Annotated in this window: 34 protein-coding genes (1 of these 34 running past the window's edge); 29 read left to right on the forward strand and 5 right to left on the reverse strand. The window is 36.6% G+C overall.

Features of this window, described 5'->3' with window-relative positions; translation table 11 throughout:
• Positions 1–121 precede the first annotated feature (121 nt).
• On the reverse strand, positions 122–1138 hold the full coding sequence (locus ACODST_RS23405) for a proline iminopeptidase-family hydrolase (protein WP_488934513.1): 1017 nt from the start codon (positions 1136–1138) through the stop codon (positions 122–124).
• 194 nt (positions 1139–1332) lie between these two features.
• On the opposite strand from ACODST_RS23405, the gene ACODST_RS23410 reads away from it, so the two are divergent.
• Entirely contained in the window at positions 1333–9165 is a 7833-nt protein-coding gene (locus ACODST_RS23410; RefSeq protein WP_488934514.1) for an HYR domain-containing protein, read from the forward strand.
• A gap of 3 nt (positions 9166–9168) precedes the next feature.
• Positions 9169–10086 carry a PorP/SprF family type IX secretion system membrane protein gene (locus ACODST_RS23415; protein WP_488934515.1) on the forward strand — a complete coding sequence of 306 codons (918 nt, stop codon included), beginning with the start codon at positions 9169–9171 and terminating at the stop codon, positions 10084–10086.
• A gap of 1 nt (position 10087) precedes the next feature.
• Here ACODST_RS23415 and ACODST_RS23420 read toward each other — a convergent pair whose 3' ends face one another.
• Positions 10088–10729, reverse strand: coding sequence for a response regulator transcription factor (locus ACODST_RS23420; RefSeq protein ID WP_488934516.1), 642 nt, complete (start codon positions 10727–10729; stop codon positions 10088–10090).
• 12 nt (positions 10730–10741) lie between these two features.
• Positions 10742–12934 carry a tetratricopeptide repeat-containing sensor histidine kinase gene (locus ACODST_RS23425; protein ID WP_488934517.1) on the reverse strand — a complete coding sequence of 731 codons (2193 nt, stop codon included), beginning with the start codon at positions 12932–12934 and terminating at the stop codon, positions 10742–10744.
• A 304-nt stretch (positions 12935–13238) separates the two neighbouring features.
• Here ACODST_RS23425 and ACODST_RS23430 point away from each other — a divergent pair, with 304 nt between their 5' ends.
• The 22 genes from ACODST_RS23430 to ACODST_RS23535 all read left to right on the forward strand — a co-directional run bounded on the left by ACODST_RS23430 (position 13239) and on the right by ACODST_RS23535 (position 48305).
• Positions 13239–13688 carry a PepSY-like domain-containing protein gene (locus ACODST_RS23430; RefSeq protein WP_488934518.1) on the forward strand — a complete coding sequence of 150 codons (450 nt, stop codon included), beginning with the start codon at positions 13239–13241 and terminating at the stop codon, positions 13686–13688.
• A 396-nt stretch (positions 13689–14084) separates the two neighbouring features.
• Positions 14085–15113, forward strand: coding sequence for a LacI family DNA-binding transcriptional regulator (locus ACODST_RS23435; protein WP_289665498.1), 1029 nt, complete (start codon positions 14085–14087; stop codon positions 15111–15113).
• Positions 15114–15192: 79 nt separating this feature from the next.
• Entirely contained in the window at positions 15193–16029 is an 837-nt protein-coding gene (locus tag ACODST_RS23440; RefSeq protein ID WP_488934519.1) for a helix-turn-helix domain-containing protein, read from the forward strand.
• An 86-nt stretch (positions 16030–16115) separates the two neighbouring features.
• Entirely contained in the window at positions 16116–16658 is a 543-nt protein-coding gene (locus tag ACODST_RS23445; RefSeq protein ID WP_488934520.1) for a YbhB/YbcL family Raf kinase inhibitor-like protein, read from the forward strand.
• Positions 16659–16933: 275 nt separating this feature from the next.
• The gene (locus tag ACODST_RS23450) at positions 16934–19090 is read left to right on the forward strand and encodes an alpha-glucuronidase family glycosyl hydrolase (RefSeq protein ID WP_488934521.1); all 2157 of its coding nucleotides are present in this window, start codon (positions 16934–16936) and stop codon (positions 19088–19090) included.
• A 182-nt stretch (positions 19091–19272) separates the two neighbouring features.
• The gene (locus ACODST_RS23455; RefSeq protein ID WP_488934522.1) at positions 19273–20010 is read left to right on the forward strand and encodes an SDR family NAD(P)-dependent oxidoreductase; all 738 of its coding nucleotides are present in this window, start codon (positions 19273–19275) and stop codon (positions 20008–20010) included.
• Between the two features lie 184 nt (positions 20011–20194).
• Complete coding sequence (gene uxuA / locus ACODST_RS23460; protein ID WP_488934523.1) at positions 20195–21358, forward strand: mannonate dehydratase; 1164 nt, start codon at positions 20195–20197, stop codon at positions 21356–21358.
• Between the two features lie 194 nt (positions 21359–21552).
• Positions 21553–24423 carry a glycosyl hydrolase 115 family protein gene (locus ACODST_RS23465; protein WP_488934524.1) on the forward strand — a complete coding sequence of 957 codons (2871 nt, stop codon included), beginning with the start codon at positions 21553–21555 and terminating at the stop codon, positions 24421–24423.
• Between the two features lie 49 nt (positions 24424–24472).
• On the forward strand, positions 24473–25582 hold the full coding sequence (locus ACODST_RS23470; protein ID WP_488934525.1) for an endo-1,4-beta-xylanase: 1110 nt from the start codon (positions 24473–24475) through the stop codon (positions 25580–25582).
• A gap of 309 nt (positions 25583–25891) precedes the next feature.
• Complete coding sequence (locus tag ACODST_RS23475; RefSeq protein ID WP_488934556.1) at positions 25892–27325, forward strand: MFS transporter; 1434 nt, start codon at positions 25892–25894, stop codon at positions 27323–27325.
• Positions 27326–27348: 23 nt separating this feature from the next.
• The gene (locus tag ACODST_RS23480) at positions 27349–28383 is read left to right on the forward strand and encodes a glycoside hydrolase family 43 protein (protein ID WP_488934526.1); all 1035 of its coding nucleotides are present in this window, start codon (positions 27349–27351) and stop codon (positions 28381–28383) included.
• A gap of 17 nt (positions 28384–28400) precedes the next feature.
• Entirely contained in the window at positions 28401–30143 is a 1743-nt protein-coding gene (locus ACODST_RS23485) for a glycoside hydrolase family 43 protein (RefSeq protein WP_488934527.1), read from the forward strand.
• 518 nt (positions 30144–30661) lie between these two features.
• On the forward strand, positions 30662–31669 hold the full coding sequence (locus tag ACODST_RS23490; RefSeq protein WP_488934528.1) for a GntR family transcriptional regulator: 1008 nt from the start codon (positions 30662–30664) through the stop codon (positions 31667–31669).
• Positions 31670–31671: 2 nt separating this feature from the next.
• Positions 31672–33153: a xylulokinase gene (locus ACODST_RS23495; RefSeq protein WP_488934529.1), complete on the forward strand. Its 1482-nt coding sequence runs from the start codon at positions 31672–31674 to the stop codon at positions 33151–33153.
• A gap of 8 nt (positions 33154–33161) precedes the next feature.
• Positions 33162–34487: a xylose isomerase gene (gene xylA, locus ACODST_RS23500; protein WP_488934530.1), complete on the forward strand. Its 1326-nt coding sequence runs from the start codon at positions 33162–33164 to the stop codon at positions 34485–34487.
• 428 nt (positions 34488–34915) lie between these two features.
• Positions 34916–35572: a fructose-6-phosphate aldolase gene (fsa, locus tag ACODST_RS23505; RefSeq protein WP_488934531.1), complete on the forward strand. Its 657-nt coding sequence runs from the start codon at positions 34916–34918 to the stop codon at positions 35570–35572.
• Between the two features lie 525 nt (positions 35573–36097).
• A complete protein-coding gene (locus tag ACODST_RS23510) occupies positions 36098–39265 on the forward strand; it encodes a SusC/RagA family TonB-linked outer membrane protein (protein ID WP_488934532.1) in 3168 nt (1055 codons plus the stop codon).
• A gap of 10 nt (positions 39266–39275) precedes the next feature.
• Positions 39276–40907, forward strand: a complete 1632-nt coding sequence (locus tag ACODST_RS23515; RefSeq protein ID WP_488934533.1) for a RagB/SusD family nutrient uptake outer membrane protein — start codon at positions 39276–39278, stop codon at positions 40905–40907.
• A 33-nt stretch (positions 40908–40940) separates the two neighbouring features.
• A complete protein-coding gene (locus tag ACODST_RS23520) occupies positions 40941–42308 on the forward strand; it encodes a glycan-binding surface protein (protein ID WP_488934534.1) in 1368 nt (455 codons plus the stop codon).
• A 12-nt stretch (positions 42309–42320) separates the two neighbouring features.
• Positions 42321–44516, forward strand: coding sequence for an endo-1,4-beta-xylanase (locus tag ACODST_RS23525; protein ID WP_488934535.1), 2196 nt, complete (start codon positions 42321–42323; stop codon positions 44514–44516).
• 49 nt (positions 44517–44565) lie between these two features.
• On the forward strand, positions 44566–46221 hold the full coding sequence (locus tag ACODST_RS23530) for a GH35 family beta-galactosidase (protein WP_488934536.1): 1656 nt from the start codon (positions 44566–44568) through the stop codon (positions 46219–46221).
• A 173-nt stretch (positions 46222–46394) separates the two neighbouring features.
• Positions 46395–48305 carry a sialate O-acetylesterase gene (locus tag ACODST_RS23535; RefSeq protein ID WP_488934537.1) on the forward strand — a complete coding sequence of 637 codons (1911 nt, stop codon included), beginning with the start codon at positions 46395–46397 and terminating at the stop codon, positions 48303–48305.
• A gap of 251 nt (positions 48306–48556) precedes the next feature.
• Here ACODST_RS23535 and ACODST_RS23540 read toward each other — a convergent pair whose 3' ends face one another.
• Complete coding sequence (locus tag ACODST_RS23540) at positions 48557–49516, reverse strand: LysR substrate-binding domain-containing protein (RefSeq protein ID WP_488934538.1); 960 nt, start codon at positions 49514–49516, stop codon at positions 48557–48559.
• Between the two features lie 24 nt (positions 49517–49540).
• On the opposite strand from ACODST_RS23540, the gene ACODST_RS23545 reads away from it, so the two are divergent.
• Complete coding sequence (locus ACODST_RS23545; RefSeq protein ID WP_488934539.1) at positions 49541–50290, forward strand: MBL fold metallo-hydrolase; 750 nt, start codon at positions 49541–49543, stop codon at positions 50288–50290.
• A gap of 1 nt (position 50291) precedes the next feature.
• The gene (locus ACODST_RS23550; RefSeq protein WP_488934540.1) at positions 50292–50642 is read left to right on the forward strand and encodes a gamma-glutamylcyclotransferase family protein; all 351 of its coding nucleotides are present in this window, start codon (positions 50292–50294) and stop codon (positions 50640–50642) included.
• A gap of 17 nt (positions 50643–50659) precedes the next feature.
• Here ACODST_RS23550 and ACODST_RS23555 read toward each other — a convergent pair whose 3' ends face one another.
• Positions 50660–51262: an RNA polymerase sigma factor gene (locus tag ACODST_RS23555; protein WP_488934541.1), complete on the reverse strand. Its 603-nt coding sequence runs from the start codon at positions 51260–51262 to the stop codon at positions 50660–50662.
• Positions 51263–51543: 281 nt separating this feature from the next.
• On the opposite strand from ACODST_RS23555, the gene ACODST_RS23560 reads away from it, so the two are divergent.
• The 3 genes from ACODST_RS23560 to ACODST_RS23570 form a co-directional block, all read left to right on the forward strand.
• Positions 51544–52701: a FecR family protein gene (locus ACODST_RS23560; protein ID WP_488934542.1), complete on the forward strand. Its 1158-nt coding sequence runs from the start codon at positions 51544–51546 to the stop codon at positions 52699–52701.
• Positions 52702–52906: 205 nt separating this feature from the next.
• Positions 52907–56479 carry a SusC/RagA family TonB-linked outer membrane protein gene (locus ACODST_RS23565; RefSeq protein WP_488934543.1) on the forward strand — a complete coding sequence of 1191 codons (3573 nt, stop codon included), beginning with the start codon at positions 52907–52909 and terminating at the stop codon, positions 56477–56479.
• Positions 56480–56496: 17 nt separating this feature from the next.
• Positions 56497–57671 carry the 5' portion of a RagB/SusD family nutrient uptake outer membrane protein gene (locus tag ACODST_RS23570; protein ID WP_488934544.1) on the forward strand. 241 nt of this gene lie beyond the right edge of the window, so only the first 1175 of its 1416 coding nucleotides appear in the window; the start codon lies at positions 56497–56499; its stop codon lies off the right edge, out of view.

Here is a 57671-nt window from a genome sequence, read left to right on the forward strand (position 1 = left end):
CCGATTTAGAAAAACAAGGCTTTTTCAGCCGTAGTTTTTGTTAATCGGGAATACAGCGGACAGCCCGGCCCGGAGGGAAACGCCATAATAATTATAACGTTGATTTTTAGTTGTTTGTAATTTATATTTTTTGATCATCAACATCATTAATAAACTGAATGACACCATTCATGAATACTTTTTGGTCGTCCCACATCGCTAAATGGCTTCCATTGGGACAGTATAAATAATGTCCTTTTTTGACTAATTTACTCTGTTCTTCCATAGCTTTTGGATCCATTGTGTCATATTTTGCACCAATCATTAATGTTGGGATTGTAATTTCATGCAGACGATTTTTGACGTCCCATTTGGCTAATCTTCCACTGATTCCAAATTCGCTTGGCCCCTGCATTAGGGTGTAAATTTCTCCGTTTACGTGTTTGCTGGCTCGGTTTAACCCGTCTGGCCATTCTTCTAAGCGACATAAGTGTTCTTTATAAAAGTTTGGGAGTAATAATTCCATGTATCTTGGATTGCTGAAATCTTTTTTCGATTCTAAATTTCTTATTTCTTTAAGAACTTCCGGTTTCATTTGTTTTGCCAGTACTTCATCGGCATATTTACCATATTCGGGTGCACTTGCCATCATATTGGCTACTAGTAATCCTTTCATGTTTTGCTGGTATTTTAGAGCATATTCCATTGCCAGTATTCCTCCCCAGGAATTGCCCAGTACATAAAAATTGTTTTTATCAGCCTTAATGGCTTTTCGTACTTGTTCTACTTCTTCAACAAATCTTTCGGTGGTCCATAAACTGCTATCCTTTGGCTGGTCACTGTAATACGATCCTAATTGGTCATATTCATAAAATTCGAAGCCTTCTCTTTGGAAAAAAGTTTCAAAACATTCCATATATTCATGTGTCATAGCCGGACCGCCATGCAGTAGTAAAACTTTGATTTTAGGATTGTTACCAAAACGTTTTGTCCATACTTTAAATTCTCCGACCGGAGTTTTTATCGGGATCATTTTTACACCAGCCGTTTCTGTTTTTTCGTGATCGTAGGTAAAATAATTGGAAAGAGCATTTGATTTTGTCTCGTTTTTACAGGATGTTAAAAGTAAAAAAACGGATAAGGCCAGAATAATACGCATAGGTCTAGAATTTAAAGGTTTAAACTAATTTACAAATTAAATCTATTTGGCTGTTGAAAGTTTTTTCTTTTTTGGTCACTGGCTTTTGGAGTTCGTTTACAGCCTCGAAAATCATTATTTATGGTGATGTGAGAAAAATAACAGGATTATAGTTTTGCATTTTTATTACGGAGTGTCAATTATAATTGTGCTATATGTTAGATTTTAAACCCCTGAGCGGAAAGGCTAAATTTATTTTATCATTTATTATTTTTTTTGTTTCTGTTTCAGTAAGTTACGGTCAGGAGAAAGAAAAAGGAAATTCAGAAAGTGATATTGTGGTTCTGACCAATGAGAGCAGTTTTAAATCAAAAAGAAAAACGGTAAAAGTTTCTTCAAAAAGTGTTAGTTCTGTATCAGCAAAACTTTCTGCTGATACAGAGCCTCCTACTTTAATTTGCCCGCCAGATCAGTTGTGGCACTGCGGCAGTGCGGTTCCGGATTATTTTGACCTGCTTACGGTTGATGATAATGTGGATACCGATATTCTTCTTACCCAGTTTCCGGGTGAGGGCTCTTTTTTTTATGATGGAATGACGATTCATTTTACAGCTGAAGATGATGCCGGAAACATAAGCCGCTGTAGCATTGTGGTTAATGCTGTAAGCCCGGATGTTACTCCGCCTACGTTTAATTGTCCTTCTTCGGTTTATTTAACTTGTGGCGGCGTTATTCCGAATTATGCTAATGATCCTTCCAGAAATGTAGCAGATGACTGTAGTAATGAGGTGTCTTATTTAATGTCTCCGGCTCCCGGAAGTATATTTTATGGTGTTCCTACTCCGGTTGTTATTGAATATACGGATAAGGCAGGCAATAAATCAGTTTGTAATTTTACAATACTTCCGGGATCTGATACAACGGTTCCTGTTATAACGAATTGTCCGGGAACTCAGCTTTTAGCTTGTGAATCTGTAATTCCCGATTACAGGATGAGACCTTCTTTTTCAGATAATTGTGATGGTACATTAACAGTTTCTCAGATTCCGGAGCCAGGTAGTCCTTTTGTTCCGGGAATGACGGTTACTATCAGTGCCAGTGATGCTTCAGGTAACACCGCAAATTGTAGTTTTACGGTTAATGCCGGGAGAGATACCGAGCCGCCTGTCATAAATTGTTTAGAAGACCAGACATTATTATGTGGATCACTTATACCTGATTATGCTGCTATAGCCAGCGCCTCTGATAATTGTGATCCTTCACCTGCAATTACACAAATTCCTGCTCCCGGAAGTATTTTCATACCGGGAATGACAGTTACCTTAACGGCAACAGATGCTTCTTTTAACTATTCGAGCTGCAGTTTTATAGTCAATCCGGCGGGCGATACGGTAAGTCCGGTTTTACGCTGTATTGAAAATCAGTCTTTATCCTGTGGTCTGCCGCTGCCTGATTACGCCGCAATGGCACGTGCCACAGACGATTGTGATATTGCTCCTGTTATAACGCAGAATCCGGCATTTGGAAGTCCTTTTGAACCAGGAATGACGGTTATTCTGAGAGCCACAGATGCCTCCGGAAATTTTTCGGAGTGTAGTTTTATTATAAATGCCGCTGCGGATATTTATCCACCCTCTATTTCAGGCTGTTCTTCAACCCGTTATCTTGCCTGCAGTGCTGTTTTACCCGATTACAGATCAGATATAACTGTTTCGGATAATTGTGATCCGGATCCTCTTTTTATACAAGATCCCGCTCCCGGAACTCCTTTTACATCCGGAATGACGGTTACGCTTACTGCCCGGGATGCTTCGGGAAATACTGCGGTTTGCAGTTTTGTGGTTCATACATCCCGAGATACTACTATGCCGGTTATTTCAGGCTGTCCTGGCGAGCAGGCATTAGAATGCGGTGCTTTGATACCCGATTATCGGCCTTTAATCAGCGTTACGGATAATTGCGATCCTTCGCCTGTTATAACGCAGTATCCCTCCCCCGGGACTATCTTTAGTTTTGCTGCCAGTATTTCTATAGTGGCACAAGATGCTGCCGGAAATACGGCACACTGTAGTTTTTCGATCAGGGAAACGCCCGATGTCACGAAACCCGTTCTGTCAGGCTGCCCTGGTGATCAGATTTTAAGTTGTGGTTCGCTTCTGCCGGATTACACTTCTTTTGTAACCGTAACAGATAACTGTAATTCGGGGCTTGAAGTCAGGCAGGATCCAGGACCGGGAGCTGTCTTTATTCCAGGTATGACGGTGACACTTTTTTCCCGTGATTTTTCAAGAAATACAGCAGAATGCAGCTTTAAGATAAATGCCTTAAGTGATACAGAAAAGCCCGTTATTAGAGGATGTCCGGTTAACCCTGAACTGCCCTGTGGTTCCGCTTTACCAGATTACAGTACTTCACTTATCATTATTGATAATTGCGACCCTTCGCCTGTAATATCGCAAAATCCGGCACCCGGCACAGCGTTTTTTTCTCTAACACCTGTTATTGTAACAGTCACAGATGCTTCAGGAAATATTGAAACCTGCAGTTTTGATGTTGTTCCTTCATCCGATTATGTTTCTCCGGTTATCAACTGTCCGGGAGATCAGACTTTAACAGTTGGAAGCTTTTATCCCGATTATACTTCTTTGGTAACAGTTACTGATAATTGCGATCCTTCGCCTGTTGTTTATCAATATCCTTCTCCGGGAAGTACTTTTATACCCGGAACGCGGGTCACTATTTCTGCCTCAGATTCGAGAGGTAATTTTTCAAGCTGTACTTTTTACGTAAATGCGCAGGAAACTAACAATCCGCCTGAAATCACCTGTCCCGAAACTATGCATTTGTATGCTAATTCACCTTTACCTGATTATGTTTCTTTTCTGCCCTATGTCAAGGACGATATTACAAGTAACAGGGAGCTGGTTTTTACGCAGAATCCGCCGCCCGGAACTTTGTTTACGGCTGATACGAATGTGACCATAACGGCCGCAGATGCTGGTGGAAATTTAAACTCCTGTACGTTTTTGGTCAGGTTAAAAACACAAACAGCCAATATAGACTGTAAAAGAAGTTTTAATGTTTCTAATCTGAACGGAGAAAATGGCTTTACTATTTATGGAGAAAGAGAAAGCCATCAAACGGGTTTTAGTGTCAAAAATGCGGGAGATGTTAATAATGATGGGATCGCCGATGTTATTATTGGAGCTCCCGGAAATGAGGGGGCTTATACTGAATTTGACCCGGTTAGAGGAGCCGCTTATATTATTTTTGGAAGATCAGACGGTTTTCCTCCAAATGTTAATCTGGGACAGTTGAATGGAACAGATGGTTTTGAAATTCGTGATGATATTCAAAGCTCACCCTGGGATTCCCCTTTTGCAGGTCATGATGTGGGAACGGCAGGAGATATTAACGGCGATGGAATTGATGACTTTATGCTTAGCAGTCCTTCCACAAGTATACAAAAAGGACATGTATATATTGTTTTTGGAAGAAACTCCGGTTTTCCGGCTGAACTAAAACTTTCAGAACTTAATGGTACAAACGGATTCATTTTTAAAGGACTTTCGGATTATGAAAGAAACGGAGTGAGTGCTGCTGCTGTGGGAGATATTAACGGAGACGGGTTTCATGATCTGGCTGTTATAACGGCCGGATCAGGAGCAGGTAATGGGAGATGTTATGTTATATACGGAAAAAACACTGGTTTTCCTCTTGTACTTGAGGCAGGAAGTCTTGATGGCAGTAATGGATTTAGTATTGCTGGAGATGCTGTAAAAGGAAGTATAGGAAATTATACAGCAGGTCTTGGGGATGTTAATGGAGATGGTATCAGTGATTTTGCTTTGGGATGCGGTACAGCGAACGGACAGGATAAAAGACATATTATTTTTGGAAGGTCCTCTAATTTTCCAGCAGCCTTCAATATTTCTGAACTGGACGGTACAAATGGTTTTACAATTATTAATAGCGTAAATGCATTAACCTATAACATTAGAATTACGAAAGCCGGAGATTTGAACCATGATGGTCTGAATGATATTGCCTTTGGAGGGAAGTTTATCTTATTTGGAAAATCGGTCTATGCTCCGATAGTAGATTTAAATAATCTGGATGGCACCAACGGATTTAAATTAACAGGCACTTTAGGAGATAAATCCAGTTGCGCAGGTGATTTTAATGGAGACGGAATAGATGATTTTGCTTACCGTTATCTAAATTCGAACTATGTATTGTTTGGAAGAAATACCTGGCCGGCAGCTGTAAATGCAAATACAGATAATGTGCTTTGGATTAATTCTGTTTATTCACATAACTACAGTATTAGTTATGCGGGAGATCTTAATAATGACGGTTTTGATGATTTAATTATTGGAGATAGTTATAGAGCCGACTGGAGATATTTAGACTATAATTTTAATCCGGGAATGGCGTTTGTTGTTTTTGGAAAACCAATTGCCGATACAGAAAAACCAATTATTACGGGCTGTCCTTCAGATTATTACATGACGGCCGGAAGTCTGATTCCTGATTATAAAATCCGGATTACATTTACCGATAACTGTGATGCCAATCCGGTTTATACACAATTTCCAGCTGTGGGAACCGTTTTTGACGGAACAGATACAGAAGTGATACTGAGCGTAAAAGATGCCAGCGGAAATGAAGAAACCTGCCGTTTTACCATTTCATCAGCCGGAGATACGGAACCTCCCGTTTTAGAGTGTCTGTCAGACCAGATGCAAAGCTGTGGCAGTGTGATTCCGGATTATACAGAATCGGTTAGAGTGTCGGACAATACCGATCCTGCTCCGATGGTTACTCAGGATCCTCTGCCGGGAACTGCTTTTACTGACGGAATGATCATAAAAATTACAGCCAAAGATGTTTCAGGGAATCAATCCGACTGCAGTTTTCGAATATTTATGAATCCGGATCGGGAGGCTCCGGTTATTAGCTGTATTAGTAACCAGGTTCTGAATTGTGGAAGCACGATTCCTGACTACAGAGAGATTATTTCGGTTTCAGACGATTGTGATTCGAATCCGGTACTCAGTCAGAATCCACTGCCAGGAAGTACTTTTACCAATGGGATGGAAGTTACAATTACAGCCGTTGATTTTTCCGGAAATTATGCAGACTGTATTTTTACATTATACACTGAAGCTGATACAACAGCACCTGTTATAACCTGTATCGAAGATCAGACTTTAGCATGTGGAGGAATTATCCCGGATTATACAACATTAATAACGATTACAGATAATTGTGATGTTTCGTCAATACTGACACAAAATCCAATAGCAGGAAGTGTTTTTACAGATGGCATGACGGTAACAATAACGGCCAAAGATGCTTCAAACAATGAATCGTATTGTAGTTTTAAAGTTAACGCTTCTGCAGATGTTACTGCACCTGTTATAACCTGTATCGGAGATCAGACTTTATCATGCGGAGGAACAATTCCAGATTATACAGCATTAATAACGGTTACAGATAATTGTGATGCTTCGCCAGTACTCACTCAAAATCCAATTGCAGGAAGTATTTTTACAGATGGCATGACGGTAACAATTACTGCTAAAGATGTTTCGAACAATGAATCAAATTGCAGTTTTAAAGTTAACGCTTCCGCGGATATTACTGCGCCGGTAATTACCTGTATTGGAGATCAGAATTTATCATGTGGAGGAATTATTCCGGATTATACAGCATTAATAAAGGTTACAGACAATTGTGATGCTTCGCCAGCGCTTACTCAAAATCCAATGGCAGGAAGTGTTTTTACAGATGGCATGATGGTAACAATCACAGCCAAAGATGCTTCAAATAATGAATCCTATTGCCGTTTTAAAGTCAGCACTTCCGCGGATGTCACTGCGCCGGTAATAACTTGTATCGGAGATCAGACTTTATCATGTGGAGGAATTATCCCGGATTATACGACATTAATAACGGTTACAGATAATTGTGATGCTTCGCCAGCGCTTATTCAAAATCCAATGGCAGGAAGTGTTTTTACAGATGGCATGACGGTAACAATCACTGCTAAAGATGTTTCAAACAATGAATCGTATTGTAGTTTTAAAATTAACGCTTCCGCGGATGTTACTGCACCTGTTATAACCTGTATCGAAGATCAGACTTTATCATGCGGAGCAACAATTCCGGATTATACAGCATTAATAACGGTTACAGACAATTGTGATGCTTCGCCAGCGCTTACTCAAAATCCAATTGCAGGAAGTGTTTTTACAGATGGCATGACGGTAACAATAACGGCCAAAGATACTTCAAATAATGAATCAAATTGCAGTTTTAAAGTTAACGCTTCCGCGGATATTACTGCGCCGGTAATAACTTGTATTGGAGATCAGACTTTATCATGCGGAGGAACAATTCCAGATTATACAGCATCGATAACCGTTACAGATAATTGTGATGCTTCGCCAGTACTCACTCAAAATCCAATTGCAGGAAGTGTTTTTACAGATGGTATGACGGTAACAATAACGGCCACAGATACTTCAAATAATGAATCAAATTGCAGTTTTAAAGTTAACGCTTCCGCGGATGTGACTGCACCGGTAATAACTTGTATTGGAGATCAGACTTTATCATGCGGAGCAACAATTCCGGATTATACAGCATCTATAACGGTTACAGATAATTGTGATGTTTCACCAGTAATCACACAGAATCCAATTGCAGGAAGTGTTTTTACAGACGGAATGACCATCACAATTACGGCCAAAGATTTTTTTAATAATAGTTCAACTTGTAGTTTTAAAGTAAACGCTTCCGTAGATGTAACTGCGCCAGTAATAACTTGTATAGCAGATCAGACGTTATCATGTGGTAGTACAATTCCAGATTATACACCTTTAGTTACAGCAAATGATAATTGTGATCTTTATCCCGTAATGACCCAGAATCCATCTGCCGGAAGTGTTTTTACAAACGGAATGACTATTACCATAACCGCTAAAGACGCTGCAAATAACGAATCCTATTGCAGTTTTAAAGTTAATGCTTCCGCAGATGTAACAGCGCCTTCGATTAACTGTATTGCAGATCAGAATTTAGATTTTGGAGCAGTTCTTCCTGATTATCGTTCGATGATTTCGGCAGCAGACAATTGTGATCCAAATCCGAAAATTACACAGACACCAGCATCCGGATCAGCAGTTACTGATGGAATGATTGTGACCATGACTGTTTTAGATGACAGCGGTAACAATTCAGAATGTTCCTTTGTAATTCATTTAGTTAAAGATACAGAAGCACCTGTTTTTACCTGTATTACAGACCAGATGTTTGATTGCAGTGTAAGTCAGGTTCCGGATTATACCAAAATGATTTTTGCAACTGATGACATAGATCCTAATCCGGTTATTACTCAGTCTCCGGTGCCTGGAACAGCATTTTCAGATGGAATGGCTATTAGAATAATAGTTTCTGACAAAAGTAATAACGCCTCGATCTGTTCTTTTCAGCTTTTTAAGTACCCAATTTTGGTGGATGCAGGAGAAGATGTTGAAATTAGTGAAGGTCAGTTTACAAAATTGCAGGCAGTTGCATTAGAAAACGGTACTTTTTCATGGTCGCCTGCAGCAGGATTAAATAATAGTAAAATAGGAAATCCAATTGCAAAACCATCAGAAACCACAACTTATACCGTAGTTTTTACGAATAAAGACGGCTGCCAGGCAGAAGATTCCATTACTATAACCGTAATTCCTGCAGAGAAAGACGAAACTAAATATGGTTTTTCTCCAAACGGAGACGGTATAAATGATTTCTGGGAAATTGACGGAATTACAGATTATCCAAACAACGAGGTTTTGATTTACAGCCGATGGGGAGACTTGGTTTATCAGACGAAAGGTTACAACAATTCCACAAATGTTTTTAGCGGAATTGCCAACAAAAGCCGAAGTCTGGGAGCAAATCAACTGCCCGAAGGAACTTATTTCTTTGAAATCCGTGTAGATCAGCCTCATCATTTTAAGAAAACCAAGGGATATCTTGTTTTAAAACGTTAATTCATGAAAAGTAAAATCAATATAATCTTAGCTTTATTTATCATCATTATTTTTTTAGAAAGAGCTTATGGACAGCAGACACCCGTTTTTTCCAGTTATAATTACAATGCCGTTTTAATAAATCCTGCTCATGCCGGTTATTATCCGGATATCGATATTGCCATGACCACCAATGGTTATTTTAATTCGGTAGACGGAAGTCCCAAGAATTTTGATCTTTCGGTAAATAAACTGACCTGGGGAGAAAAAATTGGTCTGGCAGGAGGAATATCGCACGATCAGATAGGAGTGACCAATACAACAAGTTTCTTTACATCGTATTCCTATAAAATTTACTATGATCCTGATTACAAATACGGAAAATGGTGGGCTTATGATCCCAGTATTATTTCGTTTGGAGTTACGGCAGGCGCCATGATTTATAACGAAAACCTGACCCGGTTAGGAATCGAAAATGATCCTGAATTTCAGGAAAACATCAACAGTTTTACGCCTACGTTTGGAGTGGGTTTTTTGTACAATAGAGATCAGATTTATTTTGGTTTATCTTCTCCAAATTTGTTGAGTTCTGCTTTCAATTCCAGTAACAATACCAATTTAAAAAATGTGTATTACAGTTATTTGGGGTATAAGTTTTTTACCAACCGATTCCACGAAGTTTTGGTAAATCCCAGTTTTTTGCTCAAATATGTCGATGGAGCGCCTTTACAGGCCGATATAAATCTTTTAATCAATTACAAAAATAAAATAGAATTTGGCGGAGGTTACCGAACTTCAAAAACACTGAACTTTTTAGCCGGATTTCATCTTTCAGACAATTTCAGGGTTATCTGCACTTACAATAAAGCAATTGATAATGTAGTAATTCCCGACACTTTTGGATTAGTTTTAAATTACAGGCTCGGAAAGGGGTTTGAATAAATCAGTCAACCAAACCGTTTTCAACTGCGTATTTTACAAGACCCGCCGTATTTTTAGCATTCAGTTTGGATAATAAATTGCGGCGGTGCGTATTTACGGTATTTAAACTGATAAATGTTTTTTCAGCAATTTCCGCCGTATTGTATTCGTGAGCAATTAAAACTAAAATCTCTTTTTCGCGGGAACTTAGTTCTGTTAAATTAGAAACCTGTTTTTCAATTTTCGAACTATTCGAAAGATGTTTTTCTTCCAGTTCTTCAGCAAAATAATTTTCTCCCGAAGCAATCGTATTAATTGCTTTCAGCAGTTCTTCTTTTTCAGCATTTTTCAGCAGATAACCATTTACTCCAATTCGGATTAATCTCGAAATAATCATCACATTACTGTGCGTACTCACAATCAGGATTTTTACATTCGGATGCTGTTTTTTCAGGATTTTGCTTAATTCAATTCCGTCCATTTCCGGCATGCTTACATCCAGAATGATAAAATCAACAATTCCTTCCTGAATGATTTCCAAAGCCTCGTTTCCGTTTACGGCCTTTCCAGCGATAGTAATATTCGGTTCCTTTTCCAATAAAGACATCATGCCCTGAAGGAACATCGTGTGATCATCGGCAATAAGAAGGTTAATTTTTTTCATCAAACAAATATATTAGTTGCTTTTTAATTCGTCAAGCTGATTTTTTAGATCGATGCCTTTTAAAGTGTTTTTGGTTTTAGAAGCTGGAATCGGAATTTCAATATTGACGATTGTACCCCGCTTCAGTTTAGAATCAATGACAAATGAACCTTCCAGTTTTTTAATTCGGTTTTCGAGATTGATAAAGCCAATTCCTTTTGAGTATTTGGCGGTGTCAAAACCAACTCCGTTATCTTCAAACAAAAGATTCACAATGTCTTCAATATAATTCAATTGTATTTCTACTTCCGAAGCCCTGGCATGTTTAATCGTATTCGTCAGCAGTTCCTGAATGATTTTAAAAGTTTCCACCTGAATGTTTTCATTCAGTTCATTAATCTCTTTTTTAGGATACGGAATAAAAGAAATCTTAATCTTGCTCGCATCGCTGATATTTTTGAGATACGATTCTAAAACCTCTAAAAACTTATTCTGACTGAATTTCTTTGGAAGCAGCGTATGCGATATACTGCGAACCTGCTGATAGGTTTCATCCAGTTGAAGACTGATTTTCTGAATAGTAGAAAAATCAGAAGCATTCAAATGGTTCACCTGAAGTTTTATTGCTGCTAAATTTCCGCCGATGCTGTCATGAAGTTCCTGCGAAATACGCTGTCTTTCCTTATCCTGTCCGCTGATTGATGCTTTTATCAGTTCCAGTTCCTGATCTTTTAAAATTCCGTCAATCTTTTGGGCAGTGATTTCAGACTGCTTAATATTCAGTAAATGCTGGACTTTAAAGCGTTTGTAATACTGAAACAAAAGACCGATTATCGGAATCAGTAAAACCAGAAAAGCAACAATCGTAAACCATCTTATTTTTTTCTGCTGATTAATTTCAAGTGATTGCAGCTGCTGGTCTTTCTTCAAAAGAGAAATCTCATTTCGTTTTTTGTTCGATGAATTCTGATATGCCAGAATTGTGTTTTCATTATTTTTCTTCGAAATTTCGTCCTGCAGAATCATATTCTTGATTGCTTCTTCCTGGTTGGCCAAAACGAGTTTTTTAGCTTCATTCTCAAACTTCAAAGCTTCAATTTCCTTCTGTTTTTGAGCCGTTTTGTATTTTACTTCTAACTCATTAATTTCTTTTATTTTCTGAAGATTATGAATGGAATCTTTTATACGGGTTGATTTTTCGAAAAACGAATACGCACTTTTATAATCGTCCTGCAGAATGGCAATTTTTCGCAGTTCATCATAAATATAACTTTGGTTTTGAAGCAGTCCAAAGTGAACCGATTTCTGAAGTGCTTCAGAAAAGATCAGTTTTGCTTCATTATATTTTTTCAGTGAAATATAGGTGTTGCCAATACTGCTTCTCGAAACAATCGACAGCTGATTCAGTTCATTTTTGTCAGCAATAGCAAGTGCTTCCTCAAACATTTTTAAAGCTTCCTGAGGTTTGTTCTGCAATTGGTAATTCTCGCCAAGACCTAATAAAACAATCACTCTTCCCTGATTATTATTGGTTTTTTCGCAGAGAATTTTTCCTTTTTTATAAAAAATATTGGCGTTGTCATAATCTTTCAGTCTCGAATAAATATCCCCAATATTGATGTAACTGCCTAGTGTAATTTCGTTATCGTCTTTGTATTCCAGACATTGTTTAAACAATTTCAGCGCATTATTATAATCACCCAATTCGCTGTAAGTCTGTGCTAAACCGTGTGTATGCGTGTAGAAAAGATTCGTTTCATTGTATTTTTGAGAAACTTCAATCCCTTTTAAATGCCATTTTTTGCTCTCATTAAGCAAACCTCTTTTTTTATAATTGATGGCCAGTAAATTATAACCAAGCGAAAAAAGCCGGCTTTTTAAAGAATCGTTTATAACCGTGTTGAACTTTAAAGCCTGATTGGTATAATAAATCGAAGAATCGATAACCGCCCTTTTGTTAAAATAATAAGCCAGAAGCAGATGGGTTCTGGCGAGCGCTCTGTTGTCGGCAGTACTTGATTTTAGGATAGAATGTGCTTTTTTATAAGCCTTTTTTTCGTCGCCCTTATTGTATAAATCATAAAGAGCGAGTGTGTTTTTGTCTTCTTTAATTTTTACGGAATTTCTGGAAACGAAAGTTTTCCTTTTATCTTCAATCTGAGCCTTCAGACCGAACGATAAAAAGATGAAAATCAATACATAAAGTCTTCCTGACCAGATTGCCATACGTTTTGGTTAGAACTCTAATTTAGATTTAGAGCAAAATTTAAAGTGTTGTAAACTTGGGGTTTATGAGATCAGGCTTTACTGAAACCGAAAGGTAAAAATACTACAAAAGCATCAAACGGCCATTCCTTAAAATAAATTTTTTAGACAAAGTTGTGATATAATTTTAAAAGTAAGAATTGATTAAAAGTATTTGTAAATCAATTTGTTATATATGTTTGAAACACTAAAAGTTTCTTAAATTAATTTGAATGCATTTTTTGAAGTGGTAAATTAGTAATGCTATATAGTAAAGAAATGAATTATGAAAACGAAAATATTTTTAGCCATTACGTTGTTAATCTTAACAATTTCGGCCCGTGCACAGAAGAAAATTGAAGTAACCGAACTGCCAAAACCGGCACAGGAATTTTTAAAGAAACATTTTAGTCATACTACAGTCGAAAAAGCTCAAAAAGACCCCGAACACGGAGAAAAGGGCTATGAAGTGAAACTGAAAGACGGAACAGAGGTAGAGTTCTGGAAAGACGGTTCGTACCGTGAAGTAGACGGTGGCGACAATCCAATACCGACGGATTTTATACCTGATAATATTAAGGCTTACGTAGCCAAAAATCATCCAAATGAAAAAATAACGCACATCGACTATGGACACAAAGATCTGGATGTAGATTTGACCAATAAAATTGATTTGGAATTTACCAAAGACGGTAAAATTCTAAAAGACAAAAAGAATAACGTCAAAAAAAAATAATTTGCAAAAATAAAGATGCTGTTTGAAGGTCAGAATGTTTTTCTAAAATCGTTTTTGAAAGCTTCATATTCGATGGTAAATTCTGTATTTTGACTTGGCAAACATAGGAGAAGCGAAATATTTATAGAAATTGTATTTATCATCAAAGATAAAGCTCCAGCGAAGCGACATTTTTTTACAATCCCAAAATATTTCGCTCCGCTGGAGCTCTTTTGTGTTCGTATTATTGAATTTCTATAAATATCCAGCCCCGCTGGGGCTTATTAAAATGAACCGTTCAATAAAATGAAAAAATTAGCAGCTGCTTTTTGACGACTTCTTTTATTTGCGTCCAATTTTTACGAAAGAACATCTTGAGAGAAAATAGTTTATATTTACATCTTTATTTTTTATTTCATGGAAGAAAATAAACATGTAACGATATACGATATCGCCGAAAGATTGAATCTGGCGACATCTACCATTTCACGAGCTTTAAAAGACCATCATACCATAAGTGACAAAACGATTAAAAAAGTGAAAAAAACCGCTGAAGAAATGGGATTTGTTCCCAATACTTTAGCAGCAGGTTTACGCGGAAACAAAACCCGAACAATTGGTGTTTTAATCCCGACCGTTACACAGCCTTTCTTATCTTCATTAATCAGTGGAATTGAAATTACGGCCCAAAAGTCTGATTATACGGTAATCATTATGCAGTCGCATGACTCGTATGAAGAAGAAGTCAATATGGCGAAATCTTTGTACAGCAATCGTGTGAGTGGTGTTATTTGCTCTTTGGCAATGGAAACCAGAGACACAGCGCATTTTCATCAGTTTTCCAACAATAATATTCCGTTAGTTTTTGTCGACAGGGTTCCGAAAGATTACAATACTTTTAGAGTTGTTATTGATAATTACTCGGCAGGCTACAAAGCAACTAAACACCTTATTGAACAAGGCTGTATTCGTATTGCGCATTTAACAGCAGGCTCAGAATTAGGAAATTTATATAACGAAAGAAAAAGAGGGTATATAGAGGCCTTAAAAGATCATAATATTGAAGTGGAAGAAGAATTGATTATCAATCTAAATTCTGTTACTTACGAAGATGGTGTAAGAGCCAGCAATGCTTTATTTGATTTGAATCCAATTCCTGACGGATTGTTTGCTCCTGGAGATATTCTGGCGGTAAGTGCGATTCAGACGGCTAAAAAAAGAGGTATTAAAGTTCCCGAAGAGTTTAAAGTAATTGGTTTCAACAACGACCCGATTTCACAGATTATAGACCCTAATTTATCGACTATCACGCATCCTGCTGAAAAAATGGGAAAAGCTTCTGCAGAAATTATTATCAAAAATCTAAAGTCTTCTAAGAGTGATGATGCCAAAGAAATTACCTTCTTAAATACGGAAGTATTGGCAAGAGAATCTTCAGAAAAATAAATCAGACTCAATTTGGAATTAAGGCTTATCAGTTTATTTATAACCGATTAAGTCATCAACGTTTATATTATTTTTTGGAATGAAAACCATTACACTTCCAGACGAAATGGATTTAGAAATAGCACAGTCGGTGCATGTTGTAGAATACAGCAGTTCTAAAGATGTTTCTAAACAGCAGATTATTCTCAATCAAAATATCATTAGTTTTCTCATTGAAGGAACCAAAGAAGTAATTTTTGATAATGTAGCGTTATCGATTGATCCTTCTAAATTCATCATAATGCGTTCCGGAAATTGTTTGATGACTGAAAAAAGGATTTCGGATACATCCAATTATAAAAGTATTCTTTTGTTTTTTTCTAATGAAATGGTTCATAATTTTATTAGAAAAATGGAATCAGAAAAATCAGAATCGATTGAACCTAAATCGGTTTATGATTTTGGCTATGATGATTTTTTAAAACGCTTTGTAGAGAGTTTAGCCGATATTGCTAAACTTTCAAAAACTGTTCAGATAAAATTATTAGAAGTTAAGTTTGAAGAAATTATGCTTTATCTGACTGCTCAATATGGAACCGATTTTTTATATTCATTAATCACTAACAACAATCAAACGGCTCAAAAATTCATTCGTACAATCGAAAACAGTCATCTCGATAAGTTGACTGTAAAAGAATTGGCGTTTTTGTGTAATATGAGTGTTTCGACTTTTAAAAGAGAATTCGAAAAACACTATTCGGCATCTCCAATGAAATGGTTTCAAAACAAACGATTAGAACATGCGCATTATTTGTTAAGTCAGGAAAAAAGCCCTTCTGAAGTATATTTTGAAGCTGGTTATGAAAACCTTTCGAGCTTTAGCCAGGCCTACAAACTCAAATACGGTGTTACACCTAGAGAACACAGAAAAGTTTGAGCTTCTGGCAACAGTTTTTGATCTTTTATCTAAAATGATTCAGCTGTTCCAAATCTAACTTTGCTTAAAATTTTAAAACAGATAAAATGAAAAAGCTAAGTATGATTTTGGCAATGTCGGCCATTTTTTCAACATCGATTTTTGCGCAGAAAACATTTACCTTAACCAGTAAAGATTTAGGAGGAGAAACTACTAAAGTTCAAGAGTTCAACGGATTTGGATGTTCTGGAGAAAACCAGTCTCCACAGTTATCATGGAAAAATGCTCCAGAAGGAACTAAAAGTTTTGCTGTAACGATGTACGATCCAGATGCACCTACAGGAAGCGGATTCTGGCATTGGGTTGTAGTGGATATTCCGGCAAATGTAAACGAGTTGGTTACCAATGCAGGAACAAAAAATTTGGTTCCAAAGGGTGCGATTCAAAGCGTAACCGATTATGGAATTAAAGGATTTGGAGGTCCATGTCCGCCAGTTGGTCACGGATATCATCAATACATTATTACAGTTTATGCTTTAAAAACTGAAAAATTAGGAACAGATGAAAATACAAACCCGGCTGTAGTTGGGTTTAATCTTTGGAACCAGACTTTGGCAAAAGCCAGTATTGTAGCGTATTACAAGCGATAATTTTTAAGGATTTAAAACCTAAATCCAACCCCGTTAAAGCAGGATAGTTTTTATAATTATCCTGCTTTAATTTGTTATAGAAATAATTTTTTCGAAAAAAAGAGAGCCAAAATTTTTTTCTTAAACAACAATCTTATATTTTTACGCAACCGATTGCAATTGTTGTTTTATTTAGGATAATGTATTTTTTGATTTAAAATTTTATTAAATGCTTTTAAAAGGAAATAAAATATTGATGTTGTAAAAATGAAATTGTAAAGAATAAATTAAAGCCAATGACTTCATTCAGATTTGTTTTCCTGTTTCTTCTGACCTTCTTTTCGGCTTCGGCACAAAAGGATTATAAATTGTGGCTTCAGTATAATACGGTTGCTAATTCAACAGTAGCTTTAGAATACAAAAGCAATCTTAAAGGAGTTGTTATTTTAGGAAATTCAGAAACCATTAAAATTGCCGAAAAAGAGATCAAAACTGGATTTTTGGATATGTTGGGAAATATACCTGAAATTAAATCAGATATAAAAGGAGGAGAGAACAATCTTATCGTTGGTTCACAGTTGAATTTAAATGCTGAAATCAAAAAAGAATTGCAGTCTGATTTTGATAAAATAAATAATGAAGGTTTTATTATCAAATCTATTTCGCTTAAAAGTAAAAAACAAATTATTATTACAGGAAAGAATGATGTTGCTGTTTTATACGGCGTTTTTAATTTCCTGAGAATTTTGCAAACCAATAAATCGGTAAAAGATTTAAATATTGCTGATTCTCCAAAAACGAATATCAGAATTCTGAATCATTGGGATAATCTTGACAGAACGGTAGAACGTGGTTATGCCGGTTTTTCGTTATGGAACTGGCAAAAACTTCCAGATTTTATTGACCAACGTTATATTGATTACGCTAGAGCGAATGCCTCAATCGGAATCAACGGAACGGTTTTAACCAATGTAAATGCAAACGCCTTAATTCTGACTCCACAATATTTAGAAAAAGTCGAAGCCTTAGCGAATGTCTTCAGACCTTACGGAATAAAAGTCTATCTAACGGCAAGATTTTCAGCGCCGATTGAAATTGGAAATCTAAAAACTGCCGATCCAAAAGATCCTGAGGTCATTAATTGGTGGAAAAATAAGTCGGCTGAAATCTATAAACGAATCCCGGATTTTGGCGGTTTTTTGGTAAAAGCCAATTCAGAAGGTCAGCCCGGCCCACAAAATTATGGCAGAGATCATGTTGACGGAGCCAATATGCTGGCCGATGCCGTTGCACCTTTTGGCGGTGTAATTATGTGGAGAGCCTTTGTATATTCTGAACATGATGCCAATGATCGCGCCAAACAAGCTTACGCAGAATTTCAGCCGTACGATGGAAAATTCAAAGACAACGTAATCGTTCAGGTAAAAAATGGAGCAATCGATTTTCAGCCGAGAGAGCCGTTTCATCCGCTATTTGGAGCCATGCCAAAAACGCCTTTAATGATGGAATTTCAAATCACACAGGAGTATTTAGGTTTTAGCACACATTTGGTTTTTCTGCCTAAATTATTTCAGGAAGTTTTGGAATCTGATACCTATCAAAAAGGAAAAGGTTCAACGGTAGCCAAGGTTATTGACGGCACTTTATATCAAAATAAACTAACGGGAATTGCCGGTGTTGCCAATATCGGAAATGATTTAAATTGGACTGGACATCCTTTTGCGCAAGCCAATTGGTACGGTTTCGGAAGACTGGCATGGAATCCGTATTTAGATTCTGAAGTTATTGCAGAGGAATGGTTGAGAAGCACATTTTCTAATGATGAAAATTTTATTAAACCAGTAAAAAATATCATGATTGAATCGCGTGAAGCCGTTGTCAATTATATGACTCCGCTTGGGCTTCATCATATTATGGATACGGGACATCATTACGGGCCTGGGCCTTGGGTTTCTAATTTATCAAGACCAGAATGGAACCCAACTTATTATCATAAAGCAGATAAAAACGGAATTGGTTTTGACAGATCGAAATTGGGCACAAACGCCGTTTCGCAATATGCTCCAGAAGTTGCCAGACTTTTTGATAATCTGGAAACCTGTCCAGAAAAAGAGCTGCTATGGTTTCATCATCTTTCATGGGATTATAAACTAAAAAACGGACAAACGCTTTGGAATGGTTTGGCGCTAAAATATCAGCAAGGTGTTAATCAGGTCAGAGAAATGCAGGATGTTTGGAGCAAAACTGAAAAATATGTGGACAGTGAACGTTTTAATGAAGTGAAAATGTTATTAGAAATTCAGCATAATGAAGCAAAATGGTGGCGTGATGCGTGTTTGCTGTATTTTCAGCAATTCTCAGGAAAAGAGCTTCCTGCTAGAGTAGAAAAACCAATACAAACATTAGAGTATTTTAAATCATTAAAATTTCCTTTCGCACCTGGGAATGGATAACTAAAAATAAAATAAACACATAGAAACATAGATTTATATTTAACTGTAAAAGGATTAAAGAAAGAAACTAGTTTCTCACACATAGCTATGTGTATTGATGCAAGTGAAACGCCTTTTAAGACAAAGAATAACTATGTTTCTATGTGTTTAAAAATTTAAGCATGAAATTATTGTAATAAATTATGAGAAAAAAAACGGCAATTGTAACCGGAGGAAATTCGGGATTAGGTTTTGCAACGGCAAAAAAACTTTGTGACAACGGAATCACAACTTATATAATCGGAAGATCACAAGAAAAAACAGAAGATGCCTGCAGGGAAATTGGAGAAAATGCCATTCCGGTAATCTTTGATTTGAATGATTTAAAAGGAATTCCGGCAATGATTGAAAGTATTACCAAAAACAGTTCAGTCGACATTTTGGTTAACAATGCAGGAATCAACATGAAAAAAGAAATTCCAGATGTAACCGATGAAGATTTTCTTTCGATAATCCACACCAATTTATTGAGCGTTTTCGCCGTAAGCAGAGAAGTGATTAAAAACATGAAAGAAAACGAAGGCGGAAGCATTATCAATATTAGTTCGATGGCATCTCAATATGGAATTCCAAAAGTAATTGCATATTCGTCAAGTAAAGGCGCGATTGAAGCCATGACACGTGCAATGGCGACAGAATTAGCACCTTCGGGAATACGTGTAAATTGTATTGCTCCAGGATTCATTAAAACTAAAATGTCCTCAACAGCACTTGATAACGATCCAGAAAGAAAAAATAAAGTATTAGGAAGAACACCAATGGGTTATTTGGGAGAACCATCAGATATTGCAGATGCGGTTTATTATTTCGCTTTAAGCGAATCAAAATATACTACAGGTACAGTTTTGCCTGTTGATGGCGGAAATAGTATCGGGTTTTAATTTTTAAATATTTTAAACACATAGAAACATAGTTTTTCTTTGTCTGCAAAGGCGTTTCACTTGCATTAATGCACATAGCTATGTGTGAGAAACTAGTTTCTTTCTTTAATCTTTTTTTGAGTTAAATATAAATCTATGTTTCTATGTGTTTAATTAATTTTTGCAGAAGAGAAGTATGATAAAAATGCAGCAAACCATGCGATGGTTCGGGCCGAATGACAATGTCAAATTAATTGATATTAAGCAAGCAGGAGCAACAGGAATTGTAACCTCATTGCATCAAATTCCTGTTGGCGAAATCTGGACTGTTGAAGCAATAAAAGAAAGGCAGGAAATCATTCGCAATTACGGACTGGAATGGACTGTGGTGGAAAGTCTTCCTGTTCATGAAGAAATCAAACGAGCTTCGGGAAACTATCTGCAATACATTGAAAATTATAAAATCAGTTTGCAAAATCTTGCGGACTGTGGCATCAAAATAATAACCTATAATTTTATGCCGATTCTGGACTGGGTGCGAACGAATCATGATTTTATAAACGAAGACGGAAGCAGAGCTTTACTGTACAATCAGGATGCGTTTACTTATTTTGATGTTTTTCTTTTGAAAAGACCGAATTCGGAAAACGATTATTCTGATGCTGAAAAAGAAAAAGCGTTACAGTTCGGAAATCAATTATTGGAAGATGAAAAAGCATTATTATTTAAAAATGTTTTGTTGGGATTGCCGGGAAGTAAAATCAATTTTACGGCAGAACAGATTTTGTCTCTTTTAGAAAATTATGCCGAAATCGACAATCAAAAATTAAGAGAAAACCTGATTTATTTTTTATCAGAAGTAACTCCGATTGCGGAGAAAAACGAACAAAAATTAGCGATTCATCCCGATGATCCACCGTTTTCGGTTTTAGGACTTCCGAGAATTGTTTCAACTGAAGAAGATTTGAAAGCGATTTTTAGTGCTGTTTCATCAATAGCAAACGGATTGTGTTATTGCACAGGTTCATTAAGTGCCGATCCCAAAAACAATCTGGAAAAAATAATAGACGATTTTGGAGACCGAATTCACTTTTTACACTTGAGAAATACCATTCGCGAAAGCGAAACTATTTTTAGGGAATCAGAGCATTTAAACGGTGATGTCAAAATGGAAGTCATTGTTGAGAAATTATTGTTATTAATGCATAAAACCAAAACAAGCCTACCAATGCGCCCAGATCATGGTTTTCTGCATCGAGTTGATGAAGAAACCGAAACATATCCTGGTTATTCGTTGACTGGAAGATTAAAAGGTTTGGCAGAGTTACGAGGTTTGGAAATGGGAATTGGGTATAAATTGAATTTGTAATAAAAGTTATTTTCAAGTATCCTAACAGGTTTCCAAAACCTGTTAGGTATCATAAGAGGTAAAGTAATATTCACCAGTTTAAACCCGACAGGTTTTTAAAACCTGTCGGGTTTGCCGATGAGAACAGGAAAAACTTTAAATAATACCTAACAGGTTTTGGAAACCTGTTAGGATGCGTATCAAATCTATAATCTATGTGTTTAAAAACTAAAATAACATACATAATCTTATCACTTCTCCTAATCGGATTAAGAACAAATTCGTACGCCATAAATCCAGAGAAATATGTAGTTAATCAGGCTTCTAGTGAAAATTTTCCGTTAGTTTCAAAAGGAAAAATAGCTTCAATTTTGGTTGACGATAGAGATCATGCAGGAGTTTTAAAAGTAACAGGACATTTAGAAAACGATCTTTTTAAAGTTTCTGATTTACATTCGAAGAGAATAAAAAAGATTTCGGAGGCAGAAGATTTTGTTGTCATTATAGGAACACTCGGAAAAAATGAAATCATTGATCAATTAGCCAAAGAAGGAAAAATTGATGCCAATCAGCTTAAGGGAAAATGGGAAAAATTTACCACACAGATAGTTGAAAATCCATTTAAAGGAATCAAGAAAGCTTTGATAATTGCGGGTTCAGACAAACGCGGAACGATTTACGGAATCTATGATTTGTCTAATCAAATTGGCGTTTCGCCTTGGTATTACTGGGCAGATGTTCCCGTTAAAAAACAATCAGAATTGCATGTTTTACCTGGAATTCATTCGCAGGGAGAACCAAAAGTAAAATACAGAGGGATTTTTATAAACGATGAAGCTCCGGCTTTATCTGGCTGGGCTTTTGAGAAATTCGGCGGATTTAATTCGAAATTCTACGATAAAGTTTTTGAATTGATTCTGCGAATGAAAGGCAACTATTTATGGCCGGCAATGTGGGGCAGAATGTTTTATGTTGAAGATCCGCAGAATGCTGTTTTGGCCGATGAATATGGAGTTGTAATGGGAACTTCGCATCATGAACCCTTAACGAGAGCACATGCTGAATGGGGAAAATCTAACGGGAAATGGGATTTTACTACCAACTCTGAAGCTTTGATTCAATTCTGGAAAGACGGAATTAAACGAATGGGAAACAAAGAAACCATCGTTACAGTCGGAATGCGTGGTGACGGCGATGAACCGATGACTGAAGGAACTGCGATTGAATTATTAGAAAATATCGTAAAAACACAACGAAATATCATTTCAGAAGTTACGAAAAAACCAGCGGAAGAAACGCCGCAAATGTGGGCGCTTTACAAAGAAGTTCAGGATTATTACGACAAAGGAATGACGGTTCCTGATGATATTACGCTTTTATTGTGCGATGATAATTGGGGAAATATCCGCAAACTTCCAGAACTGGATTCAAAACCTAGAAAAGGCGGTTACGGTATTTATTATCATTACGATTATGTGGGCGGGCCGAGAAATTACAAATGGATCAACACGAATCAAATTGAAAGAGTTTGGGAACAAATGGATTTGGCGTATCAATATGGAGTTGATAAAATCTGGATTGTAAATGTGGGTGACATCAAACCAATGGAATTTCCAATAGAGTTTTTCCTGGACATAGCTTGGAATCCTGAAAAGTTCAATGCAGGAAATTTAGAACACTATTATTCAGATTGGGCTAAAGAGAATTTTGACAACCAGTTTACAGGTGAAATCGCTCAGATTTTAAAATTATATACAAAATACAATTCCCGAAGAAAACCTGAATTATTAGATTCAAAAACTTATAGTATTACGAATTATAATGAAGCTGATGAGGTTGTGGCAGATTATCAAAAGTTAGTTGAAAAAGCCAATTCGATAAACCAAAAATTGAGACCAGAATACAAAGATGCTTTTTATCAGTTGGTTTTGTTTCCTGTTTTGGCAAGTTCGAATTTGAATGAATTGTATGTTGCAACGGCTAAAAATAATTTATTTGCAGAGCAGGGAAGAAGTTTGACAAATGATTATGCTGAAAAAGTAAAAGAGTTGTTTAAAAAAGATGCAGAGCTTACAAATTATTATCATACACAAGTAGCAAATGGCAAATGGAACCATATGATGTCACAGACACATATTGGATATGATAATTGGCAACAGCCAGATAAAAATGTGATTCCGAAAACGAAAAGAACTTTTCTTGATACCACAACAAATCCCGCAATTATGGTGGAAGGCAGTAAAGAAGTTTATGATTCAACAAGCACAAAAAAGATTGTTTTGCCAGATTTAAATTCCCTTGAAAAGAATACGACTTATATTGATTTAGATAATAGAGGTGTAAAATCTTTCCAGTTGTATATCGATAATAAAAATAATTGGATTTTATTTTCTTTCTCTGAAGGAACTGTTGTTCGTGATGAAAGAATTACAATAAATGTTGACTGGAATAAAGCACCAAAAGGAATATCTAAAAATCAGTTTATAATTTTTGCACGTGGTAAAAAACACAATGTTGAGATAAAACACAATAATATTGATCCTGATAAAATTATGGGTTTTGTTGAAAACAACGGCTATATTTCGATAGAAGCTGAGAATTATTCGAAAGCAATAAATCCAGATTCTGTAAAATGGGCCGTAATCCCAAATCTGGGAAAAACTTCATCAGGTGTAACGTTAAAACCTTCGAACATCAAGCCAATTGAAATCTCGGAACAATCTCCAAGATTAGAATACAATGTTCATTTTTTCAGCAAAGGAGATGTAAAAGTAAAAGCCTATTTTTCGCCGACAATCAATTTTAAAAAGGGAGACGGATTAAAATACGGAATTGGATTTGACAATGAAAAACCGCAAATCATGAACCTCAACGCAGATTCTTCGGAAAAAGCCTGGGCAGAATCTGTTGCGAATAATATTAAAATCATAAGTTCATCGCATAGTATTGAAAATTCTGGAAACCATCTTTTAAAAATTTACGGAATTGATCCAGCGCTGGTGCTTCAGAAAATTGTAATTGAAACTGAAGAGGGAAAAGTTTTGGATTCGTATTTGGGACCGCCAGAGAGTTTTAGGAAGGAATGACAAAACTAAACGAATAAAAAAAACGATTAACTATTTAAACCAAAAAGATATGAAATGCATTAAACCTTATTTATTTGCCGTCACGGCCTTGCTGACCATAAGCTGTACTTCGCAAAAAGAAACTGCTTCATTAAAAGACGCTTACAAAGACGATTTCTACATTGGAACCGCTTTAAGCGCTGATCAAATCGAAGAAAAAGACAAGAAAGAAGATTCTTTGATTCGAAAAGAGTTTAATGCAATTACGGCAGAAAATATTATGAAATCCATGTATACGCATCCGCAGAAGGACAAATATGATTTTGCTTTGTCTGATAAATTTGTGGCGTATGGTGAGAAGAATAAAATGTTTATTCACGGACATACTTTGATTTGGCACAGTCAGCTGGCGCCTTGGATGGAAAAAATTGCTGATAGTACAGAAATGAAAGCTTTTATGAAAGATCATATTACCACAATAGTTTCTAAGTACAAAGGCAGAATCAATTCTTGGGATGTGGTCAACGAAGCTTTAAATGACGATGGAACTTTGAGAAAATCAGTTTTCTTGAATACACTTGGCGAGAAATATTTGGTTGATGCTTTCAAACTGGCAGAAAAAGCCGATCCTAAAGCCGAGTTATATTACAACGATTATAATATCGAAGAACCGGCAAAAAGAACCGGAGCGATTGCTTTAATCAAAAAAATAAAAGCCGAAGGCGGAAAAGTAGATGGCGTTGGCATTCAGGGACACTGGCGATTACAAAGTCCGTCATTAGAAGAAATAGAAAAAAGCATTTTAGAATATTCGGCTTTAGGAATCAAAGTAGCTTTTACAGAATTGGATATTACGGTTTTACCAAATCCGTGGGATTTAAAAGGAGCAGACGTAAATCAGAAATTTGAAGGAAACCCTAAAATGAATCCGTATCCGGAAAAATTACCCGATTCAGTTCAGACACAATTAGCAGAACGTTATGCATCGATTTTTAAATTATTTTTAAAGCATAAAGACAAAATCAGCAGAGTTACATTTTGGGGCGTTCATGACGGTCAATCTTGGCTTAACGACTGGCCGATTAAAGGAAGAACGAATTATCCGCTTCCGTTTGACAAGCAATTAAAACATAAACCAGCTTACGACAGCATCTTAAAGTTGAAAGAAACTAAAGAGTAAGCAGTCAAAACAGTTCAAGATTGATGAATTGATCAACAATCGGTTGTGAAATGAAAAATAACTTAAATAAAGTAAACTAAATTTGCATAATATGTTTTTTTGTCTAATTTTACACAACCGATTGTTTTAATTGCAATTCGCTTTCCTGCAAGGTTTTCAAAACCTTGTAGGTATGACTGACGAGTAGTATAAATGATTGGAAACCTACAAGGTTTTGAAAACCTTGCAGGAGAAAAACTGACTAACTTTATTTTTTAGAAACCACTTTTGCTTACATAACTAATCAATAAAATGACCACAAACCCACGAATGACTAACCTTTCACAAAAACTATCCATTAAGGAAAAAATTGGATACAGCTTAGGGGACTTAGCTGCCAATTTAGTTTTTCAGACTTTGATGACCTATCTGGCGTATTTCTACACCGACATTTACGGATTATCACCAACAGATTCTTCCATCATTATGCTGATTGTAGGATTGGTTGCAGCTTTTATTTTTAATCCGATCATTGGGGTTTTGGCAGACCGAACGAGTACGAAATGGGGAAAATTCAGACCTTGGATTTTATTGACCGCAATTCCGCTTGGAGTAGTGGCACTATTAGCCTTTTCAACTCCCGATTTCTCGTATAAAGGGAAAGTGATTTATGCTGTTGTAACTTACACTTTATTACTGCTTTTTTACGCAGGAAACAATTTGCCATATTCTGCTTTAAGTGGCGTGATTACAGGCGATATGAAAGAACGAAACAGTATGTCATCCTATCGTTTTGTTGCGGTGATGTTTGCACAGTTTTTCGTTCAGGTTTTCATGCTTGGGATTATCAAAAGTGCCGGAAACGGAGATAAAGCAATCGGAATTGAAAAAGTGATGACCGCTTTGGCGATTATCGGAACGATTATGCTTTTAATTACGTTTTTAACGACGAAAGAAAGAATCATTCCAAAACCAGAGCAAAAATCAAGCGTTAAAGAAGATTTGAGCGATTTAATCAAAAACAGACCTTGGGTTATTATGCTTTCGCTGACGACCTTGGTTTTTGTGACTTTGGCTATGAAAGGCGGTTCGTATGTATATTATTTTGAGAATTATGTAGATAAAGAACAATTGGCCGTTTTTATTCAGCCTATTTTGGATTTTCTAACGAATATTGGATTGAATCATTTTGGGAATGATCCTGTTTCAGCAGGTTTCGGACTCTTTAATGCGGGCGGCATTATCTTTATGATTATCGGAATTACATTGTCTAAAAATCTCGCTGATAAATATGGAAAACGAAATGTATTCGGATTGTTTTTATTCATTTCGACACTTTTTATCATCGCTTTTTATTTCTATCCGCCAACATCAATCGGATTGATGTTTTTTTCTCAAATCCTGCACGGATTTTTCTATGGAATCACCATTCCGATTTTATGGGCGATGATTGCCGATGTTGCCGATTATTCAGAATGGCTGAACAATCGTCGTGCAACCGCCATAATCTTTTCTGCAATGATGGTCGGACTAAAAACAGGATTGAGTATTGGCGGGGCTTTAACGACATTGTTTTTAGGCTATTTCCATTACGTTCCAAATGCGTCTGAGCAGTCAGCTACTGCCATCAACGGAATCAAATTACTAGTAAGTATTTTCCCTGCAATCCCGTTTTTAATTGGAGCTGGATTGCTGTTTTTCTATAAAATCGATAAAGCGATGGAAGTGCAGATTGAAACCGAACTAAAAGAAAGAAGAACTTAATTATTTAAAACAAAGATACCACTATGCCTGAAGATAGCATTGAACACATTAATTTTGAGGAAATTAATGACTTGGCGATTTCAAAGCCATTAGTATCTCATATGTATACAGCCGATCCTTCGGCGCATGTATTCAATGGGAAGATTTATATTTATCCGTCGCATGATATAGATGCCGGAATTCCGTTTAATGATAACGGAGATCATTTCGGGATGGAAGATTATCACGTTTTTTCGATGGACACCATTTCATCTGAAGTTGTGGATAACGGAGTAGCACTTCATGTAGATGATGTGGCCTGGGCCGAAAAACAAATGTGGGCACCCGATGCTGGACATAAAAACGGAAAGTACTATTTGTATTTCCCGGCCAAACGTGCCAACGGAATTTTCCAGATTGGAGTAGCGATAGGCGATGCACCGGAAGGGCCGTTTATACCGCAGCCCGATGCCATAAAAGGAAGTTACAGTATTGATCCGGCTGTCTTTGAAGACGAAGACGGAAAACATTATATCTATTTTGGAGGTATCTGGGGTGGACAGCTTCAGAAATACCGAAATAATATATACGATTCCAATAATGAAGAGCCATTCGGAAATGAACCTGCTTTAGGGCCAATCGTAGCGATGCTTCGTGATGATATGCTGGAGTTTGCCGAAGAGCCAAAAGAAATTCAGATTTTAGATGAAAACGGAAAAGTGATTTTGGCAAGCGATAATGACCGTCGTTTTTTTGAAGCTTCATGGGTTCACAAATACAACGGAAAATATTATTTCTCTTATTCTACAGGAGATACCCATTTTATCTGTTATGCTATTGGCGACAATCCATATGGGCCGTTTACGTATCAGGGAAGAATTTTGAATCCTGTGGTTGGCTGGACTTCGCATCACTCTATTTGTGAAGTAGAAGGCGAATGGTATTTGTTTTACCACGATTCGAGTTTGTCAAAAGGTGTAACGCATTTGAGAAGCATGAAAGTAACCAAAATCGATTATCTCGAAGACGGTTCGATAGTAACAATTGATCCGTATGGAATAAGAAGATTGTTTGATTAAGATTTTAGAAAAAAAACATGTTTAAAAGAAGCAGATTAGGTAGTGCATTGGTCAGCGCAGTCATTTTAATGAGTGCTTTTTCATCGTGTAAAAAAATTTCGCAAAAATCACAATCGGTTGTGTATTCCGATTATGCTGTTTTTGATTGGTTTGATTACCGAGGAAATGACGATGCGTATCAAAATCTGACGAAATCGGAGAATGAATACCTGAATCCGATTTTGGCGGGGTTTTATCCTGATCCGACCATCTGTAGTGCTGAAGGAAAGTTTTATCTCGTCAATTCTTCTTTTTGCTATTTTCCTGGGCTTCCTATTTTTGAAAGCACAGATTTAGTAAACTGGAAACAGATTGGAAATATCATCAATCGTCGCGAACAGGCCGATTTTGGGAATTCTCGTTTGTCAGGTGGCATGTATGCGCCAACGATTCGATACAATAAAGGCATTTTTTATGTGATTTGTACGAATGTCAGCGGAGTAGGGAATTTTATTGTTACAGCTAAAAATCCGTCTGGGCCATGGTCAAATCCGATTGCACTTCCTGAAGTCAACGGGATTGATCCTGATATTTTCTTTGATGAAGACGGAAAAGTGTATATCACGCATAACGGGCCTCCGCCAAATAATGTTTCGGTTCATGATGGGCATCGCGCTATTTATATGCTCGAGTATGATTTAGCAACTCAAAAGATTGTGAGTCAGCCAAAATTAATAGTGAATGGTGGAACCGATATGGCTATAAAACCAGTCTGGATTGAAGGCCCGCATGTGATGAAAAAAGATGGGTTTTATTATCTGATTTGTGCGCAGGGCGGAACAGGTTTTAATCATTCAGAAGTGGTTTTTAGAAGTAAAAACATCTATGGTCCTTATGAAAGTTATGCCCATAATCCGATTTTGACGCAGAAACATTTAGACCCGAATCGTAAAAATTTAGTTTCAACCACTGGTCATGCTGATTTTGTTGAATTGCCAAACGGCGATTGGTGGTCAGTATTTTTAGGCTGTCGTCCGTATGAAGGCGATTTGTACAATACAGGCAGAGAAACCTTTATGATGCCGGTTGAATGGAAAAATGGCTGGCCAGAAATTGTTGGTGGTAAAGATGCAATTCCAATGAAAAACAAGCGTCCGAATTTGCCTCTTTCAAAAGAAAAAATAGAACCGAATAATGGGAATTTTATCTGGAAAGATGACTTTGATTCAAACGAATTGGGCTTGAAATGGAATTTCATCAGAACGCCTTCTGAAAAATGGTACGAACTGACTAACGGAAAACTTTTAATCCAACCAAGAAAAGAATCGATTCATACTGAAACCAATTTTTCTTTTATAGGAAGAAGACAACAGCATTTAAAATTTGAAGCTTCTGTTAAATTTGAGTTTACACCAAAAGATAATTTACAAGTTGCGGGTTTGACTGCTTTTCAGAATGAAAAACATTATTTTTTGATTGGGAAACGATTGAATTCAAATGGAAAACAAGAAGTTTTTGTTGAAAGAACAGTTGGTAAAATCAATAATGGAGAATCGGAGATTATTGCTAAAAAAGACCTTTTGGATGCTGATAAAGCATTGTTTTTAAAGATTGAAGGAAACGGAAGAAAGTATAGTTTTTATTATAAGACAGCTCAGAATGCAGAATGGGGTTTATTGATTAAAGATGTAGATGGTTCTATTTTAAGTACAAAAGAAGCGGGCGGTTTTGTGGGGACGTATTTAGCAATGTATGCGTCGAGTGAGCATTTTGAGAGGTAGATTTTTTAGATTTTTCGGATAAAGTCCCGGAGGGACGAAATATTTATAGATTTTTTGGAACGTCCAATTGTAAAAAGCTCCAGCGGAGCGATATATAATTTGTGGCAAATGTGTCGCTCCGCTGGAGCTTTTAATCTGTGTGGATTTGAATTTTCTATAAATATTACGCTCTTCCAGAGCTATGAGGGATGATAAATATTATGAACAAATCCTTTGCGAACCTTGCGTAAACCTTTGTGTGCTTTGCGGTTAAATGATGTACGACAACTTATGAAAAATAATGTTCTGTCACATCTTCTGAAACCGTTTCGCGTGAGGGATAGCAGTGGAAAGCCCACAGTCTCGTCAGAATGACGAGACGAGGACTTGCAACGGATAGCCCGACCCGCCTTTTTCGGCGGGACACGCCCAAATTATTGGAATATAGAATTTTAAAAACTTAACATAATTAATATAAAAAACAATTTTTTATAAAATATTTTTGTCTACTTTAGCATAACAGAACGGAACAGAACGGTATGCTAAAAGAAGAAGAAAAATTTGAGTTTATAATCAATCACGAAAGTGATATTCCGAAGTATCAGCAATTGGTGGACGGAATCACAAATTCGATTGCAGAGAATATTTTGCAGAAGGGAGATTTGCTTCCGTCGGTGAATGTGATCTGCAAAACATATCAGCTTTCGAGAGATACGGTTTTTAAGGCTTATTCTATTTTGAAAGAGCAGAATACAATTGAATCTGTGCCGAATAAAGGCTATTATGTGGCTGGTGAAACCAGAAAAGTGCTTTTGGTTTTAGATACCTTCAAAGCTTATAAAGAAGTTTTGTATCATTCGGTTATGAATAATCTGCCGGATAATGTGATTATCGATGTGCAGTTTCATCATTATAATATTGATGTTTTTAAAACGATCATCAATAACGGAATCGGGAAGTATTATAAATATGTGGTGATGAATTTTGATCACCGAGAAATTGCTCCGGCATTGTCGGCAATTGCAAGCGACAAACTGCTTTTGATTGACTGGAATATTCAGGCAGATAAAGCTCAGAATTATGTGTTTCAGGATTTCGGGAAAGCGTTTTATGATTCTTTGACAGAAGCGGTGGATTTGTTTAAAAAGTACAAAAAGATACAATTTGTATATCCAGATTTTACAAATCATCCGTGGGAAACGGTTGAGTTTTTCAAGAAATTTTGTTCCGATTTTGGTTTTGAATATGAAGTGATTACAGATCCAAAGAAATTCAATATCGAAAAAGGAATGGCTTATATCAGTGTAAGCGACAGGATTTTAGGGCACTTTTTGGAACAATGCAAAGAGAAAGATTACGAACCGGGAAAAGATGTTGGCTTTTTGTCGTACAACGAAACCCCGATGAAGAAATTTATATACAAAGGAATTTCGGTTGTTTCAACTGATTTTAAAGAAATAGGAACCAAAGCAGCGGCATTTATTACGCATGACGAAGAAACGAAGTGTTATGTGCCGACAAAATTAATAATAAGAGAATCATTGTAAGTATGTATTATATCGGATATGATATTGGAAGTTCTTCTGTTAAAGCAGCAATTGTTGAAGCAGAAACGGGTAAAAAAGTGATCGTTTTGAATGAACCTCAGAACGAAATGGAAATCCTTTCGATTCACCCAGACTGGGCGGAACAAGATCCTGAAATGTGGTGGCAGTACATTTGTACAGCAACGAAAAGAGCGATTAAAGAAGCGAATATCGATGCGTCTAAAATTCAGGGAATTGGTATTTCGTACCAAATGCACGGATTGGTGATTGTGGACAAAGAAGGTACTCCGTTACGAAATTCTATTATTTGGTGTGACAGCCGTGCGGTTGAGATTGGAAATAAAGCTTTCGCGGAAATTGGAGAAGAAAAATGCATGTTGCATTTATTGAATTCGCCAGGGAATTTTACGGCTTCGAAACTGAAATGGGTTAAAGAAAATGAACCAGCAGTTTATAATAAAATTGCTAAATACATGCTTCCGGGAGATTACATCGCTTTGAAATTGACAGGAGAAGTAACGACAACTAAAAACGGTTTGTCTGAAGGAATGCTTTGGGATTATAAAGAAAATAAAGTAGCCGATTGGCTTTTAGAATATTATGGAATTGATACAGCATTAACTCCAAAAATTGTAGAAAATTTTACGAATCAGGGAGTTGTAACAGAAAAAGCTTCAGCAGAATCTGGATTGCCAGCTGGAATTCCGATTGTGTATAGAGCGGGAGATCAGCCAAATAATGCTTTGTCGTTAAATGTACTTCGTTCGGGAGAAGTTGCGGCGACAGGTGGTACGTCGGGCGTTTTCTATGCTGTTACAGAAACAAACTCAGGAAAAAGTACTCGCGTAAACAACTTTGTTCATGTAAATTATACAGAGTCAAATCCAAGAGTTGGAAAATTGCTGAATATAAACGGAGCGGGAATCCAATACCGATGGATGCGAAACAATATCGGAAATGAGTCGTATGAAGAAATGAATGAAAAAGCATCTCAGATAAATGTAGGCTCACAAGGATTGGTTGTAATTCCGTTTGGAAATGGCGCTGAAAGAATGTTCAATAACAAAAACATTGGATCTCACATTTTAAACCTGAATTTTAATATTCATACCAATGCACATTTATTCAGAGCGTCTTTAGAAGCCATTGCATTTTCGTTTGTGTACGGAATGGAATGTTTGAAAGACGATAATGCAACAATTAATGTAATTAGAGCTGGAAATGATAATTTATTCCGTTCTGAAATTTTCTCTAATACAGTGGCGACATTAATTGGGCATGAGATAGAAATTTATAATACAACTGGAGCAGTAGGAGCAGCAAGAGCAGTAGGCTTGACAGATGGTGACTTTGAAAAATTTGGTTCAGGAATTACAACAAACGATCACGTAATGACCTTTTTGCCTCTAAAAAACAAAGAGGAATACGAAGCGGCATATCAGAAATGGAAAAAAGAATTAGAATTAATATTAACAAATAAATAAAAAATCAAATGATAGTTTTAGGAGATAAAGAATACTACAAAGGTATTGGCCAAATTAAGTTTGAAGGAAAAGAATCTGACAATCCTTTGGCATTTAAATATTACAATCCAGACCAGGTTGTAGCTGGAAAAACAATGCGTGAGCACTTTAAATTTGCGATCGCTTACTGGCATACTTTCTGCGGACAGGGTAGCGATCCATTCGGACCAGGAACACAGCAATTTGCTTGGGATGCTTCATCAGATCCATATCAGGCAGCAAAAGACAAAGCAGATGCTGCTTTCGAATTCATCAGCAAAATGGGATTCGATTATTTCTGTTTCCACGATTACGATTTGATTGCTGAAGGAGCAACTTTCGCAGAATCAGAAAAACGTTTGGCTTTCATTACAGAATATTTAAAAGGGAAAAAAGCAGAGTCTGGAATTAAATTGCTTTGGGGAACTTCAAACTGTTTCTCAAACCCAAGATTTATGAACGGAGCAGCTACAAATCCAGATTTTAATGTAGTGGCAAGAGCCGGTGGACAAGTAAAATTAGCACTTGACGCAACAATCGCTTTAGGTGGAGAAAACTACGTATTCTGGGGAGGTAGAGAAGGGTATATGTCTTTACTAAACACAGATATGGGAAGAGAATTAGACCACATGGCACAATTCTTAGCAATGTCTAGAGACTACGCAAGAGCACAAGGTTTTAAAGGAACTTTCTTCATCGAGCCAAAACCAATGGAACCATCAAAACACCAATACGATTTTGACTCGGCTACAGCAATCGGATTCTTGAAAAATTACGGTTTAGATAAAGATTTCAAAATCAATATCGAGGTAAACCACGCTACATTGGCACAGCATACTTTCCAACACGAATTGGAAGTTGCGGCAAAAGCAGGAATGTTAGGAAGCATCGATGCAAACAGAGGAGATTACCAAAACGGATGGGATACAGACCAATTCCCAAATAACATTCAGGAAACTACTGAAGCCATGTTGGTTTTCTTAAAAGCTGGCGGATTACAAGGCGGAGGAGTTAATTTTGATGCTAAAATCAGAAGAAACTCTACAGACTTAGAAGATGTTTTCTTAGCACACATTGGTGGAGCTGATACTTTTGCAAGAGCATTATTGACAGCTGATAAAATCATTTCTTCTTCTCCTTACGAGAAATTAAGAAAAGAAAGATACAGTTCTTTCGATTCTGGAAAAGGAAAAGATTTCGCTGATGGAAAATTAAACTTGAAAGATCTTTATTCTATCGCTCACGAAAATGGAGAATTAAATCTTCAAAGCGGTAAACAAGAATTGTTTGAAAATATCATCAACCAATATATTTAATTGGTAAACTTCTATAAACCTAACAGGCTTTCAAAACCTGTTAGGTTTCTACAAAATATTTAGTGAGATAGAAAATCTAAAAATAATTTTAATTTTCAATGTGATAGCTATAAAACGTTATTCTCTTTAAAAATGATTTTTTTAAATAAAGACTTCGAAAATGTGTATTAAGATTATGGCTTTTTACTTTGAGATTTAAGAAAAACAGATTGAAGGTTTAGTTACTGTTTTTTGAAAATCAAAACGAATAAAAGGTCAGTTTGATAAAATAATAAGTGAGTATTTTTTATTGAAGGTTTTTTGAAGAGCAGAATCAATCGAAATGCACATTTTTCACTCACTAGAACAAGCTGAGAACTTTGTCAAAGTTTTAAACTTTGACAAAGTTTTTTTACGCAAAAATACTTTTAACTTAAACCAAAATACTTATGAAATTTTTTATTGACACTGCCAATCTTCAGGATATTGAAGAAGCGCAGGCTTTAGGCGTTTTAGACGGCGTAACGACCAATCCGTCTTTGATGGCAAAAGAAGGCATTACAGGAAAACAAAACATCCTAAATCATTATTTAGCTATTTGCAATATCGTTGACGGCGATGTTTCGGCTGAGGTGATCTCGACTGACTTTGAAGGAATGGTTAGAGAAGGAGAGGAACTGGCAGCCTTGCATCCTCAAATCGTAGTAAAACTACCAATGATTGGTGATGGAGTAAAAGCCTGCAAATATTTTTCTTCTAAAGGAGTCCGTACCAATGTAACTTTAGTGTTTTCTGCCGGACAAGCTTTATTGGCTGCCAAAGCTGGAGCGACTTATGTTTCCCCATTTTTAGGAAGATTAGATGATGTTTCGACAGACGGAATGAACCTAATCGCAGAAATCAGAGAGATTTACGATAATTATGATTATCAGACACAAATCCTTTCAGCATCAGTAAGACATACGATGCATATTATTAACTGTGCAAAAATTGGTTCCGATGTTATGACAGGGCCGCTTTCGGCAATCAAAGGATTGTTGAAGCATCCTTTGACAGATATTGGATTAAAACAGTTTGTTGAAGATGCGAAAAAGATGAATCTCTAAACTAAAATAAAAACAATACAATCCTGTAAAGCCTTTTCGTTCAGAAAGGGCTTTTTTTGTTATTTTTCAACAACCGATTGCCTTTTTTAAGTGTTTTTTAAACAAATCATGACTTATGCAGGTTTGTATTCTTCTCTCCTCAGTAATATAAGAACAATTTTTTAAATAATATGTGCTTTTTGTATTACTAAAACGATGTAGTTTTGCTGAAAATATCTTAAACCAGATGTTTTATGTTTTTTTTAAGAATTTAAATAAAACCTCTTTTTATTCTTAAATTTTTCTATGAACGACATTCGTATTTTAATAATAATTTAAAGTATTTGCTTTATAAGTAAACTATGTGTTTTTTTAAAATGGTATTTTTTAATAATTCGTAAAAAAAATTAACGCAACCGATTGTGTGTTGTTGTTTTTTATATATATTTGTTTCAATAATGATTTAGGACAGTTTTATTCTGTTTTTACTTCATTTCAAAAATCAACTAACTAAACCATACTATTAACTAATTAAACTAATTATTTATGACTAACCTTTTAATTACTAAAAGCAAATCAAAATACTTTAAAAATTTAGGATATCTGTTCCTGATGTTAGTATTTTCTGCTGCGGTAAATGCACAGACCACTGTGTCAGGAACTGTTTCTGATAGTAACGGACCAATACCGGGAGTAAATGTTTTTGTAAAAGGAACCAAGACAAGTACAGTTTCTAATTTTGACGGAACGTATACGATTGGTCCTCTTCCGGCCAATGCGATTTTATCCTTTAGTTTTATTGGCTATAAACCAAAAGAAGTAGCAGCTGCTAATAAAACTAAAATTGATGTTATACTCGAAGAAGATGTAAGCAGTCTGAAAGAAGTTGTTGTAATAGGTTACGGTACAGCAAAAAGAGGCGATTTAACGGGAGCAGTTTCAACGGTAACCAGTGCCGCAGTTGCTCAGTCTGTTGCTACAACTGTTGATCAGGTTTTACAGGGACGTGCAGCCGGGGTGCAGATACAGCAAAACAGCGGTACACCAGGAGGAAGTTCTTCCGTGCGTATTCGTGGAATTAGTTCTATTACAGGTTCAAATGAGCCGATTTATGTAATAGACGGCGTAATTATCGACGGAAACACTGGTTCTTTAAATACCAATCCGCTGGCGGGTATAAACCCTTCTGATATTGTTTCTATTGATATTCTTAAAGATGCTTCTGCCACAGCAATTTATGGTTCAAGAGCAGCCAATGGGGTCATTATGGTAACTACAAAAACAGGTAAAAAAGGAGATTTAACCTTAAATTTTGACAGTTATGTAGGATGGCAGCAAATGCCAAAAGAGCTGCAGGTATTAAACCTTAGAGAGTACGGAACTCTTAAAAATACCAGAGCAGACTTAGGAATTGTACAGCGTGACAATACTTTTATCCGACCTGATTTATTAGGAGAAGGAACAAACTGGCAGGATGAATTGTTTCAGACTGCTTTAATTCAGAATTATAATTTATCGGCTTCAGGGGGTTCTGATAATACTACTTATGCTTTAGGAATGTCTTATTTTGATCAGGAAGGGACCATCATTGGTTCTTCTTTTGATCGTATGACACTTCGGGGCGTAATTGATTCGCAGGTGAAGAAATGGATGAAAGTTGGTGTGAATATGAATGTTTATAAAACCAATCAGGTAACAACAGTTAATGATGATTCGGTAATTTTAACGGCATTAAAACAAACTCCAAACGTAGCAGCACGTAATGCAGATGGTTCTTTTGACGGTCCGGATACTACAGAGTTTGTTCAGACAAATCCACTTGGGATAGCTTTGTTAAAAGACAATTATGCTATAAACTACGGAATTAGAGGGAATGCTTATGCTGAAATTAGTTTTACAAAAGATTTAAAACTGAGGTCTCAGTATTCTATTGATTATGGTTTTGGAAACGGGTATACTTTTAATCCATCCTATACTTTTGGAGCGTTGGTGAATGATGTACGAGAAGGTACCAGAACAAAATCAACCAGCGAAAACTGGATCTGGAACAACTTACTGACTTACAATAAAACATTTGGAAAACACAGTATTAATTCTATGTTAGGTCAGGAATTTCAGGAGCAAAACTGGGAAAACCTCTATGGCTACCGTTCAGGATATTTAACAAACGGAGCCACAGATTTAAATGCGGGAGATCCTACTACAGCTAGAAATTCAAATTCAAGTTCTACAAGAGCACTTAGCTCTTATTTTGCAAGAGCGACTTATTCATTTAATGACAGATATATAGTAACGGGAACAATAAGACGTGACGGATCTTCACAATTTGCTGAGGATAATAAATGGGACTGGTTTCCTTCTGCAGCTTTAGCCTGGAAAATTTCAAATGAAGGATTTTTGAAAGACAACACAACCATTAACAATCTGAAATTACGTGCGGGATGGGGAGTTACCGGAAATTCAAGTGTTCCAAATAACGCTTATACTTCTGTATATGGTACTTCAGCAACGAATTGGGGAAGTGGTCAGATTGCGACCAATACAGCCAATCCCGATTTGAGATGGGAGAAAACAAATCAGACAAATATTGGTTTGGATCTTGGTTTTTTTAATAATAGAATTGAACTTACTGCTGACGTTTATTACAAAAAAACAGATGATTTGTTATTGCGATTATCACTTCCGGCTTATGTAGGAACATCAGGGCAGGGATCAACGACACCTCCTTATGCCAACATAGGTTCCCTTGAAAATAAAGGACTTGAGATTACATTAAACACGATCAACATGCAGCGGGAAGATTTTCTTTGGAAATCAAACTTTAATATCTCTATGAATAGATTCAAAGTACTGAAATTGAATTCGGAATCAGGAGTTTATGATCAGACTTTACAGCAGGGATCAGATGTAACAGTAGTAACCAGAAGTGCAGTAGGACAGACATTAGGACAGTTTTATGGATATAAGGTAATTGGCCGTTTTGAAAAAGCAACCGATTTTTATTATAAAGATGCCAACGGAACGGTAAAACCAACAGCTCTGCCAGAAGGAATGGTTATTGGCGAAAACGGTGTTTGGATTGGAGATTATATGTTTGAAGATGTCAATAAAGATGGAGTAATCAACGAAAAAGATGCTGGTTATATAGGAGATCCTAATCCAGACTTTACTTTTGGTTTCAACAATAGTTTTTCATTCAAAGGATTTGACGTGAGCATTTTGTTTACAGGTTCTTATGGAAATGATGTTTTAAACTATCAGAGACGCTGGTTAGAAAATCCGAGGGAAAATACCAATTTATTAAAAACAGCTTTAGGATATGCACAGTTAGAATTAATTGATCCAAACGGACCGAATGATTATCGTAATGTTCAGATTGTGGGCGGAGATCCGTACATGCCAAGAATTGCAGCCTCTTCTGCAGCTTCAGCTTCTAACTATCGTTTAAGTAACCGGTTTGTAGAAGACGGATCTTATGTAAGGCTTAAAAATATTTCTCTGGGCTATAATCTTCCTAAAGACTTATATTCTAAGTATGGTATTTCCAATATCAAAGTATATTCAAACATGCAGAACGTTTTAACCTTTACTAAATATAAAGGTTATGATCCGGAAGTTGGTGCGATCAATCAAAACCAGCTTTTAAATGGTATCGATAACGGGCGTTATCCTTCACCAATAACCACAACACTTGGAATAAATGTTAATTTCTAAAAACTGCACAATGAAAACAAAGAAAATATTTTACACGGCTTTAATCATTGCATTGCCTTTTGTCTGGACAAGCTGCAGTGATCTTTTAGACGTTGAACCAAATGATGTAATTACTAAAGAGAATTTTTATAAAACAGAGTCAGATTTTCAGGCTGCCACAGGACCGCTTTACAACAAGGTCTGGTTCGATTTTAATGATAAATTTTATTACGGATTAGGAGACGGACGTTCTGCTAATATGTATGCACCCTTTTCAGATTATATTTATCCTTTTACCGATTTGACCGAAACAGGGTTAACAGGACCTTTAGTATCTGCCTGGGGATCTTTGTATAATGTAGTGCAGCAGTCTAATAACGTTATTATTGGAATTTCCGGAAGTCCGCTTAATGATGATATCAAGAATAGATATATTGCAGAAGCCCGTTTTATGAGAGGAACGGCCTATTGGTATCTGGCTTCTTTATGGGGAGATGTCATCATTTCAACTGATCCGAGAGAACTGGTTAAAAATCCGGTAGTAAATAAAAACCCGATGAAAGATGTTTATGAATTTGCGATCCGTGATTTGGAGTTTGCTGCAAAATATCTTCCTGAAACAGCAGGACAGGCCGGGCGTTTAACAAAATATAGTGCCTTTGGAATGCTGTCCCGTGTTTATTTATCATTTTCGGGAGTAAGTGATAATCCAAACAGCGGAACCAGAAACCAGCAGTATCTGGACCTGGCTAAAAAAGCGGCCGAAAAAGTAATCAGTTCAGGTCCGTACAGTCTTATGGCAAACTATGCAGACTTATTTATGATTGAGAACAACAACAATCCGGAATCAATGTTTGCCCTGCAATGGGTTCCAAACGGCGATTTTGGAGTAAACAATACACAGCAGGCTTATTTTGCATTAGGTTCTGATATAACAGGAGACGATGCTGCCTGGGGCTACTGGACCAGAGCTTCGTATGATGTTTTAAAAGAATACGAATCAAAAGACCTTCGCCGTAAAGCCACCTGGATGGCTGATGATGATTTTTATCCTGAAATCAATAAATCAAACGGCGGTTATACCGTAGATCATAGTAAAGAATTTGTAAACGTGAAAAAAGGGGTAGTGGGTTCCACCAAAGACAATTCTAAAATCACCCGTATGAATTCTGCTTTAAATACCTATATGTTACGTCTTGGAGAAGTATACCTGAATTATGCCGAAGCGGTTTTAGGAAATAATGCCTCAACGTCAGATGCTGCCGCTTTAGACGGTGTAAACAAACTGCGTACCCGTGCAGGTCTTGACCCAAAAACTTCTTTAACTTACAATGATATCATTCACGAAAGAAGGACAGAGCTGGCAATGGAAGGGCAGTATTGGTATGATTTAGTAAGAAGAGCCTATTACAAACAGCAGGAAGTAATCAATTATGTAACAGGACAGGATCGCGGCACCGTTCAGCCTATTTTGTATGATGCTGCAACCAATACCGTTTCTATTGATCCGGCAAGAAGCAGCAGCCCTCGTGCTATTGGAGTTATCGATGCTACTATTTTCCTGATGCCTTATCCGGAATCAGAACTCGTTCAGAATCCGTTATTAAGAGAAAATCCGGTTCCCTATGAGTTTACAGAAGGAAAAATAACAGACCTGTTCTAGTATTTGAAAAAATAAATTAAAAGAAAGAGTAATATGAAATATATCTTAAATAAAAAGTATTGGGCACCCATAGCCATGCTGGGGATCATGTTCTGTAGTATGTTATTTACCTCTTGTGACAATAACGATTCTGAGGGAGGAACTATCACCATAAAAAAAGTATTTCTGGAAGATGTAAACTCATCAGTTCCGGACAGAGAAGTAAATTTTGCCCGTTTAGGGCAGACACTTCGTATTGAAGGTTCCGGTTTTACAGGATTAAGAAAAGTCTATATCAATGGGTATTCTACCTATTTTAACGTAGTCTTTGTATCTGATAATTCCATGCTGGTTACAGTTTCCGGTGATACTCCGATCCTGGATGCAGATCCTTCTGTACGCAACACGATCCGATTTGTAAATGATAACAACGAAACTACATTTTCATTCGATATTCGTGCTTCAAAACCGGTTATCAGCAGTATATCGAACACCATGCCTAACGCAGGAGAAATTATTACAGTTTATGGAACCGGTTTAACCGAAATAACCAAAGTGGTATTCCCAGGAAATATTGAAATCACATCCGGAATTACTTCTGATGAAGATGGTGAGTTTTTTACAGTGACAGTTCCAAACGGTGTTTCAGAAAACGGAGGTTCTTTATTTGTAGAAGGATCGAACGGCGGGGTCTATTCTCCGGCTTATTTTAACTTTAGAAAAGGAGTTTTATTAGACTTTGACGCAAGAGGACAGCACGGTTTCTGGGGAAGTTCAACCAGTATGATTCAGCCTGCCGATTTAGAGTCAGAAGCTTTAGGAACAGGTAATGTTTCACAAGGCAAATATGTTCCGCATCGTCCGGCCAGAATTGCTTCTTTTGATGCTGCCAAAAACAGATGTTCAGAAGTATGGACAGCAGGAAACGGCGTAGACAACTGGAGAGCACAGTTAACACCTTATATTCCAGCCAGTACCTCTCTTGATAAAGTAGCATTACAGTTTGATATTTATGTGCCTGAGGTATGGAAAGATTCAGGTTTCTTAAAAATCTGTATGGTCAACAACTTCAATGGTGGAGAATGGGCAGGAGCCGTTTACAATTACGTTCCATGGATCGTTGACGGAAAATCGGTGGCTTTTCAAACCACAGGATGGACAACTGTTACAATCCCGTTAAATAAATTTTATGCCTGGTCTAAAGAAGCCTTCACATTTGAAACTGTTTTAGCCTATCGTGAAGCAGCGACCTATCAGAATTTCGGTTTCTACTTTGAAAATTCAGATATAAAACTGTCAAATGTTACAGGAACAGCAAGTGAAGTAGAATTCCTTTCAAAAGCAACCTCTGTAAAAGTGTATACAGACAACTGGAGAATTGTATCCTTAGATACTCCGGTTTATAATGACTTTGCTAACTAAAAAACACCAAAAATGAATTATAAATATATATTACCAGTAATTGCTTCGTCCTTAATGCTTCTGGCATCATGTGATGATAATTTAATGGATTGGGAAAAAGACCCGGAACACGGAGCGGTAACAGGAGCCGAACTTCCTTTGGCTTTAGTGGAAAAGATAAGCCGTTACGAACCTTTAAAAAACTATTCGGATTTTCCTTTAGGAAACGGGATCGGAATCAGTTTATACATGAGTGACCCTGCCTATAGAAAAATTGTAAATGAGAATTTTGATGAGGTAGCGCCGGGTTATGAAATGAAACACGGTGCAATGGTAAACTCAAAAGGAGAAATCAATTTTACTACTGTAGATGCTTTTATTGCAGCCACCAAAAGTGCGGGATTAAGTGTTTTTGGACATACTTTAATCTGGCATTCCAACCAGAGTGCAGGTTACCTTAATAGTATTATTGCGCCTACTGTTATTCCGGGTTCAAGCGGAACCAATATTTTGGATATTGCTGGTTTAAAAAGCGGAGCATTTACAAACTGGTCGAGAAATAATCAGGGACAGGGAATTACAGTGGTTGATAATGCAGGTTTAGTCGCAAATTCTAAAGCGATTCAATTAATTTCATCTGCATCGTCAGCTAATTATTGGGATTTACAATTAGTCTCTCCTGCCGTATCTGTTGTAAGCGGTCATAGTTATGAAGTTTCTTTCTACATCAAATCAGATAATGCCGGTAAAGGCCGTATTTCTTTTTCGGGACTGACCAATGGTTATCCTTGGATTAATTGGGATGGCACCGGCGGAGCGGAAGCATTTACGACCTCTTCACAATGGAAACAAATTAAATTTAAATTAAATGCCAGTGATTTTGCCGTTGGAAGTAACAGTTTAAAATTAAGTTTCGATTTAGGACCTGTTCCCAATATAACCTATTTGATTGATGTCAATACACTTGCAGTCGTAGATCTTGATGCTACTACAGCGCCTGTTAACTTAATTTCTAATGGGGATTTCGAAGGCGGAACCCTGACAGGCTGGGGAGGCTGGGGTAATGGTTCTTCACGAGCTGTTTCGGCAGACGGAGAAGGTTACGGAGGCGGTTATGCGATGGTACTGACCAATCCGTTAGTGGCAAACAACTATAGTGCACAGCAGGTTTATACACTAAGTACTCCGTTGGAGCAGGGTGTTGAATATAATTTTTCATTCATGGTAAAATCTTCTGTAGCAGCCAGCCTGCAGGTAGAAGCACAAGGAGCGAATTATAATGCCGATTATTATGGCGGAATCAGTGTTACAACTGCATGGACACAGGTAACCAAAACCATTGTTCCTTCTAAAGCCGATCGTGACAAAATTATTTTCGATTTTGGAGCCGATGCCACAACGTATTATATCGATAATATCGTTTTAAGCCCGAAATCTGCTTCAGGAGGCGGTCCAACAGAACCTATTACAATTGAGAAAACAGAGGCAGAAAAAGCTAAAATCATAGGAGATGCCATGACCGACTGGATTTCTAAAATGATGACTCATTATAAAACAAGCGTTTTTGCCTGGGATGTGGTGAACGAACCTATGAAAGAAGACGGAACATTAAGAAGCGGTAACGAGGGAGATACTGCAGCAGACTATTTCTCCTGGGTAAAATATCTTGGAAAAGATTATGCGGTAACGGCATTCAAACTGGCCCGTCAATATGGGAATGAAACCGATAAACTTTTCATTAACGATTATAACTTAGAGTCCAGACTCGATAAATGCGACGGTCTGATCGAATATGTGAAATATATTGAAAGCCAGGGAGCTAAAGTAGACGGAATTGGAACACAAATGCATATTGGTCTGACAACTGATAAGGATAAAATTGTTCAGATGTTCCAGAAACTGGCCGCTTCAGGAAAATTAATTAAAATTTCGGAGCTTGATGTAAGGCTGGGTACAGCAACGCCTACGGTAGCGCAGCAGGCTTCACAGGCAGAAATGTATCAGTACGTAATCGATATGTACAAAAAATACATTCCGGCTGCACAACAGTATGGAATAACAATTTGGGGAGTTTCAGATAATCCAAAAGAACATGAATATTGGTTACCGGACGAATCACCAAATCTTTGGGATGCTAATTACGTTCGTAAACATGCCTATAAAGGAGCAGCTGATGGTCTTGCCGGAAAAGATGTGAGCAAAGACTTTTCAGGAGAGTTGGTTAAGTAAGTTTTAGTGTAATTTTAATCCATAATACGAGCCTTAAAAAGTTTGTATTATGGATTATTTAATTTTTAAAAGCAGAGGAATGTTCAAATTTTCCAGACATACAGCCGTTATCTTTTTTTCTATGATACTACAGTTTGGGTTTTCACAGGAAAAAATACCACATCTTCAAAAAAAAGGAAATAAAACCAGTCTTGTAGTTAATAATCAGCCTTTTATTATCCGGGGAGGCGAATTAGGAAATTCTTCAGCAACCAGTATGGAAAGCATGGAAACCATCTGGCCCAAATTGGCTGATATGAATCTCAATACTGTTTTAACGCCAATCTATTGGGAACTTATAGAACCAGAAGAAGGAAAATTTGATTTTGCCTTAGTGGATGATTTAATTCTTAAAGCCAGAAAAGAAAATTTAAAATTGGTTTTCCTGTGGTTTGGTTCCTGGAAAAACAGTATGTCCAGTCATGCACCGGCCTGGGTAAAACTAAATCAGAAAAAATATCCAAGGGTAAAAGATGACAAAGACAAAAGCCATGAAATTCTAACGCCTTTCAACGATGATAATCTGCAGGCCGATTTAAATGCGTTCAAAAAATTAATTACGCATATTAAAGATTTCGACCAGAACGAACAAACCGTAATAATGATTCAGGTCGAAAATGAAATCGGAATGCTGCCAACGGCACGTGATTACCATCCTTTGGCAAATGCCGCTTTTAAAAAAGAAGTGCCCAAAGAACTACTTCAGTATTTGCAGAAAAACAAAGACAAACTGGTGCCCGAATTTTTAGAAATCTGGAAGAAAAACGGATTCAAAACTTCCGGAAACTGGGAAGCTGTTTTTGGAAAAGGATTGCATACCGATGAAATTTTTATGGCTTGGTATTTTTCTAAATTTACCAATCAGGTGGCAAAAGCCGGAAAAGACATTTACCCGATTCCGATGTTTGTGAATGCAGCTTTAAATGCACCCGAAAAAAAACCGGGACAATACCCAAGCGCAGGACCATTGCCGCATATCATGGATGTTTGGAAAGCAGCAGGAAATACAATAGACTTTTTAGCACCTGATTTCTACAATCCTTCTTTTAAACAATGGAACGATTTATTTACGCAACAAGGTGATCTGTTATTTATTCCCGAACATCGTTTTGATGAAACAGCTCCGTTTAAAGGCTTATACGCCATCGGACATTACGAAGCGATTGGTTTTTCACCATTTTCTATAGAATCAGTTGCCGATGCGAAAAAAGAACCGCTTGGGAAAATCTATGATTTAGTCCAGCAGTTAACCCCAACGATTGAAGCTTACAAAGGGCAGGGAAAAATAGACGGTGTTTTGTTAGACAAAGAAAATAATACACAGATTCTAAAAATGGGTGATTACGAATTGACCTTTAAGCACGATTATACCTTAAATTGGTCCGATGGCGCAAAAGCAGATGTCTGGCCAATGTCAAGTGCCATTATTATAGAAATTGCCAAAGACGAATTTTATATTGCAGGTTCCGGAATTGTGGTGACTTTTAAGAGTTTAAAAGAAAATCTGAACGCCGGAATTTTAAAAACCGATCAGGGAGTTTTTGAAAATGAAAAATGGAGAACCATCAGACATTTTAATGGAGACCAAACGCATCAAGGCAGACATTTGAGAATTTCAGTCGGCGATTACGAAATTCAAAAAATAAAATTATATACTTATGAATAGTTTTTTTTCTGCCACGAATTCACGAATTTTTTCATTAAAATCTTTGTCTGCAGAATAATCAAATTACACAAATTAATTTGTGTAATTGCGGATAATTAAAACACAAAGAAAGAATTAGATAAATTCGTGAATTCGTGGCTAAAAAAAAATCGCAACAAGAAAGACTAAATAGCATGAAAAAAATAATACTACTTACATTTCTATTATCTTTTGCAATCAACGCGCAGATCAAACTGCCAAGATTGATTAGCGACGGAATGATTTTACAACGCGATACCAAGACCAACATTTGGGGCTGGGCATCACCGAAAGAAAATATAGAACTCGATTTTAAAGGTAAGACATATAAAACCACAGTTTCAGAAGATGGAAAATGGACCATCCAGCTTCCGTCACAAAAAGCAGGCGGACCGTTTGAAATGACTTTAAAAGGAAGCAATACAATTGTTTTGAAAAATATTCTGTTTGGAGATGTATGGCTGTGTTCGGGACAATCGAATATGGAACTGCCAATGGAGCGTATCAAAGACAAATACAAAGAGATAATCGCTAAATCTGAAAATTCGGAAATCAGACAATTTTTAGTGCCGGACGAATATTATTTTGAAAAAGAAAGAAATGATTTTTCTTCGGGTTCGTGGGCAGAAGCAAATCCGCAGAACGTTTTACAGTTTACAGGCGTTGGCTATTTTTTTGCTTTAGAAATTTATGAAAAATATAAAATTCCAATTGGATTAATCAATAGTGCTTTGGGCGGTTCTCCGGCAGAATCATGGATCAATGAAGAAGGAATCAAAAAGTTTCCCGATTATTACCAGGAATACTTAAAATTCAAAGATGGGAAACTCGAAAAAGAAATTGACGCAAACGACCGAAAAGTAAGTTCAGACTGGTACAAATTATTAAATGAAACCGACTCTGGATTGAAAAATAAATGGAGAAATTCAGTTGCTGTTTCCGATTGGAAAACAATGAATATTCCGGGTTATTGGGCTGACGGAGAATTGGGAAATACGAATGGTTCAGTTTGGTTTAAAAAAGAATTCACTTTAGAAAAAATCAAAGAAAATCAGGCCAAAATTATTTTAGGAAGAATTGTCGATGCCGATTCGGTTTTTGTAAACGGAAATTTTGTGGGAACCACTTCTTATCAATATCCGCCCAGAATTTATTCTTTCAATGCTTCTATTTTAAAAGAAGGAAAAAACGAAATTACCATTCGTGTGATCAATAATTCCGGAAGAGGAGGTTTTGTGACCGATAAGCCATACGAACTCATTATTGGCGACAAAACCATTGATTTAAAAGGAAGCTGGAATTATAAATCAGGCTCAAAAATGCAGCCGCTTCCCGGACAGACTTTCGTGCGATGGAAACCAGTCGGACTTTATAATGCTATGATTGCTCCAATTAAAAATTATCCAATCAAAGGAGTTTTGTGGTACCAGGGTGAAGCTAATACCAAAAAGCCTTTGGAATATACCGCTTTAATGGAAACTTTAATAAATACGTGGCGTAGAGAATTCAAACAGGAAAAACTTCCTTTTCTACTCGTTCAGTTACCCAATTTTATGGATCCAAAACCAGAACCAGCAGAAAGCAATTGGGCAGTTTTAAGACAACAGCAATTAAACACATTGAAAATACCAAATACAGGATTGGCCATAACAATAGATTTAGGCGAATGGAACGATATTCATCCGCTCAATAAATTTGATGTAGGGAAAAGATTGGCTTTACAAGCGAGAAAATGGGTTTACGGAGAAAAAAAATTAACAGCATCTGGCCCGCTTTTTCAGTCGATGAAGCAAAACGGAAATAAATTGATTTTAAGTTTTTCAGATATTGGAAAAGGTCTGCAAATTAAAAACGGAAACGAATTGAAAGAATTTGCAATTGCCGGAACCGATGGAAAATTTGTCTGGGCAAAAACAATTATTGAAGGAAATACAGTTGTAGTCTGGAATGATGTTGTTACAAATCCGGTAAAAGTGCGTTATGCCTGGGCCGATAATCCCGATCAAGTGAATTTGTATAATAAAGAAGATTTGCCTGCTTCGCCTTTTGAAACAGAGTTGAAGTAGTTTTTTATACATTTTAGAAATAGTTACAAAGATTTTCTGTAGAGACGCATCGCAGTGCGTCTACATCTGGTATATCGACAAACATTGTGTTAGACGCACTGCGGTGCGTCTTTACTATAGACAGTGATAAAATCAAAATCTCTTCTTGAATTTTAAATTTTTAGTTGAAAGCTAGATTCTCCATCAGTTCCTCTAAATGACAAACTGTATGAAAACCTCAAAGAGAATTTTTAATTTTTAATTCTCAATTTTTAATTGATAACCAAATTCTCCATCAGCATTTTCAAAAAAGTAGTAACCGCCTTCTTTTCATACGCTTCTTTTAAAGAAATCAGCATAGCCGTTCTCGTCATATTTTCTCCTTTTATGGGAATCGCATGCAGGTCTTTTTCGTTTTCAATTGTCGTTTTCGTTAAAATCGTGTGCCAGTTTCCCGTTTTAATCAGTTCCAGTAAAGTCGGAATATCATTGATTTCGATGGTAACTTTAGGATGAAGATTATCTTTTTCAAAAGCTTTATTGATAAACTGCGTGGTACTGAAACCACTCGACGGCAGGGCAAGCGGTAAAGAACTAACCTCATCGAGTGAAATACTTTTTTTATTGGTAAATGGCGTTTCAGCTGAGGTAACCAAAGCCATTGGAGATGTAAATAATTCTCTGTATTTGAAATGTGCTTCGGATGCAATTTCTTCAAAAGTCAAAATCACATCCAGTTCAAAATGATTCAGTTTATGAATCAATTCCTGCGAAGTTCCAAAGACGATTTCAAATTGAATTTTAGGAAACTCAGAACTAAACAAAATCAAAGCTTTGGTTACCACATGGCGCAATGCATACGTAACGCCGATAGCAATTTTCCCGGTTTCAAGATTATTCAAATCTTTTAAAAGTTCAAATCCGTCAGAAGCTTTGTTGACAGACTGCTGTGCATAAACCGAAAATAAATCACCGGCTTCTGTAAGCGTAATTCGTTTTCCGATTCGGTTAAAAAGCGGTACCTGCAGTTCCTCTTCCAATTGTTTAATTTGCTGCGATAAAGTGCTTTGACTGATATAAAGCGCCGCTGCGGCTTCGGTAAAATTCAGTAATTCTTTGGCTTTCAGAAAATATTTAAGCTGTCGAAGTTCCATTTCTAAATCGGTTTTATCGATTGATTTTATCGAAAAATAAGGTTTTACAAATATAGAAATTCTTAAGAACTTTGTCATGTTTCAAAATCAAAGCAGAAGAAAATGAAAATTATAGCTTTACAAGAAGGAAATTATATAGCCGATTCAGACAAAGAATTCAAGCTCATTACAGAAAACACAACCGAAAAGGGGCTTAAAATGGCCATTCAGCCTTTTGTTGTGATTACAGATAATGATGTCATATTACTAGATTTTGGTTTAGGATTTATGAATGACGGAGTTCCGTTTATTCATGAAATGCTGAGAAAAAATAATATGGAACCGGAACAAATAACAAAAGTTTTGGTTTCGCATTTACACAAAGATCATATCGAAGGAATTGGTTATTTTAATGAAGGTAATTTTGTTTGTAATTTTCCCAATGCTGCCATTTACATTCAGGAACGCGAAATAGATTTTGCTTTAGAACAAATCAATAATCCTTCATATGTTTTTGAAATTTTAAATGAGTTAAAAAAACTGCCTAATGTCAAGTTAATGCAAGATGATAACGGACAGATTACCGACGAAATTTTCTACGAAGTTTCGGCTGGACATACCCAATATCATCAGGTTTTCTGGATCAAAGCCGATGATGAAATTGTTTTTTACGGTGCAGACGATCTGCCTCAGAAAATATACTGGTCAATGCACGTTGCTTATAAAACAGACTTTGACGGAAAAAGAGCGATGGAATCCCGAAAAAAATGGGAACAGCAGGCCAAGGATGAAAACTGGAAAGTGCTTTTTTATCACGATATGAAAATACCGGTTTTAGAAATTTTTGAACAAAAAATGGAAAACGTATCCTAAAATGAAAGATTTGCAATCCATGCCGGCTTTAATTATTTATGGTTCTCTGGCGCCTGGACAATCCAATCATTCGGTTATGAATCCTGTAAAAGGCGATTGGCAGAAAGCTAAAATAAAAGGAAAACTGGAAGAGGGAGGCTGGGGTTCGTCGTTAGGATATAATGGTTTTATTCCGATGTCCGAAAATGAAGCCGAAACAATCAACTGTTATGTACTGTTTTCAGAAGATCTTACTACTCACTGGGATTATCTGGACGAATTTGAAGGAGACGGTTACACCCGAATTGAAACCGAATATGAACTCGAAACCGGAATAAAGGGAATAGGATTTATTTATGCTTTAAATCGATAAATTGAAAATTCAGATTATTAGTTTAATCTGAATTTTTTTTTCTTCGAAAATAGAAGAAACAACACACTTTTAACCTTTTCTTCCAATGAAGTTCTTAGAATAGAAAAAGCTTTTGTAATCTGTGCTTCAACCGTTTTGATCGAAACATCCAGATGTTCGGCGATTTCAATATTAGTCAGACCTTCTTTTTTACTCAGAATAAAAACCTCTTTACATTTAGGCGGCAGATTCTGAATTTCTTTATTTACGGCATTTAAAACCCTTTGAAAAGCTTCCGAATCTTCTTCCTGAACAATTCCGTTCAATGCATCATAATAGGATTTTTCCAATGAAAACAAAGACTGGTTTTTTCGGTATAAATCGATAAATTCGTTATACGTCAGTTTATAAAGAAAACTTTTTAAAGTATGGTCTGATTTTAGTCTTGTACGCTGCTCCCAAACCTTGATAAATACATTTTGTACAATATCTTCGGCACTGTAAACATTCTTAACCAGACTGTTAGCGTAAACGCAGAGTTTATGATGATAGGTGTCGATTAAATAGGTATAAGCCATTTCGTCTCCGTTTCTAAGAGATTCAATTAATACAGCATTATCGTTATAATCATCCGTTTTCATAGAAACAAATATATAAATTTATAGTTTTTAAGGTCTAAACTAAGTCCCTATTTAATAAAAAAGACTTCTTTTTCCCTTTTTCTATTTGAAATTTATTACAAATGAAAAAGACAGAAAACGGCAAATATAAAAACATTTATTCTTTTATTTCTATCAAATTAGTAGAATTTAGTGAACGAAAAAACTTGTGAAAAATAAAAAAAGCATCAAAATGAAAAAAACTTTATCAAATTGTTAGGGTTTTGTTTTTTTGCTTCGTAATAATATTAAAAACAACTAAAATGACCGTGAAAAAATCAGAACGATTAATCGTGAAATTTATCACAAATCAGGCAAGTCAGGACGAAATAGAGCAGTTGACTGAATGGCTGAAGGAAGATGAAAATCAAATTGTGTTTAAGGATTTTGTAAAAACCAATTACGCAATAGATACCGCTATGAATACTTTTGATTCTACTGAAGTCAGAAAGCAGCTTGCTGAAAGAATGCAGAAAGAAAACAATGTTTTCTATAAAAGAAGATTTTCATCGTATTATAAATATGCGGCCATTTTGATTGTGGCTCTGGGCGGATTTTATCTGTATAAAAACTCTTCCAGTACTGTAACAGGGCATGCCAAACAAAATGTAGTGATTCCAAGAGAAGATGAAATTGTACTGCAGCTGGGCGGTGAATCGCAGAATCTTAATCCTAATGAAGCCAGAAACATAACGGACAAAGACGGAAATGTAATTGGAAGACAGGAAAAAGACAGATTGGTGTATACCAAAGCATATTCTGAAGGAACTCTGGTTTACAATACAATCCGGATTCCGTACGGGAAAAAGTTTGAAGTGCAATTGTCAGACGGAACTCTGGTGCATTTAAATGCCGGAACCTCATTACGTTATCCGGTACAGTTTGTTAAAAGTCAAAACCGACAGGTGTATCTTTTGGGAGAAGCTTTTTTTGAGGTAGAAAAAGACAAAGAACATCCGTTTAACGTAAATACACAAAACATAAATGTGGAGGTTTTAGGAACTAAGTTCAATGTTGATACGTACAGTGAAAATATTAGTACTGATGTCGTTTTGGTTGAAGGAAAAGTGTCGTTGTTTAAAGACCGGAAAACAAAAGAAAATCAGGTGTATCTGAAACCCGGAGAAAAAGGTTCAAATGAAAGAGGGCAATCCAAAATTACAACAGAACAGGTTAATACAGAGTATTACACTGCCTGGGTAAAAGGAAGTCTGGTATTCAAAAATGCTTCGTTCGACGATATTATCAAAAAGCTCGAACGACGTTATAATGTGACTTTTATCAACCGGAATAAAATGCTCGGTAAAGAAATTTTTAATGCCCGTTTTGATAACGAACCTATCGAAGTAGTACTGAAATATTTCAGCGACAGTTATGCGATTGATTACGATATAGATAGAGATAAGATTACTATTAAATAGAATTAAGAATTAAGAATTAAGATTATAGTTAGAATCTAAAACTTAAAATCAGAAATCCAAAATAAACTAAACGCCTATGTAACAAAACCCAAAAAGAAGGGATCGGCATTTAAATAAAAAAACCGGAAAATGCGCCAACATTTCCCGGTAGAATACAATGCGATCAGTTAATTAACCAACCAACATTAAAAAACATTTTAAAAGTATGAAAAAACTATTGAACAGAATCAGGTTCGACGAACCTTTTTTGAAATTCGATTTGAAGATGAAATTGACCACATTATTTCTATTAACCACTCTCACGGTTATGCAGGCGGGTGTAACCTACTCGCAAAAGGCAAAAATGTCTTTCAATGCCCGTAATATGACGGTTGCGAAGGCTATCGAAAAGCTGGAATATACAACCAGTTACAGATTTGTTTACAATGTAAAATCAGTTGATTTAAACCGTACGATCGATGTAAATGAGAGCAATGTTTCTATCGAAACAATACTAAATACTATTTTCGGCAATACCGGGACAGATTATAAGGTTTCAGGGAACCATATTATTCTGATGGCCAAAAAAGCTCCGGCTGAACCAACAGCGGTAAAACCGGAACAGGATTTTATTGTAAAAGGAAGGGTTACAGACGAAAAAGGAATGCCTTTAGTAGGTGCTGCAGTTGCTGATAATGGTTCAGGAAGAGGTGTAAATACTGACTTTAATGGGGAATACCAAATTATTGCTGTAAGCAGCGAAACTACCTTAGCTTATAGTTATTTGGGATACATAAGACAGGAAATAAAAGTAGAGGGCAGAAGTGTGATCAATGTGGTACTGAAAGAAGATACAGTTGAATTAGGTGAATTAGTTTTAACAACCGGTTATCAGAATATTTCGGCAGAACAGGTAACAGGATCTTTTTCTAATTTAAAATCAAAAGATTTTCAGGAACAGCGTTTAAATAGTTTAAATTCTATTTTAGAAGGCCGTATTGTGGGGTATCAGGATGGTAAAATTCGAGGTACCACTTCGATGACAGGAGTAACAGCTCCTTTGTATGTTATTGACGGTTTTCCGGTAGAGAATACAAAGCTGACAGCATTTTCGAGCATAGAAGAAAACCTGCCAAGTCTTAACTTAGAAGATATTGAAACCATTACCGTATTAAAAGACGCAGCGGCTTCGTCTATTTACGGAGCCCGTGCTGCTAATGGTGTAGTAGTAATTACTACGAAAAAAGCAAAAGCAGGAAAAACCAATATTTCTTTTTCAAGTAATTTAACCATTACACCGTACCGAAATTATACAGACAACCTTACGGATTCTGCCGATATTATTAGTCTGGAAAAAGGATGGGCAGCAGGAAACCCAAATTTACAGGGTACCAATGCTGCGGCTTATTCACAGTCTTTGCTAAACAATGCCGTATTTAAAAGCATTGGAATGCAGACTATTCTAAACGGTTACGCAGGAAATATTTCGCAGGCAGAAGCCAATAATCGTTTAAACCAGCTGGGATCAAAAGGTTATAAATATTATGATGACGCTGCCCGATATGCCAAACGTGACCAGTATTTTATGCAGCACAACCTTAGTTTAGGCAAAGCAACAGAAACCAATACTTTTAATGCTTCCCTGACGTATAAAGACAATCAGCTGGAAGATATTTATACAGAAAATCAAACGGTAGGACTTAATCTGAAAAACTCCACACAAATTAACAGCTGGCTGTCTTTAGATTTAGGAACTTACATCAATTATGGGAAAGGTGATACCCAGAGTTATTTACCGTTATCTTCAGGAGCAGGATACAAATATCAGCCATACAACCAATTGGTAAACGACGACGGTTCTAATTTTGTATCGACTGCAGCTTCCCGTTACAACAACTTTACGCTTCAGTCTATGCAGACTTATGGACTTTATAATATGGATATCACGCCCATGGACGAGATGGGAAGAAATTTAATCAATTCTAAAACATTCTTAAACAGGACTTTTGCAAAATTTAATGTGAAATTTAGTAAAGCATTTAATTATAATGCCATGTTTCAGTATGAGTATGGTGCAGATCGTGCCCGTCAGGTACGGGATAAAGATTCCTATAGTGTGAGATCTTTGGTAAACGGTATGGTTACCATTGTCAATAACAAAGCCGTTTATAATTTGCCTTATGGCGATATTGTTAAAGAAAGCAATCAGTTTTCTAATGCCTATAACTTCCGCCAGCAGTTAAATTTCGATCAGACGTTTAATGATAAACATGATTTTTCTGCTATTGCCGGTATGGAAATACGACACTCTAGACAAGAGTACAGCAATAATACCCGTTACGGATACGATGCACAGACTTTGGCTTTTACCCCAATCAATCAGGCCGATCTGCTTAAGGTATACGGAACCGTTTTTGGCGGTTATTTAAGCCAGAGTGATTTTTCATTAGAAAAAGAATTAATGAACCGTTATGTTTCTTTTTACAGTACGGGAGGTTATACCTATGACAGAAGATATACGATATCCGGAAGTGCTCGTCTGGATCGTTCGAACCTTTGGGGAACCGACAATAAATACCAGAATAAACCAACCTGGTCAGCCGGAGCAGGATGGAACATTGATAAAGAATCATTCTTTCAGGCTTCATGGATAAATGCACTTAAACTGCGTGCTTCGTACGGTATTGGAGGAAACGTTGCCAAAGATGCAGCCCCTTATTTAACAGCATACTACAATTCAAACTCAAATGTTGGAGGACTGCAGGGAGCTGTAAATTCGAGACCAAACCCGGAGTTGTCATGGGAAAAAACAACAACAACTAATATTGGTTTGGATTTCTCATTATTTAACAACAGACTAGGCGGAACCTTTGACGTATACAATAAAAAAGGACAGGATTTATTAGCGAGCAGCCAGGGAATTCCAACTGAAGGATGGGGTTATTCTACCTACAAGATCAATAATGGTGAAATGACCAACAAAGGGATCGAAGTTAGTTTAAGAGGAGCAATTGTACAGACACCTTCCTTTACCTGGGACGCTTCCGTTTTATATGCTTATAACAAAAACAAAGTAGATTACGTAAACGTGGAAGCTCCGGTTTATTTCCTTCAGTTAGATTATCCAATGTCTTTCCCGAGAGTTGGTACTAATTTTAATTCTATTTATGGTTACAAATGGGCCGGTTTAAGTGACAAAGGTTTACCTCAGGTTTATGATGCACAGGGCAATGCAACCATTTACAATCCGGGCAGTTTAGAGGCTGTAAAAGATTTTGGTTCAACAGTGCCATTGCACAGTGGATCTTTCCGTACCTCGGCTTCTTATAAAAACTGGTCACTTTCGGCACTTTTCATTTACGAATTGGGGCATAAAATCAAAAATACTTTCCTTCCTATGTTAACTAATGAATATTCGGGTGCTTTGGGAGGTTATGTAACCGATATCAGTATCGTAAACAATCATATTGCCAATCGCTGGCAGCAGCCGGGAGATGAGGCTTTTACCAATATCCCGAGAGCCGTTTACGAATATGAACCAGAATTTAATTCAGATTCCCGTACTATTTATTCGTATGCAGATGTAAACATTCTGGATGCTTCCAATGTGAGATTGAGTAACGTTTCATTGGCGTATCAAATGCCAAAAGAACTTATCAGAAAAGTAAAATTAGACGGTGTGCGTTTTAATTTAAATGCAGAGAACGTATATACTTTTGCTAAAAGCAGAGATGCTAAATTTCTTTTAAACGGCTTTCAGTCGCCAAGCTTTGTATTGGGTGTAAACGTTAATTTCTAATTTAAAAAGACTAAACGATGAAAAATATATATAGAAAGGCAGCCTGTTTATTAGTTTTAGCATTGACTTTTGCCTCTTGTGACAACTATCTGGACGATGCACCTAAAGGTTATAAAGTACCGGAAACCCTGGCCGATTATGAGGCTTTTATGCGTGATGAATACAACTTTAGAGTAGATGTGAGAGGTGCTTTAGATGTACTAAACGACCGATTTTTATCAATTGCGTCTTTATCCAACGACCGACTGGCCTCTGCCAATTATATGTGGGATGAAAATGCCGACCGTATTGCCTTAAAACAATCAGATGAAACAGCTTATTATGCCGGTTACAGTGCTATTTCGAGCTGTAATCTGATTATCGAAAACGCGCTGACGACCACCAAAGCTTCCGAAGAAGACAAAAGAATTCTTTGGGCAGAAGCCAAAGTAATGCGTGCTATGAGCTATTACAATCTCGTTAATTTTTATGCTGATACCTACACAGCGTCAACAGCCGGAACAAAATTATCTGTACCGTTAATTACCAGTGCTAATATCAACGCACCAAGTAAACAGGTAACTATTCAGGAATTGTATGATTTTATTTTAAATGATGTTAATGAAGCAGTACCATATCTGCCAAAAACGGCACAGACCATCCTGCATCCTAATTTAGGAACAGGATATGCCTTTTTGTCAAGAGTTTATCTGCAGATGAGCAATTATACCGAAGCTTTAAAATATGCCAATTTAGCTCTGGCTGAAAATGATAAATTATACGACTGGATAGGGTACTACAATGCCAATAAAGCCATTATTGATCTTCCAAATTCCTATACCACAACCGTATCGCCAATGGGCTACAACTATGTAGAGAATTACAATATGCGTCATGGTTCTACCATCTATTCCTATTCTACTTTAATTACAGAATACGATATTCCGGTAGCCCGTGCACAGCGTTTTGAAGAAGGAGATACCCGTTTTATATCACGTTGGAAAATCAGGACTGTGGGAGCTGAAACTTCGTACAGAAGAACATTATCAGGCAGTTTCAATTATGCCGGAATGACTACTGTCGAAGTTTATCTGATTAAAGCAGAATGTCTGGCACGTGATAATAAAATCAGTGAAGCATTAGGCGTTTTAAACACTGTTCGTAAAACCCGTATTCTTCCGGCTTCTTATCAGGATATCAACACGACTGATAA

The organism is Flavobacterium sp. FG19 (assembly GCF_057809475.1).

What these genes read in the sequence shown, in the direction of transcription:
- ACODST_RS23415 (WP_488934515.1), top strand. Translation starts at nt 9,169, where the DNA reads ATGAAAAGTAAAATCAATATAATCTTAGCTTTATTTATCATCATTATT.
- ACODST_RS23425 (WP_488934517.1), bottom strand. Translation starts at nt 12,934, where the DNA reads ATGGCAATCTGGTCAGGAAGACTTTATGTATTGATTTTCATCTTTTTA.
- ACODST_RS23430 (WP_488934518.1), top strand. Translation starts at nt 13,239, where the DNA reads ATGAAAACGAAAATATTTTTAGCCATTACGTTGTTAATCTTAACAATT.
- ACODST_RS23445 (WP_488934520.1), top strand. Translation starts at nt 16,116, where the DNA reads ATGAAAAAGCTAAGTATGATTTTGGCAATGTCGGCCATTTTTTCAACA.
- ACODST_RS23535 (WP_488934537.1), top strand. Translation starts at nt 46,395, where the DNA reads ATGAAAAAAATAATACTACTTACATTTCTATTATCTTTTGCAATCAAC.
- ACODST_RS23485 (WP_488934527.1), top strand. Translation starts at nt 28,401, where the DNA reads ATGTTTAAAAGAAGCAGATTAGGTAGTGCATTGGTCAGCGCAGTCATT.
- ACODST_RS23455 (WP_488934522.1), top strand. Translation starts at nt 19,273, where the DNA reads ATGAGAAAAAAAACGGCAATTGTAACCGGAGGAAATTCGGGATTAGGT.
- ACODST_RS23545 (WP_488934539.1), top strand. Translation starts at nt 49,541, where the DNA reads ATGAAAATTATAGCTTTACAAGAAGGAAATTATATAGCCGATTCAGAC.
- ACODST_RS23450 (WP_488934521.1), top strand. Translation starts at nt 16,934, where the DNA reads ATGACTTCATTCAGATTTGTTTTCCTGTTTCTTCTGACCTTCTTTTCG.
- ACODST_RS23405 (WP_488934513.1), bottom strand. Translation starts at nt 1,138, where the DNA reads ATGCGTATTATTCTGGCCTTATCCGTTTTTTTACTTTTAACATCCTGT.
- ACODST_RS23495 (WP_488934529.1), top strand. Translation starts at nt 31,672, where the DNA reads ATGTATTATATCGGATATGATATTGGAAGTTCTTCTGTTAAAGCAGCA.
- ACODST_RS23475 (WP_488934556.1), top strand. Translation starts at nt 25,892, where the DNA reads ATGACTAACCTTTCACAAAAACTATCCATTAAGGAAAAAATTGGATAC.
- ACODST_RS23410 (WP_488934514.1), top strand. Translation starts at nt 1,333, where the DNA reads ATGTTAGATTTTAAACCCCTGAGCGGAAAGGCTAAATTTATTTTATCA.
- xylA (WP_488934530.1), top strand. Translation starts at nt 33,162, where the DNA reads ATGATAGTTTTAGGAGATAAAGAATACTACAAAGGTATTGGCCAAATT.
- ACODST_RS23420 (WP_488934516.1), bottom strand. Translation starts at nt 10,729, where the DNA reads ATGAAAAAAATTAACCTTCTTATTGCCGATGATCACACGATGTTCCTT.
- ACODST_RS23510 (WP_488934532.1), top strand. Translation starts at nt 36,098, where the DNA reads ATGACTAACCTTTTAATTACTAAAAGCAAATCAAAATACTTTAAAAAT.
- ACODST_RS23470 (WP_488934525.1), top strand. Translation starts at nt 24,473, where the DNA reads ATGAAATGCATTAAACCTTATTTATTTGCCGTCACGGCCTTGCTGACC.
- ACODST_RS23440 (WP_488934519.1), top strand. Translation starts at nt 15,193, where the DNA reads ATGAAAACCATTACACTTCCAGACGAAATGGATTTAGAAATAGCACAG.
- ACODST_RS23530 (WP_488934536.1), top strand. Translation starts at nt 44,566, where the DNA reads ATGGATTATTTAATTTTTAAAAGCAGAGGAATGTTCAAATTTTCCAGA.
- ACODST_RS23555 (WP_488934541.1), bottom strand. Translation starts at nt 51,262, where the DNA reads ATGAAAACGGATGATTATAACGATAATGCTGTATTAATTGAATCTCTT.
- ACODST_RS23490 (WP_488934528.1), top strand. Translation starts at nt 30,662, where the DNA reads ATGCTAAAAGAAGAAGAAAAATTTGAGTTTATAATCAATCACGAAAGT.
- ACODST_RS23520 (WP_488934534.1), top strand. Translation starts at nt 40,941, where the DNA reads ATGAAATATATCTTAAATAAAAAGTATTGGGCACCCATAGCCATGCTG.
- ACODST_RS23565 (WP_488934543.1), top strand. Translation starts at nt 52,907, where the DNA reads ATGAAAAAACTATTGAACAGAATCAGGTTCGACGAACCTTTTTTGAAA.
- ACODST_RS23560 (WP_488934542.1), top strand. Translation starts at nt 51,544, where the DNA reads ATGACCGTGAAAAAATCAGAACGATTAATCGTGAAATTTATCACAAAT.
- ACODST_RS23480 (WP_488934526.1), top strand. Translation starts at nt 27,349, where the DNA reads ATGCCTGAAGATAGCATTGAACACATTAATTTTGAGGAAATTAATGAC.
- ACODST_RS23465 (WP_488934524.1), top strand. Translation starts at nt 21,553, where the DNA reads ATGTGTTTAAAAACTAAAATAACATACATAATCTTATCACTTCTCCTA.
- ACODST_RS23515 (WP_488934533.1), top strand. Translation starts at nt 39,276, where the DNA reads ATGAAAACAAAGAAAATATTTTACACGGCTTTAATCATTGCATTGCCT.
- uxuA (WP_488934523.1), top strand. Translation starts at nt 20,195, where the DNA reads ATGCAGCAAACCATGCGATGGTTCGGGCCGAATGACAATGTCAAATTA.
- fsa (WP_488934531.1), top strand. Translation starts at nt 34,916, where the DNA reads ATGAAATTTTTTATTGACACTGCCAATCTTCAGGATATTGAAGAAGCG.
- ACODST_RS23550 (WP_488934540.1), top strand. Translation starts at nt 50,292, where the DNA reads ATGAAAGATTTGCAATCCATGCCGGCTTTAATTATTTATGGTTCTCTG.
- ACODST_RS23525 (WP_488934535.1), top strand. Translation starts at nt 42,321, where the DNA reads ATGAATTATAAATATATATTACCAGTAATTGCTTCGTCCTTAATGCTT.
- ACODST_RS23540 (WP_488934538.1), bottom strand. Translation starts at nt 49,516, where the DNA reads ATGACAAAGTTCTTAAGAATTTCTATATTTGTAAAACCTTATTTTTCG.
- ACODST_RS23435 (WP_289665498.1), top strand. Translation starts at nt 14,085, where the DNA reads ATGGAAGAAAATAAACATGTAACGATATACGATATCGCCGAAAGATTG.